The sequence below is a fragment of the Kitasatospora sp. NPDC002551 genome, assembly GCF_040296005.1.
GTDB lineage: Bacteria > Actinomycetota > Actinomycetes > Streptomycetales > Streptomycetaceae > Kitasatospora.
This window is the reverse complement of record NZ_JBEOWI010000045.1, coordinates 1-56,884: the sequence shown is the minus strand read 5'-3', so window position 1 is coordinate 56,884 and position 56,884 is coordinate 1. Positions and strand designations below refer to the sequence as shown.

Genomic DNA, 56,884 nt, shown 5'->3' with positions numbered 1-56,884 from the left:
AGCGAGGAGCCGGCCTCGCGCAGCGCCCGCTCGCGGGCGACGGCCTGCCGGCGGGCGCGCACCACGACCGCGAGCCGGGCGAGCACGAGCAGGTAGAGGACGGCGGAGAAGGCGCCGATGACACCGGCGTTGCTGGTGTTGCCGTTGCTCGCCTCGACCATCAGGATGGTCGGCGCGATCAGCGAGGCGGCGGCCAGCAGGGCGAGCCGGCCGGGGCCGATGTCCGGCTGCTGGCTGGGGATGGGCCTGGTCAGCTCGACCATCGAGGGGTGCAGCGCGGCGGCGCCCCAGGCGGTGTAGAAGGCGGCCCAGCCGAGGTCCACGGGGGTGCCGATGCGCCAGTCGCCGTGCAGCAGGATCAGCCCGTACAGGATGTCGGAGACCAGCAGGCCGACGGTTCCGGCGGCGAGCAGCTGCAGCGAGCGGCTCACCCCTCCGCGTGGCACGATCAGGCGCAGCAGCAGGGCCAGCACGACGACGTCGCCGAGCGGGTAGGCGATCGAGACGGCCTTCTGGAGCCAGTCGAGCTCCGGGTTCCGGGCGTAGGGCAGGATCAGGTAGATCCAGGCGAGCAGCGCCAGGCCCATGGTGAGGATGAGCGCGTCCAGCAGGCTGGCCCGGTCCTGATGCGCCGTCCGCCAGCGGATGAAGCCCAGCACGCCCGCCGCGTAGAGCAGGTACTCGGCGAGGTAGAAGCCGTCGGCGACGGACGGGAAGGGACTGCCCAGGTGCAGGAACTGCATCTGGACGACCTGCACCACCTCGCCCGCGGTGAAGCTGAGGTTGGCGAGCGCCAGCAGGTACCAGTAGACGGCGTGGGAGGGCCGGTTGAGGCGGACGCCGGCCACGATGGCGGCGACGCCGCCCAGGCCGATGCCCGTCCACCAGATGATCCGCTGGGAGGGGTTGGCGTAGTAGATGCCGGTGAGCAGCACCATCCACGCCAGGTAACAGACCATCAGGCGTTGGCGCCGACGTGTCAACGAGCTACCTCCTCCTCGGCATCACCACGTTCGCCCGCCGGGGCGGGCGGTGGGGTCCGGGCAGGGGCTCGCGAGCGTCCGGCCCGGGCCGGGGAGGTCCGGTCGGACGTTCGAAATGGGCCTTGAGTGCGTATAGTCGGAAATGTCGCACCTCCCAGCATTCTGCCGCCACAGCACGAGGTCAAGCCGGTGGACGACGCAGCAGAGAGCGCACGGGGAGCACGTCAGGGAGCGCATTCCGGACGTCACGCCGTGCTGGTCAACGAGGACGGTCAGTACACGATCTGGCCGGGGGACTTCACGGTGCCGGGCGGCTGGCGCACGGTGTTCGGTCCCGCCCCGCACCAGGAGTGCCGCCGGTACGTGGACCGCGCCTGGCATCCCCCCGGGCTCGGGCTCGGGGCCGGGGCCGCAGCGGGGGCCGGCGCGGGCCGGTCACCCGGACGGGTCACCCGGGCGGACCCGAACACCGCGGACGGGCGGCCCGGCACCGTGCACGGACTGGTCCGGGAGCGCGCCGCCCGCGACCCGCGCGCCCTCGCCGTGCTCACCGACGGCGAGGCGCTCGACTACGGCGGGCTGGACGCCCGCAGCGACCGGCTCGCCGCCGTCCTGCGCGGCCTGGGCACCGGGCCCGAGCGGATCGTCCCGGTCTGCCTGGAGCGCGGCACCGACCTGGTGACCGCCTGGCTCGCCGTGCTCAAGGCCGGCGGCGCCTTCCTGCCGCTGGACCCGGCCCACCCGCACCGGCGGCTGGCCGGGCTGGTGGCGGACTGCGGGGCGCGGCTGGTCGTGGCGGGGGAGGGGACGCGCTTCCCGGGCGTCCGGGTGGTGGCACCGGGAGAGGGGCCCCCGGGAGCCGTCGAGGTCCCGGACGTCAGCGCGCCGGACGACCTCGCCTACCTGATCTACACCTCGGGGACCACCGGTACCCCGAAAGGCGTACCGGTCACCCACCGCTCCCTGGTCTTCACCCTCGACCGGGTGATCGACGCCTACGGGCTCACCCCGCGCGACCGGGTGCTCCAGCTCGCCGCGCTGGGCTTCGACACCGCGCTGGAGCAGGTCTTCGCGTCCCTGGTCGCCGGGGCCACGCTCGTCCCCGGCGGCGCCCGCACCTGGGCCCCCACCGAGCTGGCCCACCGGATGCGCGAACTGCGGCTGACCGTCGCCGACCTCACCCCCGCGTACTGGCACCACCTGCTCACCCTCCTGCCGCCCGGAGGGCCCGCCCCCGAGGGGCTGCGGCTGATCGTGGTGGGCGGCGACACCGTGCACGAGGACGACTGCCGCGCCTGCCTGGAGCGGCTGCCGGGCGTGCGGCTGGTCAACGCCTACGGCGTCACCGAGGCGGCCGTCACCTCCACCCTCGGCGAGCTCACCGCGGAGGTGCTCGCCGCCCCCGGACCGCACGGACCCGCGGCGCCGGTGCCGATCGGACGGCCGCTGCCGGGGGTGCGGGTGCACGTGCTCGACCGGCGGCTCAGCCCGGTGCCCCCCGGCGAGAAGGGCGAGATCCACCTCGGCGGACCAGGCCTGGCCCGCGGCTACTGGAAGGCACCCGGACTCACCGCCGAGGCGTTCCTGCCCGACCCCTACGCCCCCGACCCCGGCGAGCGGATGTACCGCACCGGCGACGCCGGGCGCTGGCGGGCGGACGGCACCCTGGAGGTCCTCGGCCGCTCGGACGACCAGCTGAAGGTCCGCGGCCACCGCGTCGACCCCGCCGAGGTCGAGTCGGTGCTCGCCGCCCACCCCGACGTCCGGCAGGCCCGGGTCGCGGTGACCGAGGGCGACGACGGCACCCGGGTGTTCACCGCCTATTACACCCTCACCGACCGGGCCGCCTCCGGCCCCCGCGCCCGGCGCGGCCGGATCCGCGGCTACCTCGCCGAACGGCTGCCGGACTTCATGGTCCCGGCCGCGTTCGTGCTGCTCGACAGCATGCCGCTCACCCCGGCCGGGAAGATCGACCGCCGCCGGCTGCCGGACGCCCCGGCCCGGGTGCGCCGGCGCGGCGGCGGGCGGCCGGAGCGGCCGGAGCCTCCGGGACGGGCGGACCCGGGCGCGTCCCCGAACGGCTCCGGAAGCCTCGCCGGCCCCGCCGCCCCCGGCAACGGCTCCGCCGTCGAGGCGGGCGTGGCCCAGCTCTGGTCCGAACTGCTCGGTGTCGAGGAGGCCGGCCCCGGGGACGACTTCTTCGAACTCGGCGGCAACTCCCTGCTCGCCATGGAGATGCTCGCCCGCGCCCGCATCATGTTCGGCATCGACGTCACCCGGATCCGCTTGCTCACCCGCGCACTGCTGAGCGACGCCACCCTGCGCGCCTTCGCCGCCGCCACCCTCGCCGCCCGCACCGGCACCGGCACCACCGACGGCGAGAGCGCCGTCGACTGGACCGCCGAGGCCCGCCTCGACACCCCCCTGCGGCAGTCCTGGAGCCCCGCGCCCTCCCGCGCCGAACCCACCGAGATCCTGCTCACCGGCGCCACCGGCTTCTGCGGAGCCCACCTCCTGGACGCCCTGCTGCACACCACCGACGCCCGGATCCACTGCCTGGTCCGCGCCCCCGACGAGGAACACGCCCTCGAACGGCTGCGGGCCGCCCAGCAGCGCTACCTGCGCCACGACCTCGCCGACCGCCGCGTCGTCCCCCTCGTCGGCGACCTCGCCGAGCCGCTGCTCGGCCTCGGCCGACAGCGCTTCGACCGGCTGGCCGGCAGCCTCGACGCCATCCACCACCTCGGCGGCCAGGTCAACTTCATCTACCCCTACCACCAGTTGCGCGCCGCCAACGTCGCCGGCACCCGCGAGGTGGTCCGCCTCGCCGGACACTCCCGCGGCATCCCCGTCCACTACCTCTCCACCCTCGCCGTGCTGGCCGGCTTCGGCCCGGCGGGCGTGCGCGAGGTGGCCGAACGGACCCCGCTCGCCCACCCCGACCGGCTCGCCGTCGGCTACGTCGAGAGCAAGTGGGTCGCCGAACAGCTGCTCCACAACGCCGCCGCCGGCGGGCTGCCGGTCACCGTGCTGCGCACCAACGACGTCACCGGGGACCTGCGCACCGGCGTGATGAACACCGGCACCGAGATCTGCGCGCTCATCAAGTACATCGCCGAGAGCGGGAGCTGCCCGGACGTCCGGCTGCCGCTGGACTTCGTCCCGGCCGACCGGTTCGGCCGGGCGGTCTGCCACGTCGTCGCCCACGCCCCCGCCATCGGCGAGGTGTACCACCTGACCTCGCCGCACCCGGCCGACCTCGCCGACCTCGCCGGGCGGCTGCGCGCCCGGGGCCACCCCGTCGACCCCGTCCCCTACGCCCGGTGGGTGCGCGAGCTGGTCCGGTTCGCCGCCGGGCACCCGACCCACCCGATGACCCCGTTCGTCCCGCTCTTCGTCGACCGCGTGCCCGGCACCGACCTGTCCATCAGCGAGCTGTACTTCCGCCCCACCTTCCCGCGCTTCGACCGGGCCGACGCCGACCGGGCGCTGGCCGGAAGCGGCGTGGAACTGCCCGCCGTCGACGACGCCCTGCTCGACTTCTACCTCGACCGGCTGACCGCGGAGGGCTTCCTCGCCGCGCCGCGGCGGACCCCGTCGGGGCATACTTCGTCGCGGGGGACCGCGCCGCTGGAGGCACCACGATGACCGCCACCGCCCCCGAGGAGCTCTTCGCGGCGCTCGACGTCGCCCGGGCGCCCGCCGACGGCCCGGCCGCGTTCGGCGCCGACCTCGCCCCCGGCACGCTGCTCGCCGCCTACCGGCGCGGCCTGTTCCCGCTGCCCGCCGCCGACGCCTACGCGAGCGCCTTCAACGAGGCCCGCGCCGAACGGGCGGTGGCGGCCGGCGAGGTCGCCCTGCTGCCGGGCCCCGACCACGGCGCGGACCCGTACGCGCTCGCCTGGTGGTCGCCCGACCCCCGGCCGCTGCTCGCCCCCGACGGCGTCCAGCTCGGGCGCAAGCTCTCCCGGCTGCTGCGCAACCGCCTGGACTGGTGGACCACCGCCGACCAGGCCTTCGGCGAGGTGCTCGCCGCCTGCGCCGAGGGGCGCGAACCCCCGTGGCTCACCCCGGAGCTGCAGGAGGCGCTGACCGGGCTGCACCGGCTCGGCGCGGCCCACAGCGCGGAGGTGTGGGAGGACGGCGAGCTGGTCGGCGGGGTGTTCGGGATCGCCGTCGGGCCGGTGCTCAGCCTGGACTCGATGTTCCACCGCCGCCCGGACGCCGCCCGGGTCGCCGTCGCCGACCTCGCCGCCCGCTTCGCCGCCGCCGGGGGCCGGCTGATGGACGCCCAGTGGGACTCCCCGCACGTGCGCTCGCTCGGCGCCGCCCCGCAGCCCCGGGCCCGCTACCTCGCGGCGCTCGCCGAGGACGCCGCGCCGGTCGCCCCGCTGGACACCACCCGCCGACCCGCCGCCCGGCTCGCCCCCGAGCGGCCACGCGACCCGCGCCCGCACGGCCGCTCGCGCGCCCACCGCCACCCCTACCGCAACACCCGGCGGACCAGCGAAACCTGACGGTCCGTCACCCGATCGGCGCCGGGCCGACGGTGACCCGGGCGGTGGACGTGCGGACCGGGCCGGTCGGGCCGCCGGCGGTGAGCGTCGCGGTGTAGGTGCCGGCGGCCGGGTAGTCGTGGTCGACGAACCCGTACCCGGGGTCGACCGCGCGCGGCGCGCTGCCGTCCCCGAAGTCCAGCGTCGCGGTGCCCGGCGCCCAGCCGGTCGTGTACCCGGCCGCGAACCGCGCGTTGAGCGGGTGGCCCGTCCGGGGGTGGTGGCGGGCGCTCAGGCGCACGCGCAGCGGGTCCTGGAGTTCGATGGCGCCGCGGTCCCGGTAGCCCCAGGCGGTGGAGCCGGGGAAGCGCGGGTGGTCGGCCGGCTCGGCGCCGAGGAGGTCGGTGGCCAGGGTGCCGAGGGCGGTCGGGTCGGCGGCGTCCGTCACGCCCGTCACGGCGGCCGGGGTGTAGTCCTCGCGGTCGGCGGCGAATCCCGGGTCGACGGCGTTGTCGCTCGCGCCCTGCCCGACGGCCCGGAAGGCCTCGGGGGTGGCGAACGGGGTGTCGCCCCAGGAGTAGGCGTACGGGCCCCACGGCACGACGGTGTTGTAGTCGACCCTGGTGCTCCGGACGGATCCGGCCGACACCACCAGCGGGACCGCGGTGGGCGGCGTGCCGCCGCAGCGCGGGGCGGGCCGCTTGGCCAGGATGTTGTTCTCGGCCACCGACCCGGTGGAGTTCCCGGCGAACTCCAGGTCGCTCCAGCAGTTGCGGCCGAAGGTGTTGCCCACCACGATCGTGCCGGGCGCGTCGGTGACCAGCACGCCCCGGCCGGCGCCCCCGGTGATCAGGTTGGTGGTGACCACCACGCCGGAGGTCCCGGCGTCGACCGCGACGCCGCTCACGGGCGCGGCGGAGATCCGGTTGCGGCTCACCGTGACGTACGAGCCCGCTCCGGTGATCCGGACGCTCGGGGTCGCCGCCGGGAAGGCCCGCACGCCGCCGCGGACCGGGTCGCCGGCCTCGACGTCGTTGTGGTCCACGGCGATCCGGGTGGAGTCCTTGACGAGCACGCCCTCCTGCGGGGCGTCCAGGCGCAGGCCGGTGACGGTGACGTCGTGCACGCCCTCGAACACGAAGGCGTGCGGAGCGGGGGCCGACCCCCGGGCCCAGTGGCGCGTCCCCACGGAGGTGTCCGGCGCGTGGACGGTCGGCTCGGCGCCCTGGAAGACGATCGGCCGGCCGGGCTCGCCGGAGCGCCTGACGGTGACCTGGCCGGTGAACCGGCGGCCCGGCGCGAGCTGGACGGTCTGCCCGGGTCCGGCCACGTCGGCGGCGGCCTGGACGGTGCAGAACGGCCGCTCCCGGGTGCCGCTCCCGGAGTCCGAGCAGTTCGAGCGGGGGCCGTTGTCGACGTGGAGCACGGTGCTCTCGGTGGATGCGACGCTCTCGGTGGACGCGGTGCTCTCGGCGTACGCGGTGAACGGGAGCGCGGTCCCGGCGACCGCGGAGCCCGCGATCGCGAGGGCGAGGCCGGCGCGACGGGGTACTGGCATGGGCGGGATCCTCCTGGAGTGGCGCGGCGCGGCGGGATTCGACTGACGTATCGACAGAAACCTTGCGTGAACGGACGGATGCGGGAGTCGCCATGAGTATCCACGGCCCCGCGCGCCACCTCAACCGGAAGCGGTCGGTGCCCCGCATCGGTTTGGGCCGCGGCGTGCGGGGGGACGGGAGCCGACATGTTGTCAGTTGTGGTGGCCCCCTGGGGCGATGAGCCGGTGTTCGAGCGGAACGGGGACGTGGCGCACGACGCCGCGAGCACGATGAAGGTGGCGGTCCTGGCCGCGCTGCACCGCGCGGGGGCGGACCTCGGCGCGCCGGTGCCGGTGGTGAACACCTTCACCTCCCGGGCGGGCGGGGAGTTCGGCAACGATCCGGACCGGGACAGCGATCCGGTGCCGTGGACGCTGCTGGGCGCCACCGTGCCGCTGGGGCTGCTCGCCGAGCGGATGATCACCCACTCCTCCAACCTCGCCACCAACCTGTGCCTGGCCCGGGCCGGGCACGAGGCGGTGGACGAGGTCTGGCACCGGGCGGGGGCCACCCGCAGCGCCAGCCCGCGCGGCATCGAGGACTACCGGGCGCGCGACGCGGGGGTGCACAACCGGGTGACGGCGCGGGACCTGGTCCGGCTGCTGCAGTCCCTGGACGGCGAGCCGCAGGTGCTCGCACTGCTGGAGCGCAACGCCTTCCGGGTCGACCTCGCGGCCGGGCTTCCGCCGGGGACCAGGGTGGCCTTCAAGAACGGCTGGTTCCCCGGCGTGCGGCACTGCGTCGGCCTGGTCACCCCCGAGGACTGCCCCCCGTACCTGCTGGCCGTCTGCTACACCGGCCCGCTCGCCTCGGGCGCCGACGAGGCCGCCGCCGATCCGGCCGCCCGCCTGCTGGCCAGGGTCTCGGCGGCGGTGTGGGAGCGGCGGCACGCGATCAGCGCCGTCGGTGCCGGTTCATCCGTGCTGCCCTAGTTCCTCCAGGCCCGCCAGCGCCGCCTCGTTGAGCAGGTTGATCCGTACGAAGCCCGGGCGGCCGGGGAGTTCGAAGTGGCGGCCGTCGAGGGCGAGCAGCCGTTCGGCCGGGGCGTGCGGGCGGGCGAACAGGAAGTAGCCGGTGTCGATCCGGTCCTGCTCGGCCAGCGCCCCGGCGGCGGTGAGGCGTTGGTGGTTGGCGCGGACGTGGTCGAGCAGCCGGTGGTTGCCCTCGATCAGCATCAGGTCGGCGGCCCGGTGGGCGAACAGCCGGTCGGCGAGGGCGACGTCGCCGTGCAGGTTGAGGTGCAGCTCGGCGAGCGGTTCTCGCAGCGGCTCCGGGACCAGCAGGTGGGCGCAGCGGTAGCCGTGGATGGACAGGTACTTGGTGGGGCAGACCATCCGCAGCGTGCGGCCGGCGGGCAGCGCGGCGGAGTCCTCGCGGCGTCCGCCGTCCCAGCGCATGTACTGGAAGGTGCCGTCGACGAACACCAGGGAGCCGGTGGCGCGCTGCCACTCGGCGATCTGCTTGAGCACCAGCTCGGGGACCCGCCGGCCGGTGTACCAGACCGGGTCGGTGAGCAGCAGGACCGTGTCCTCGTCCGGGAGCCGGAGGTCGAAGCCGGACTGGTGGGCGTGCGCCTCGGCGACCTTCACCGGGTCGATGCCGAACCGCCGGAAGAAGTAGGCGAACTTGTAGTGGACCGGCGGCAGGTAGTGGATCCGGGTGCGGCCGGTGAGGTGCAGCCAGGTGCAGAAGGTGCCGAGCAGTGCGCTGGAGCCGCCGGCCGGGACGACCCGGTCCGGGGAGCACGGCTCGGCGTCGTACCCCTCGTGCAGGCGGGCGATCTTGGCGCGCAGGGCGGGGTCCTCGTCGAGCGCCGAGTAGCGGGTGACGTCGCCCAGCCGGTAGGGCGGGGTGTGTGCGAGGTCGCCGAGGTAGTCGGCGACGAAGGGGTGGCCGCCGTTGTAGTCGGAGACGAACAGCCGTCCCTCCGGTCGCTGCCGGGCCCGTTCGACGGCCTCGTGCAGGTCGAGCATGCGGAACAAGGACGGCGTCATCCGTCACTCCTCGGGCGGCTGGCCACTTTGTCGGACGGGCGTCAAGTCTGTCCGGGGCCCGGCGCGGACACAAGTCCGCACCGGGCCCGGGTGGTTCGCGTGCGAGGGGACGGGACGGGTCAGTAGGGCTTGACGAGCACGTGTGCGGCGCCCGGGACGCCGACCTTCAGCAGCTCGTCCTCCTCCGGGGTGGTCGGCGTGCCGGTCTCCTGCTTGAGGACGGCCCGGGACAGCGCCTGCACCCACATGGCGCGCGGCCGGCGGCGCTCCTCCCAGGCGGTCAGCGCCTCGGGCACCGAGGCGGCGGCGTCCAGGCTCTGCGCCAGCACCAGGGCGTCCTCGACGGCCATCGCGGCGCCCTGCGCCAGGTGCGGGGTGGAGGCGTGCGCGGCGTCGCCGGCCAGCACCACCCGGCCGACGTGCCACGGCTCCTCGACGGTGACCTGCGAGATCCGCGAGTACACCACCGCCGCCGGGTCGGTGACCTGGTCCAGCGCCTCGGCGATCGGCCCGCCGAAGCCGGCCAGGCGCTCGCGCAGCTGCTCGTGGGCGCGCCGCGGGTCCGGGCGGAAGTCCTCGGCCTCGGCGAACACCGAGCCCAGGTACATGAGGTCCGCGCTGATCGGGGTCAGCAGCGCCTTCGCCTTCAGGTTGCCGGTGGACATCACCACGCCCTGCACCTCGGGCGAACGCGGCAGGGTGACGCGCCAGTTGGCGAAGCCGGTGTACTCGGGCGCGTACTTCTCGCCGTAGAGCCGCTTGCGCAGCGGCGAGCCGATGCCGTCGAAGCCGACCACCAGGTCGTAGCGGGCGCTGCTGCCGTCGGACAGGGTGACCGCCACCTCCTCGCCCTCGTCGGTGAGGTCGGCGATGGTGGTGCCGAAGCGCAGGGTCGCGCCTTCGGCGGTGGCGGCCTCGCCCAGCACCCGGGCCAGCGCCGGGCGGGGGATGCCGTTGTTGGACGGCGCGTCGTCCATCCGGGGCTGCGGGATCTTGGCGAGGACGCCGCCGGCCGGGTCGCAGATGGTGAGCACCTCCCACTCGAAGCCGACCGTCAGGCACTGCTCCAGCACGCCGATCTCGCGCATCACGTGCAGCGCGTTGGAGGGCTGGATGATGCCGACGCCGAGCGCCTCCAGGGCGTCGCGCAGCTCGACGACGTCGACCCGGTGGCCGCGGCCGGCGAGGGCGGTGGCGGCGGTCAGGCCGCCGATGCCGGCGCCGTGGACGAGGACGCGCAGGGGTGGGGTCATGGTGGTGGTACTCCAAGGGGAGGAGGAAAGGGAAAAACGTTTCAGCGGGCCGGGCCGGACCCCGGCGGACCGGGGCGCCGGCCCGCGGCTCCGTCAGGCGGCCGACAGCTCCATCAGGTGGTCGACCAGCGCGAGCAGCAGGTCCCGCCCGAAGGTCCGCACCCGCACGTCGCCGACCAGCATCGGCACCTGCGGGTCGAGGTCCAGGGCGGCCCGGACCTCCGCCACGCTGCGGGTGTTCTCGCCGTGGAAGCAGTTGATCGCCACCACGAACGGGATGCCCCGGCTCTCGAAGAAGTCGATCGAGGCGAAGCTGCTGTCCAGCCGGCGGGTGTCGGCGATCACGATGCCGCCGAGCGCGCCGTTCACCAGGTCGTTCCACATGAACCAGAAGCGCTCCTGGCCGGGCGTGCCGAACAGGTAGATCACCAGCTCCGGGCTGATGGTGATCCGTCCGAAGTCCAGGGCGACCGTGGTGGTCTCCTTGTTGTCCACCCCGGACAGGTCGTCGACGCCCTCGCTGGCGCGGGTCAGGTACTCCTCGGTGCGCAGCGGCGCGACCTCGCTGACCGTGCCGACCAGGGTGGTCTTGCCGACCCCGAAGCCGCCGGCGATCAGGATCTTCAGGGCCGCCGGGGCGACGGGGGCGGTGCCGGAGGAGGGGGACGAGGGGGAGGAGGGGAGAGGTGCGGATCGTGCCATGGTTCAGAGCCTCCGGAGTCCTTCGCGTACGGCCGTCAGCAGCCCGAGGTCCAGGCCGCCGTCCCCCGAGGCCCGGGCCACCGAGATCGGTGCCCGGGCCCGCAGCAACCCCTGGGCGATGAGGTCGCCCAGGAGGATCTTGGTCACCGAGACCGGCAGGTCGAGCCCGGCCGCCACCTCGGCGACGGCGGCCGGCCGGCGGCACCGCTCCAGGATCAGGCGGTGCTCCGGCTGCAGTCCGCGGAGGCCGGACGACCGGGCGGCCAGGACCGGGTCCGCGAGCTCCTCGACCGTGGTCAGCAGCGTGATCAGGGTGAGGTGGTCGTGCTCCGGCGCCGTCCGGCCGCGGGTGATGGTGTACGGGCGCACCATGGTGCCGGCACCGTACTCGTCGTCCTCGTCCTCGTCGGGCAGCTCGCTCCAGTGCGGCCTCACCGTGGCGTCACCCCCGGTTCCTGGCGGCGAAGGCGTCGAACTCGCTGCGGACCGGCGTGCTGAGCTTCTGGCCGACCTGCTGGACGAGCTGGTGCATGGCCACCGACATCACCTCGGCGTCCACCTCCTGGTCGGCGACCACCGCGAGGTGGGTGCCCCGGGCGGCGGCGATGACGAACAGCCAGAGCTCGGCCAGCTCGATGATCACCTGGTGCACCGGGCCGCCGTCGAACAGCTGGCCGATGCCCCGGGCGAGGCTCTGCTGGCCGGTGGCGACGGCCGCCAGGCGCTCGGCGTCGGCGCGGTCGATGGAGCGCGAGTGGCTGACCACCAGGCCGTCGTCGGAGAGCAGTACGGCGCTTCTCGTCCCGGGCACCGTGTCGACGAGTCCGTCCAGCAGCCAGTCGAGGTCCTGGTGGGTGGCGATGGTGCGGTTCATGACTGGTCTTCCGTCCTCGTGGTTCGGGGGTCCGCGGCCGGGAGGGCCCAGGGGGAGGGACCCGGCGCGGGAGTCGGGGGGTCGGCGACGGCCGCGGGGGAGGCCTGGCCGGGCGGCAGGCCGCGGTGCGCGGCGGCCTGGTCCGCGGCGGTGCGCTCGGGGCCGGCGGGGTCGGTGGGGTCGGTGGCGGGCGTGCTGCCGGGCTCGGCGGCGCCGAGGCCGCGGGCGGCCCGGGACTGGCGCTGGAAGGCGCCGACCGTGGCGCCCGAGCGGCGCGGCGGGCGCTGGAACGGGCCCGCGGTGGTTCCGGGGCTGGCGCCGCCGGTGCCGCCGGTGTCGGCGGGGTTCCCGGTGCTCCCGGGGTTCCCGGCGGTCCCGGCATAGGGGGGCCGGGGTGCCGGGGGGACGCGCAGCTCGGCGGCCAGGCTGGCCTGCCGGACCCGCTGCGGCAGCGGCGGCTGGGAGCCCGCCGGCGGTGCGGCCGGGGCCGCCGGGGCGGCGGCCGGCCGGTCCGCGGTGCCGTCCTCGCGCCGCCGCTCGGCCAGCCGGTAGTGGTCGGCGGGCCGGTACTGCTCGTCGGCGTACGGGGCCTCGGCGGGCGTCACCGTCGCGTAGGCGATGTCCGGGTAGGCGGGGTCGTCGTAGCCGGGCTGGGCGGGGCCGCCGTGCGCCGGGGGGACGTAGCCGTGGACCTCGCCGGGCGCGCCGTGCCCCGCGAGCGGGTACAGGTAGCCGTCCGCGTCGCCGTGGGCGAAGCCGTCGCCGAAGCCGCCGCGGAAGCCGTCACCGAAGTCGTCGCCGAACCCGTCGTCGAGGTGGTCGTCCTGACCGTCGCGGGGCGGTACCCCGAAGACCTCGTCGTCCGACGGCGGCACGTACTCGACGTGGGCGAAGGCCTGGGCCGGCGTCTGGTGGGTGCCGGGGGTGAACCAGTCGGCGCCCGCCGGGTCCGGGTCGGCCGCGGTCCCCGCGCGGGCCGCGCGCTCCTCGGCCTCGTCCACCGCGACGACCGGCGAGGACGCCGGGCCGGCCGCGGCCGAGGGCATCTCGGTCACCGAGGCGAGCGGCGCGGGCTCCTTGCGCTGCTCGGGCCGCTGGCGCCGGGCGAGCGGGATCGGGGTGACCGCGCCGCCGTCCGGCAGGCCGTCGCCGCCGCCCAGCACGTACTCGCCGGGGACAAGCACGACCACCCTGGTCCCGCCGAAGGCCGACGGGCGGAACTCGATCTGCAGGCCGATCGCGGCCGCCAGCCGGCCCACCACGTGGAAGCCGAGGCGGATGTCGTCGCCGCGCGCCAGCATGTCGGTGCGCGGCGGGTCGTCGGCGAGCGCGGCGGCCATCAGCGCGTTGGCCGCGTCGTACTGCTCCAGGTCCATGCCCAGGCCGCGGTCCTCGATCTCGATGGCGAGCCCGCGCCCGACGACGGCTGCCCGCACGTCGACCGGCGTGGGCGGCTTCGAGAAGCTCGCCGCGTTCTCCATCAGCTCGGCGACCACGTGGGCGACCGGTCCGACCGCCCGCTCGGAGAGCCACGGGTGGCCCTCGACGTCCAGCACGATCCGGCGGTACTCCTGCACCTCGCCCTGCGCCGAGCGCAGCACGTCCAGCAGCGGCACCGGCTTGCGCCACTTCCGCTGCGGCTGGCCGCCGGCCATGATGACCAGGTTCTCCTCGTAGCGGCGCAGACGGGCGGTCAGGTGGTCGAGGTCGAACAGACCCTCCAGCACCTCCGGGTCCTCGTGCCGGCGCTCCAGGGCGTCCAGCTTGCGCAGCTGCTGGCCGATCAGCAGCTGGGTGCGGCGGGCGATGCGCTGCAGCAGCCGCTCGAAGCCGCGGTGCTGCTCGGCCTGCCGGACGGCGGTCTCCAGCGCGGAGGTGCGGGCGAGGTTCATCGACTGCCCGAGCTGGGCGAGTTCGTCGCCGCCGCGGGCGTGCGCCCCGGCGGTGATCGCCCGGCTCTCCGCCTCGACGTCGACCTGCTCGCCGCGGGCGAGGCGCTCGACGACCTCCGGCAGGGTGCGCTCCAGCTCCTGCGCCTGGTTCTGCAGGTCCCTGATCCGGCGGCGCAGCGAGCGGGTCAGCCGCCAGCTGGTGACGACCACCGCGATCAGCGCGACCAGGCCGATCACGGCGGTCAGCGCGACCCGGGTGAGCAGCGAGAGGAACGAGCCCTTGCCGACCTCGACCACGCCGTCGGTGCGGGTCTCCAGGAGCTTCACCAGCTGCGGGTTGACCTGGTCGACGGCCTGGCGCCACTGGTCCTGCAGCTGCGGGAGCCGGACGGTGCCGGTCGCGTCGGCGGCGGCGGCCGGGCGGGTGAGGGCCTGCTCCACGGAGGCCTTGGCCTGCCACGCGGAGCCGCTCAGCAGCTCCGACCAGGCACCCCGTTCGCCCTCCGGCAGGTAGGGGACGACCTGGACGGTGAAGAGGTGGTCCTGGGCGCCGATCGCCTGCTGGACGAGCTGGTAGTCGGAGGCGCTGAGCTTGCCGGACGGCCAGCCGCGGGCGAGGATCGCGTCCTCGCGGGCCAGCATCTCCTTCGCCCAGAAGGAGTTGACCAGGGTCTTGGAGATCCAGGTGACCTCGCCGTTGTCGACGTGGCTGAGCGCGGTGAATAGCCGCAGGTCCACGGCGATCAGGTCGGTGTAGTACGTGTAGACGCTCTGCTGGTCGGCGGTGCCCTTGTCGACGGCGGCCCGCTGTTCGCCCAGGCGCTCCATCGCGCGCCGGGCCTCGGCGACGGCCGTGAGCACCTCGGCGGGCGCGCTGCCGGCGGTCTCCTTGGAGAGGGCCTGGAACTTCTGCACGGCCTCGTCGGTGAGCTTGCGCTGGCGTTGCAGCTGCTCGGTGACGGTGCCGGGCCGGGCGAGCGTCTCGGCGCTGAGCCGGCGCTCCTCCTGGAGGTTGTAGTAGACGATGTTGGACGGCTGTCCCGCCTTCTGGGCGAGCAGGCCCTGGTCCGCCTGACGCAGGAAGTCGAGGAAGGTCACACCGCTGGTGACCGCCCACAGGACGGCCAGCGCGATGCTGGGGACGAGGGCGAGGACGAGCAGTGCCGTCCGCAGTGACAGGCGCGGACGACGCCTGCGGGGGGCCTTCGGCGTCGGGGGCCGCCGATTCGCACGCGCGCGCAGAGCTGACTCCTTGGGGCTGGCGGCCGGCCCGGTGAGGGCCGCACCGACCGGGGCACGGGCTTTATGACGAGGCGATACTAGTCATACGGTGTGTTAGGAGTGAAAGCCCGTTCGATCTTCGGGCGGTGCACACACAGGTCCTTGACATCGCCGAAGCACGGGGTTCACGGCCCCGCCCCGGCGGCGCGCACGCCCCCGACGTGCGGCAGGATGGGGCGATGACCGACGACAGCACCCTGCCCGCCCGCAGCCGGGCGGTCGCCGACGCGCTCGCCGAGGCCGGCCTGCCCGGGGAGATCCGCGTCCTGCCCGACTCCGCCCGCACCGCCGCCGAGGCGGCCGCCGCCCTCGGCTGCGAGGCCGGCGCCATCGCCAGCAGCCTGGTCTTCGTCTGCGACGGCGCGCCCCTGCTCGTCATGACCAGTGGCGCCCACCGCGTCGACACCGGGCACCTCGCCCGGGAACTGGGCACCGGCCCGATCACCCGGGCGAGCGCCGCCCAGGTCCGCGAGGCCACCGGCCAGGCCATCGGCGGGGTCGCCCCCGTCGGTCACCCGGCCCCGCTGCGCACCGTCGTCGACACCGCCCTCGCCGGCCACGAGGTGCTGTGGGCCGCCGCCGGGCACCCGCACACCGTGGTGCCGATGACGTACGAGGAACTGCTCAAGCTGACCGGCGGCGCCCCCACGACGGTGGCCCCGCCGCAGGAGTAGCGGCGGGGCCGGTCCTCCCGGCGGCCGTGCGCCGCCGGGAGGACCCGCGGATGCTCGTGCGAGCGGCTACCAGAGCTTCTGGAACTCGAACAGGTCGGCCTTGAAGGAGGTCTGGACGACGTGGGATCCGGAGGTGGCGCCGTCCACCGAGAGCCAGCGGTTGCTGTGCCTGACCCAGACCGAACTCAGGTTGGTGCCCGGCATCTTCCGGATGAAGAACATCTCGCTCTGCGAGTAGTTGCACGGCTCGTCGAGCAGCCAGTTGCCGTCCTCGGCCATGCCGCGGTCGATGCCGAGGCACCAGTGGCGCGCGGCGGCGGGTCGGCCTGGGCGGGGGCGGCGGTGAGGCCCAGCCCGGCGACGGCGACGAGGGCGGCCGTCCCCGCGGTGAGGGCGGTGCGCCGGCGCGAGGGGGAAGGCGTCATGAGGAGGTCCCTCCGGTAGGGGGCGTGGTCCTGGCGTGACCACCGGAATCCTCGGGTGCGCCCCGGTGCCCTTTCCACCCCACGAATCTGGGGGGAGACCGGCGCCGGCGCTTGTTCTCGGCCGGGGCACCACCGGGGCGGCCCCCTCGGGGGTGCTCAGGGGCGCTGACGGGCGGCGCGGGCGACCAGCAGCAGGAACAGGCCGCAGGCCGTGACCACCAGCCAGCCCGGGCGGGAGGCCGCGGTGAGCCCGGCCGGGCCCGTGCCCGCGACCAGGCCGCCGGCGACCGCGATGCCGACGGCCGACCCGAGCTGGCGGGCCGTCGAGGTGATCGCCCCGGCCACCCCCGCGCGCTCGGCCGGCAGGCCGCCCACGGCGGTGTTGGTGATCGGCGCGTTGGCGAAGCCGAAACCGGTGCCGAGCAGGAGGTTGGCGGCCAGCAGCAGCGGCACGTCGGCCGCGCCGCCGGACAGGAAGGTGCGCAGCAGCAGGAGCGCGCCGCCGGCCGCGGTGGACCAGGCCGCGAGCAGCAGCGGCCGGCGCGGCCCGCCCCGGCTCACCAGCACCCCGGACAGCGGCGCGCACACCGTCGCCCCCAGTGCCATCGGCAGCGCGGCCAGCCCGGCGGCGAGCGGCGTCCACCCCCGGCCGTGCTGCAGCTGGAAGGTGGTGAGCAGCAGACTCACCGTCAGCGCGACGAACACCGCCACCGCGCCCAGCACGGCCGTGCCGAACACCGGCCGCCGGAAGAGCCCGAGGTCCATCAGCGGTTCGGCCCGGCGGCGCTCGGCCAGGACGAAGCCGGCGCCGGCCGCCGCCGCCAGCGCGCACCCGGCGAGCACCCACGGCGAGGCCCAGCCGAGCCGCGGTCCCTCGATCAGCACGGCCACCGCCGCCGCCACCGCCGCGATGAGCAGGACCTGGCCCGGCAGGTCGAGCCGGCGGGCGCGCGGCGCGCGGGACTCCGGCACGACCAGCGCGCTCAGCACCACGGCGAGAACCACCACCGGCACGTTCACCCAGAACACCGACCGCCAGCCGAACGCCGCGACCAGCGCCCCGCCGGTCACCGGCCCGGCCGCCATGCTCAGCCCGAACACCGACGCCCACACGCCGATCGCGCGGGCCCGCTCCCGGGGGTCGGGCATCGCGTTCACCACGATCGCCAGCGCCACCGGGCTGAGCATCGACGCGCCCACCCCCTGCAGGGCGCGCGCCGCGACCAGCACGCCCGTCGACGGCGCGAGCGCGCAGCCGAGGGAGGCGAGGCCGAACACCAGCAGGCCGCACTGGAAGACCCGGCGGCGCCCGAAGCGGTCGGCGAGCGCGCCGGCCGTGATCAGCAGGCCGGCGAGGACGACGGTGTAGGCGTCCACGATCCACTCCAGACCGCGGGTGCCCACGTGCAGGCCGCGTCCGATCGCGGGCAGGCCGACGTTGACGATCGTGGTGTCCAGGCCGACCAGGAACAGGCTCAGCGCGCAGACGGCGAGCACGGTCCAGCGCCGGCGGGCGTCGAGGAGGGGCGCGGGGGGCGGCGCGGTCGTCGCCGTCGCGGTGGTGCTGCTCATGGGGCGGCCTTCCGGTCGGTTCGTGGTCACGGCGCGCCCATGCTGGGGCCGGGCGGGGGCGGCGGCCCAGCGTCCTTGCGGAAATCGCAAACCGGTCGGCGGGAGGCAGAATCGGCCCCATGGACGCCGACCCCACCGCGACCGGGCCCGTCGCGAGCGACCCCACCGCGACCGAGCCCGTGACGACCGAGCCCGTGACGGCCGAGCCCGTGACGGCCGAGCCCGTCGGGCCCGACGACGTCGGGATCGACGACGTCGCGCGGACCATCGCCGCGATCGGGCCCCGGCTGCGCGCGCTGCGCCTGGGCCGCGGCCTCACCCTGGACGCCCTCGGCGCGGCGACCGGCATCTCGGTGAGCACCCTCTCCCGCCTGGAGTCCGGCCACCGCCGCCCCACCCTCGACCTGCTCATCCCGCTCGCCCGCGCCCACCGCGTCGCCCTGGACCACCTGATCGCCGCCCCCGCCACCGGCGACCCCCGCCTCCATCTGCGCCCCCGCCACCGCGACTCCGGCAGCGTGCTCGTCCCGCTCACCCAGTACCCGGGGCGGGTGCAGGTCTTCAAGCAGGTCCTCGCCCCGCGCGAACCCAGGCTCGTCAGCCACGCCGGCTACGAGTGGCTGTACGTCCTCGCGGGGGAGCTGCGCCTGCTCGTCGGGGACCGCGACCTCACCCTCCGCCCGGGCGAGGCCGCCGAGTTCGACACCGCCGAACCCCACTGGTTCGGCCCCGCCGGTGCCGAGGCCGTCGAGATCCTCCACCTCTACGGCCCCCACGGCGACCACGCCGTCCTGCGGACCGGCTCCGCCGGCGCGTAGCGGGGCGGGCCGTCGGCGCGTGGAGGCGTCGCGGGGCCGTTCAGCGGGCGGAGCCGGTGCGGGAGCGGGGGAGGCGGTGGGGGGAGTGGCGGGCGAGGGCGAGGGAGACGGCTTCGAGGGCGCTGGCGAAGGAGACCTCGCTCAGCACGCCCGGCGCGGCGACCTGGTCGCCGACGAGGTAGACGTCGTCGCCGCGGTCGACGGCCGGCCGGTCGCGCCAGGTGGTGCCGGGCCGGTCCACGGCGCCGGTGCGGCCGGCGGCCACGGCGCTGCGGCGCCACAGCACACGCTCGGCCCAGCCCGGGAAGCCCAGGTCCAGCAGGTGCTCCGCCCTGGCCAGCCCGGACTCCCTCGACTCCGCCGGAGCCAGCGGCAGTTGGGCCTGGACGAGCTGCTCGCCGGCCGGGGCCAGACTGTCGTCCTGGGTGGTGAAGCGCTCCACCCAGCCGGTGCGGTCGAGGTCCGAGACGAAGAAGGCGTCACCGCGCCGCGACCGCAGGGCCACGTCCAGCAGCAGCGTCCGGCCGCTCTCCCCGCACAGGGTCGGATCGCCGAGCAGCTGGCGCGCCGACTCCAGGGAGGTCGCGACGACGATCGGGTTGTTGCTCGGCGGCAGCGCCTCCAGCCGGGAGCCGGTCTCGATCCGCACGCCCAGCTCCCGGGCCCGGGCGGTCATCCGGTCGATCACCGACTGCCAGCCGCCCACCGGGTACACCGCCTCCGGCGGCAGGCTCGCGGCCCGGCGCAACCGCTCCTGGGTGAACGCCGCCGACAGCAGCCCCGGATCGTGGTGGAAGGTCGCGACGGCCGCGAAGCTGGCCGCCGCGCGGGCCGTGCGCTCGCCCGCCACCTCGCTCGCCCAGCCCAGGAAGGTCCGGCCGACCGGCGCGTCCCGGCGGGCCGCCAGCCGGGACAGCGCCAGCGGCGGCAGGGCGCGCGGGCGGTCGTCGAGGAGGTAGCGGGTGCGCAGCAGCGCGCCCAGCGGGATCCGGGCGAGCGGGCCGACCAGCCCGCGCTGCCGCAGCCACGCCCAGTGCGGGCCGCGCCGGTAGAAGGCGTGCGGCCCCTCGTTGGCCCGGTACGGCGCCCGCGTGGTGCGGGCCCGGCCGCCGAGCCGCCGGTGCGCCTCGTGGAGCGTCACCTCGGCGCCGGCCTCGGCCGCCGAGATCGCCGCCGTCAGACCGCCGAAGCCCCCGCCGATGATGGTGAGCCGTCGCGCCATGTCCGGGTCCTCCCTGTTCGTCCGTCCACGGCCGGGCCGGCCGCGAACGCTGTCGACAGGGAGACGACGCGGCCCGCCCGGATGTGACAGCCCTCCACCGCGCCCCCGCTGACCAGGACGTTCCACGAGGTGTTGCCGTCGCGCCGTGCGGCGGCCACGGAGTACGGCCCCGGGCTGCCCACCGTGCCGGGCCAGAGCGGGAGGCCGCGTTGCCGCAACCGGGACGGCCTGGTTCGATCGGGCGCATGGACCAGGACGCCAACCCCGAGATCGCCGCCACCCTGCGCCAGATCGGCCCCCGGCTGCGCCGCCTGCGCGAGCGCAAGGACATGTCCCTGGCCGACCTCGGCCAGGCCACCGGCATCTCCAAGAGCACGCTGTCGCGGCTGGAGTCCGAGCAGCGCAAGCCCAGCCTGGAACTCCTGCTGCCGATCGCCGCCGCCCTCGGCGTCCCGCTGGACGAGATCGTCGCCGCCCCGCGCGTGCAGGACCCGCGGGTCCACCAGCACCCGGGGCGGGCCGACGGGCGGGTCTTCGTCCCGCTCTCCCGCCACCGCACCGAGCCCCGGGCGTTCAAGATCACCATCCCGGCGGCCCAGCAGACCCCCTCGCTCGCCACCCACACCGGCCACGAGTGGCTCTACGTGCTCTCCGGTCGTCTGCGGCTGCTGCTCGGCGAGCACGACGTCGTCCTCGCCCCGGGCGAGGCGGCCGAGTTCGACTGCCAGAACCCGCACTGGTTCGGCTCCACCGGCGCGGGGGACGTCGAGGTCCTCAGCCTCTTCGGCAAGCAGGGCGAGCGCCTCCACCTGCGTGCCCGCAGCCGCCCGAAGAGCGCGAAGGGGGAGGGGGAGGCGTGAGGGCGGGTCCGCCGGTGAAGCGGTGGCGGCGCGTGGCGGCGGCCCTCCGGGCGGCGCCGGAGGCGGCCGGGGCGCCGTGACGCTCCTGCCCGGCGGCGGGCGGGACGACCCGCCGACCGGTCCTCGCCCGGCCCGGTGATCCCGGCCGCGCGGTTCTCGCCCCACCTGCCCGAGCCGTGCGCCCGCCCGGGCCCCCTCTGCGCCGTCGCCACCGCCGCCCGCCCCTGAGGGCACGGGGTGCCGCACGCGGGGCGGTCGCGGGTCAGGAGGCGGCGTGCAGGGCGGCGGCCGGGTGCGCGGTGGAGGGCAGGCCGGCGCGGTGGGCGAGGGCCGCGGCCTCGCCCCGGGAGGCGACGCCGAGCTTGGCCAGGATGTTGGCGACGTGGAACTTCACCGTGGACTCGCTGATGTGCAGGGCGTGGGCGATCTCGCGGTTGCGCCGGCCCCGGGCGAGCTGGTCCAGGACCTCCAGCTCCCGCGGGTGCAGGCCCTCCAGCGGGTCGGCCGGGCCCGCGCCGTCCGTCTCGGGGGCGGCCAGCGGCAGGTCGACCGTCACCGTGGTGCCCCAGCCCGGGACGGCGTCGACCGTCAGGGCGCCGGCCAGGGCGGCGATCCGGTCGGCGGTGCGGTGGACGGCCAGCGCGTCGGCGCCCAGCAGGCCGGGGCCGTCGTCCCGGACGACCGCGCGCAGGCCGTTGCCGATGAACTGCCAGCGCACGTGCAGCCGGCCCAGGCCGTCCTGCTCCAGCATGGCGAGCACGGCGGAGCGCACGGCGGCGCGGGCGGCGTGCGCGGTGTCGGCGGGCACCGAGCGGTCCCCCTCGGCCGGGGCCAGCAGGTCCAGCCGGACCGGGCTGTGCCGCAGCAGCGGCCGGAGCGCGTCGGCGAGCCGGGCGAAGGCGGTGGCGGCCGGTTCCTCGCTCAGCTCGCGGTCGAGGTCGGCGGCGCCGCGCAGGTCGAGCAGCGCGGTCACGGCCAGCTCGGTGGCGGTGCGCCGGGCGGTGGCGTCGTCCAGGGCGGCGGAGCGCAGCGGCGCGAGGATCGCGGAGAGGGCGGAGGCGTGGGCGCCGCCGAGTTCGGCGATCGCCCGCGCCCGGGCGCTCGCCGAGGCGCGCGAGGCGGCGGCCTGCGCCGGTGCGGCGTCCACGGCCCGGTGGTGGGAGTGCGTGGCCAGCAGCTCCCACAGCTGTTGCAGCACGCGCAGCGGCCGCTCGGGCAGCGGCGCCGGGGGACGGCCCGGTCCGGCCACGGTCCGCGCCCGGACCAGCACCAGCAGCGCGCCGTCGGTGCCGGGCGGCGCCGCCGCCACGGCGACCGCCGGGCGCGGGCGCCCGCCGAGCACCGCCTCGCCCTGCCAGGGGCGGCCGGGCGTCACCTCCCTCGCGAGCCGGGCCAGTTCGGCGCCGGTGATCCGCGCGGACAGCTCCTCGGCGCCGGAGGCGCTCGCGGGGGTGTGCGTGCAGATCCCGCTCAGCTGGGCCAGCGCGATGTGCGGGACGAGTCCGGCGAGCACCTCGGAGATCCTCGGCATCAGCCTCGCCCGGGGTGTGCGCAGCACCTCGGCGGTGAGGGCCAGGGCACCCTCCGGGTCGTCCCAGGACCACCCGCCGGGCCCCGCCGGCCCGTCGCCGGCGCCGTCCCTGTCGTTGGCGTCGTTCCCGTCGTCGCCGCGCGGCCGCTCCGTCATGGCGACCAGCGTAGTGTGCGCCGCTCCCCGCCGGCCTGGCCGAACGGCCGGGTGGAACCGTCCGAACGGCTGGGCGCCCGACCCCGCCGCCGGTACCAGGCTGGAGCCGTCACCGGGAGCGCGGCGGTCGCCGAACTCCCCCGGAACGAAGGAACGGTGGGCATTCCCATGAGCAACCCCTCGGACACCCGCACCCTCCCGGCCAAGGCGATCGGCTTCTCCGAGTTCGGCGGGGTGGACGTCCTGCGGCCGATCGGGATCGAACTGCCCGCGCCCGGCCCCGGGCAGGTGCGGATCACCGTGCGCGCCGTCGGCGTCAACCCGCTCGACCACAAGGTGCGGTCCGGCTCGCTGACCGCGCTGTTCCCGGTCGCCTTCCCCGCCGTCCCCGGCTACGAGGTCGCGGGCGTGGTGGAGTCGGTCGGCCCGGACGTCACCGAGTGGCGGGCCGGCGACGAGGTGCTCGGCGCGGTGCACGGCGGCGGGTACGCGGAGTACGTCCTGGCGCGGGCGGACCGGCTGGTCCGCAAGCCGGCCGCGCTCGGCTGGGCGCAGGCCGCGGCGGTCCCGGCGGCCGCCGAGACCGCCTGGCGCTCGCTGGACCTGCTGGGCGCCGAGCCCGGCCACACGCTGCTGGTGCACGGGGCGGCGGGCGGCGTCGGCACGCTGCTGCTGCAGTTCGCGCGGGCCCGGGGGATCCGGGTGATCGGCACCGCGAGCGAGGCCAACCACGCGTACCTGCGCGAGCTGGGTGCCGTGCCGGTGACGTACGGCGCGGGGCTGGCCGAGCGGGTCCGCGCCCTCGCGCCCGGGGGCGTGGACCGGGTGCTGGACGCGGCCGGGACCGGCGTCCTCCCGCTGTCGGTCGAGCTGGCGGGCGGCGCCGAGCGGGTGCTGACCATCGCCGACTGGCAGGGCGCCGAGCAGCACGGGGTCCGTTTCACCGGCGGCGAGGCGACCGCCACCTACGACCGTCCGGCGCTGCACGGCGCGCTCGGCCTGTTCGCGGCGGGCGCTCTGACGCTGCCGCTGCACCGGGTTCTGCCGCTGGCTCAGGCCGCCGAGGCGCAGGCCGAGAGCGCGCGCGGCCACCTGAGGGGCAAGATCGTCCTGATCGTGAACTAAGAGCCGATTGGTCCGATTTTCACTCCTTTGGAATACTTCAACGCTCGGAACCCCCGTGATCACGGGGATCACCCGGTCGGCCGACCCTGCGCCCGCTCCCGCGGACGCTGGGCCGACCGGGTGTGCGGGCGGCGCCAGGCCGTCCGTACGGACGAGGTCTGGAGGACCCGGATGGACAGGCTGGACAGGCGCGCGGTGGTCGGCGAATTCCTCGGAACGCTGTTGCTGGTGCTGCTGGCGGTGGGCGCGGCGGTACTGGCGGGGGACGCCATCGGCTCGGTGGGCATCGCGCTCGCGTTCGGCTTCGTGCTCCTCGCGCTCGCCTACGCGCTCGGGCCGATCTCCGGCTGCCACGTGAACCCGGCGGTGACGCTCGGCTTCCTGCTCGCCCGCCGGATCGACGGCCGCACCGCGGTGTCGTACTGGGTCGCCCAGGTGCTCGGCGGCATAGCGGGCGCGGCCCTGGTGCTGCTGCTCGCCAAGCAGGTCCCGGGCCTGGAGACGCACGGCAAGCTCGGCACCAACGGCTGGGGTGACCGCTCCGCGGTCCACATCAACGCCGGCGGCGCCTTCCTCACCGAGGTCGTGCTGACCTTCCTGCTGGTCTACGTCGTCCTCGCCGTCACCCACCGGCTCGCCGTCACCGGCTTCGACGGCCTGCCGATCGGCATGGCGCTGGTCGTCGTCCACCTGGTCGGCATCCCGCTCACCGGCACCTCGGTGAACCCGGCCCGCAGCCTGGGCCCGGCCCTGTTCGCGGGCGGCCCGGCGCTCTCCCAGCTGTGGCTGTTCCTGCTCGCCCCGCTGATCGGCGGCGCCCTGGCGGCCGGCATGCACCTGCTGACCCACCCCCAGCCCAACCTCCCCGTCGCCGAGGCGCTCGCCACGGACGCGCGGGCGCTGTAGGGGCCGGTCCCCGGGGGGTGAGGGTCCGCGGCAGGCGCCACGAAGCCTGCCGCGGACCCTTCTGTCGTCGAGCGGCCCGCCCCGCGCCGGGGAGGCGATCACCGCGGCGCGTCCGGGGGTGTTCCCGTCTCGGCGGGCTCCCCGGAGAAGGTGAGCTCGCCGCGGTGCAGGACGTGCACGGCGGCCGCGGGGGCGAGAGCGGGCGGGAGGGTCTGCGCGGTCAGCACCACGGTCCGGCCGGTGGCGGCGGACGAGGACAGCAGGTGCGCGTGCAGCCGGGCGGCGACGGCCGGGGCCAGCCCCCGGTCCGGCTCGTCGAGCAGCAGCAGGGTCGGTGCGGTGGTCAACGCCCTGGCCACGGCGACGAGTTGCTGCTGGCCGCCGGAGAGCGTGCCGGCCGGGCGGGGCAGCAGCGCGGCGAGTTCGGGGAACAGCGCCAGCGCCTCGCGCGCCGGGCCGCCCCGCGCCGGGCCGCCCCGGGTGGGGGCGGCGAGGGCGAGGTGCTCGGCGACGGTGAGCGAGGGGAACACGGCGCGCTCGGCCGGCACCAGCGCGAGGCCGAGCCGCACCCGCTGGTGCACGCCGAGCGCGGTGACGTCCCGCCCCCGCCACACCACCCGCCCGGCGGCCGGGCGCACCAGCCCCGCCAGCGCGTGCAGCACGCTGGTGCGGCCGGAGCCGTTGCGGCCGAGCAGCACCGTCACCCCGCCGGACGGCACGGCCAGGTCCACCCCGTGCAGGGCCTCCAGCGGGCCGTAGCGCACCCGCACGGCCAGCAGGGCGACTTCGGCGGACATGGGCGTCCTCACCGGCCCCAGGCCCGGACCACCCGCGGGTCGGCCAGCACCGCCGCCGTCGGGCCGGCGGCGACCACCCGGCCGTCGGCCATCGCGTAGACGGTGTCGGCGAGTTCGGAGACCAGGTCGGGATCGTGCTCGACCAGCACCAGGGCCATGCCGTCGTCGGCCAAGCCGCGCAGAACGGTGAGCAGCCGGGCGGTCTGCGCGGTGTCCAGGCCCGCCGCCGGCTCGTCCAGCAGCAGGACGCGCGGCCCGCCGGCCAGCGCCCGCGCCAGCTCGACCAGCCGCAGCACGCCCGTCGGCTGCCCGCCGGCCGGCTCCGCCGCCACCGCCTCCAGCCCGAACACGGCGAGCGCGCGGGCCGTACGGTCCCCGGCCCTGCCGGGCCGCTGCTCGGCGCCGACCCGCACGTTGTCCGCCACCGACAGCGTCGGGAACACGGCGATCTGCTGGAACGTGCGGGCCAGCCCGAGCCGCACCCGCGCGTGCACCGGCAGGCGGGTGACGTCCCGGCCGCCGAGCAGCACCCGGCCCGCGTCCGGGCGGGCGGTCCCGGCGAGGCAGTCGAACAGCGTGCTCTTCCCCGCGCCGTTCGGCCCGATCAGCCCCGTCACCCGCCCCGGCGCCGCGACCAGGTCGACCCCGGCCACCGCCGCGATCCCGCCGTAGCGGCGCACCACCCCGCGCGCGGTCAGCCGGGCGGCCGGCGGTGCGGAGCGCGGACGGGGCCCGGTCACGGCCCGGCCTGCCCGCCGGACGCCCGGCGGGCGGCGATCAGCGCCCGCACCCGCCGCCCCGCCGGGGTCAGCCGGCCGGTGGGACCGGCCGACGAGGGCGGCGGCGGTGGCGTGGGCGGCGGGGCGCCGGCCCGGGCCGCCCCGGCCGTGGCGAGGCCGGCCAGACCACCCGGCAGCCGCCCGATCGCGGCCGCCAGCGCACCGACCGCGACCGCCGACACCCCCGCCACCGTGCCCGCGTCCAGTCCGGTGATCAGCGCCGCCGCCAGCACGGCGGCGAGCGCGCTGTCGGCACCCGCGACGACCACGGCCGCGAACCAGAGCAGCCCGCGCACCGGGTCGAACGCCGCCGGGTCGAAGGCGCGCCCGGCCATGCCCATCAGACCGCCGCCGAGCGCCGCCAGCGCCGCGCCCGCCACGAAGGCGAACAGCTTGAGCCCCGGCACGTTCACCCCCGCCGCCGCGGCCCCCGGCTCGTGGTCGCGCAGCGCGCTCAGCGCCCGGCCGGTGCGCCCGCCGTGCAGCGCCCGCACCACGGCCGCGCCCAGACCGAGCAGCAGCAGTTCGGCGAGGTAGAAGGCGCGGTCGCCGGCCAGGAACGCCGGCCGGTCCAGGACCAGCCCGGTGGTGGCGTACGGCTGCTGGAAGACGAAGCGGCTCAGCGTCGTCCCGACCGCGAAGGTCACCAGCGCCAGCGCCAGGCCGCGCCGCCGGATGGCCGGCCAGCCGGTGAGCAGCCCGAGCGGCGCGGTGACCAGCACGGCGAACAGCAGCGCCGGCGCGGCCGGCAGGGCGGGCAGACCGGGGACCCGCCCCGACATCAGCAGCGCCGTCCCGAGCGCCCCCAGCCCCGCGTACCCGGCCTGGCCGAGCGAGATCTGCCCGCCGTACCCCGTCACCACCACGATCGACAGCAGCACCAGCGCCAGCGCCGGCACCAGCAGCGCGCCGCGCAGGTCGTTGCCGCGAAAGCCCAGCGGCAGCAGGAGCAGCACCAGGCAGACCGCCCGCGCCGCCCGGCCGCCCCGCCCGCCGCGGGCCCGCGCCGGCGGGACGTCCACGCCGCCGCGCCCGCCGGTGAGCCCGGGGCCGGCCAGCAGCGCGGCGACGAGCAGCGCCACCACGAACAGGTTCGCCTGCACCGCCTGCACCAGCGGCAGCAGCTGCCCGGCCGGCCGGAACCGGGTCAGCTCCGCCTGCAGCACGCCCAGCCCCAGCCCGGTCACCACCGCGACCGGGATGCTGCGCAGCCGGGCCGCCACCGCGACGGCCATCGTCTCCATCACCAGCAGCGGCAGCCCGTACGGGTCGAGCAGCAGGTACGGCGCGAGCGCGATGCCGACCAGCCCGGCGGTGAACGAGCCGAACGCCCACCCGGCCGCCGACACCCGGTCGGCGTCCACCCCGGCCAGCTCGGCGAGCCGCCGGTCGTCCACCACCGCCCGCAGCCGCAGGCCGAACGGCGTGAACCGGGTGGTCGCCCCGACCGTCAGGGCGAGCACCAGGATCGCGGCCAGCTGCGCCACCGTGTCCGGGCGCAGCGTGTGCCCGCCGGGCAGCACGAGCGGCCCCCCGCCGAACGGCGAGGGCGCCCCGCCCACCGGCGCGGCGCCCCACACCAGCACCACCACCCCGATGAGCAGCACGAACACGCCGAGTCCGGCCACCATCGTCTCGGCCGCTCCGGCGCCGCGCCGCTGCAGCGGCCGGTACACCAGCACGTCCAGCAGCACCCCGAGCGCGGGCGCCACCAGCAGCAGGCAGCACGCGACGGCCGGCCAGACGGGCCACTGCCGCTCGACGACCAGGTCCCGCAGCAGGTAGGCGACCAGCATGGCCTGCGCGCCCTGGGCGAGGTTGAGCACGCCGGTGGCGCGGTGGCAGACGACCAGGCCGATGCCGCTGAGCGCGGCGGCGCTGCCGACGGTCAGCCCGGCGAGGGCGAGGTCGACGGTGAGGCCGGCCGAGTCGAGGCCGACGGAGTGGAGGGCGGCGGGGTGGAGGGCGGCGGCGTGGAGGGCGGCGGCGTGGAGGGTGCTCATGGGCCGGCCGCCTCAGCCGGTCGGCGGGCGGGGATCGCCCGGACGGGTGGTGGGGCCGGCGGGGTTGCCGCCGGGCGGATCCGGGTCGCAGAGCCGGCAGGGGGTGAGCCCGCGGTCCCGGACGGCGGCCGCGTCGACCGGGGCGGCGGCGGGCTTGCCCGCCACCAGCGGGCAGTCCGGGCGGTGGTAGAGCGTGCCCCCGGGGACGGCCAGCGGGGGGCCGGCGGGCTCTTCGCCGTCCGCCGTGACCGCGCTGCCCTCGGCGTCGGCGGTGCCGGCGGTGCCCTCGGTGTCGGCGGGCTCGACGAGCAGGGCGTACAGGTGCGCGATCCGGCGGTCCGTGGGCGTGGGCGTGGGTGTGGGCGTGCGCGTTCGCCCGGGCGGGCGCAGGGCGGCCAGGACGGCGCCCGCCACGATCAGCGCCGCACCCGGGACGGTCGCCGAGGCCAGGTACGGGACCTGCTGCTCGACGAAGCGCTCGCCGGACACGCCGTACCAGCCCAGCACGCAGAGCACCGCGCCCACCGCGACCAGCGCCCAGCCGGCCCACCCGCCGCCCTCCCGCGCCGAGCGCAGCGCGCGGGCCACCGCGCCCTTCGCACGGTTCGCGGTGCTCCGTCGCCCGGATTGCGATTCGTCCATGGATCCGCCTTGATGGTGTCACCTGCGACGTTTCCAGGAACGGCCTGGAACAGCATCCGGAGCGAGGGACACCATGCACGTGAGCCAGAGCGGTACCCGTCGGCTCGGCGGCCCCGTCCCGCGGTCGGCGGGCGCCCTGCTCGCGCTGCTGCTGGTGGTGGGCACGGTGGCGGCCTGCGGCAGCAGCGGGTCGGAGTCCTCGACGGCGAGCCCCTCGCCGCCCGCCGCGACCACGACGGCCACGGCGACCGGCACCGCGACCACGACCAACACCACGACCGCGACCGCGACGGCCACGGAGACCGGGACCCCGAGCCCCGGGGCGACCGCGCCCGCCGACCCGGCGGCGGCCACCACCGCGGTCACCGACAACTGGCAGAAGTTCTTCGACCCGACCACCCCGATCCCCGAGAAGGCCTCGCTGCTCCAGAACGGTGACGTGCTGCTCCCCGTCCTGGAGGGCTTCGCCCAGGACCCGCGGGTCGGCCAGGTGAACGCCAGGGTCACGAACGTGGCGTTCACCTCCCCGACCGAGGCCACCGTCACCTACGAGCTGTCCCTCCAGGGCAGCGTGGTCGAGCCCGCCGCGACCGGCCGGGCGGTGCTGGAGAACGGCACCTGGAAGGTCTCCCGCTCGACCCTCTGCGGCCTGCTGGTCCAGGCCGGCGGTGCCATCGGCACCCCGGTCCCCGGATGCGGCTGACCCCCGCCACCGCCGTCCGGGCGCTCGCCCTCGCCCTCGCCCTCGCGCTGCTCGCCGCGGCGGCCGGTTGCGGGAGCCGGCTGCCGCCGAGCGCCTTCGGCGCCCGCCCCACCACGGCGGGCGCCACCGGGGCGGGGAACGGCAACCCGGCCTCCGACACCGGAGTCACCCCGACCGAGATCCGGATCGGCATCGTCACCTCGCTGACCAGCCCGGTCGGCAGCGAGGTGTTCAGCGGACCGCGCTACGGAGCCCAGGCCTTCTTCCAGTCCCTCAACGACCACGGCGGCCTGCACGGCCGCACCGTCAAGCTCGTCACCTGCGACGACGGCGGCAGCGGCATCGGCAACCAGGACTGCGTGCACCGGCTGATCGACCAGTCGCACGTCTTCGCCCTCGTCTCCGGCAGCGTCCTCGACTACGCGGGCGCCCCCTACGTCAGCGGCAGGGCGGTGCCCGACGTCGGCGGCCAGCCGATCGGCACCGCGTACGACCGCTGGCCGCACCTGTACGGCATCTACGGCAGCGCCGCGCCGCGCGACGGGCACGCCGTCGGCTGGAACGGCACGCTCTACCAGTCCACCGAGGTGTTCCGCTTCTTCAAGGAGCGGCTGGGCGCGACCAGCGCCGCCGTGGTCGCCTACAACCAGGCCGACTCCGCCCGCTACGCCGCCCAGCTGCGCACCGGCCTGGAGGCCGAGGGCTACCGGGTGCTCACCCAGACGGTGGACTTCGCGCTGCCGAACTTCCAGGCGGTGGCCGCGGCCGTCCGGGCGGACGGCTCACAGCTGCTGTTCGACGCCATGGACACCCGGGGCAACGCGGCGCTCTGCCGCTCCCTGGACGAGGCCGGCGTGCGCGTCACGGCCAAGGTGACCAATGTGCAGAACTGGTCGGAGTCCGTGCGCACCGACTACCAGGCCTCGCCCACCTGCCGCAACGCGCTCTGGGCCACCTCGTCCTCGCTCAACTACGAGGACGTCGGCCACCCGGCGGTGGCCGACTTCCGCGCGGCGATGGCCCGCTCCTACCCGGACCGCGAGCCGCTGCTGTCGGCCTGGGAACTGGAGGGCTGGGCGGGCGCGCAGTGGCTCGCCGACGCGATGGACTCCTGCGGCGCGGAGCTCACCCGGGCCTGCGTGGAACGGTTCATGAACCGCCCCGAGCCCTACGACGCGCACGGGCTGCTGCTGCCCGCCGACTTCGTCCCGAGACCGCCGCCGACCGGGCCCACCCGGGCCTGCCTGAACGCGGCCCGCTGGCAGGACTCGGCCGAGGGCGGGCGCGGCGGCTGGGTCACCCAGGTGGAGTCCATGACCACCACCTGCTTCGACGTGCCGCAGCTGCCCTACAAGCCGTGAGCCCGCCCTGAGGGCCTCTGCCGGCCGCCGTCGGCCCCCGTCGGCCTCCGCCGGGCTCAGCCGAGGCGTTCCACCACGACCATGGCCGCGTCGTCGTCCAGCCGTCCGCCGACGTACGCGACCAGGTCGCGGCGCAGGTGCTGCAGCAGGGCGGCCGGGCGCTCGGCGGGGTGGGCGGCGGCCCGTTCGGCGACCCGCTCGGCCAGGGGGTAGAACCGCCGTCCGGCGTCACGGGCCTCGATCACGCCGTCGGTGTAGACCAGCAGCCGGTCGCCGGGCAGGAGCGGGAACTCCTCCACCGTGTACGGCCCCGGGGCCAGTTCGCCGAGGCCGAGCGGGGGCGCGGTGCGGCCGGGCTCCAGGGTGGAGACCACGTCCCCGTGCAGCAGCAGCGGCGGCGGGTGGCCGCAGTCGACCAGCCGGACCACCGCCTCGTCGTCCGGGATGTCCAGGACGAGGGCGGTGATGAACGACTCGCCGCTGTCGTCCGGGTCCGTGTCGCCCGCTTCGGCGGGGGCGGCGGCGCCGATGGCCGGCGTCCCGTCGAGCGGCGGCGGGCGCGGGCCCGGCCGCAGCCGGGACGGCAGTGGGAGGGGGAGCGGGAGCGGGAGGGGGAGCGGGAGGGGGAGCCGGGGCTGCTCCCGGGCCCGCTGCTCGGCCTGCTGTTGGGCGAGCTGGGCGAGGTCCCAGGCGATGCTGCCGTCGAGGTAGCCGACCAGGCCGGGCAGGTCGGCGTGCAGGTGCGCGGCGGCCCGGAACGCGCCCAGCAGCAGCGCGGCGTCCCCGAGCGAGGCCAGGCCCTTGCCGCGCACGTCGCCGATCAGCAGCCGGGTGCCGGCGGTGGTGCGGGCCGCCGCGTAGAGGTCGCCGCCGACCTGCGCCTCGGCCTCGGCGGCCAGGTAGACGGAGGCGAGGTGCAGCGGGCCGATCCGGTCGGGCAGCGGGCGCAGCAGCACGCGCTGCGCCGCCTCGGAGACCGAGCGGACCTGCGCGAGTTCGCGTTCGTGGCGGTCGCGCAGCGCGCGCAGGCCGACGATGAGGGCCGAGACGGCGAGCAGGGCGCCGAGCTGGGTCTCGTGGTTGGCCGTGGTGACGCCGTCGCGCAGGACGCCGATGACGGTCAGCGCGGCGATCGACAGCAGGGCGACGGCGGCGGTGGCGCGGGCGCCGGCGAGGGAGGCGGTGAGGGCGGGGGCGACGATCAGCAGCGGGCCCAGGTGGATGTCCGGCGGGGCGAGCACGTCGACCACCGTGATCAGCACGATCAGCGCGAGCGGTACCGCCGTCAGCGCCCGGCGGTCGGGCCGCCGGGAACGACGGCGGTCGGGGGAACGCCGGTCGTCGGGGTGCCCCGCGCGGGGGTGCCGCGGGCGGGGAGGCTGCCGAAGTGGCACCTCTCCTCTGTACACCGTCCGGGTGGCCCGCCGCACCCCGGGGCGGGCGGGCTTCGGCGGGGTGGGGCTTCGAGGCAGGTGGGGCTTCGGCGCGGCCGGGCGGTGCGGCGGTCAGCCCTCCGCGCCGTAGCGGGCCAGGTAGTCGGCGAACCGGGAGACGTCCTCGTCCGACCAGTCGGTGAACCGGGCGGTGAAGGAGAGCCGCCGCTGCTGGTTGGCCTCGCGCAGCAGGGTCAGCCCGGCGTCGGTGGCGAGCAGGATCTGCCCGCGCTGGTCCTCCGGGTCGGTCTCGCGGCGCAGCAGCCCGAGCTTCTCCAGGGCGGTGACCTGGCGGCTGACCGTGGACTTGTCGAGCATGAAGTACGCGGCGACATCGGCGGCCCGGCAGCCGCCGCGCTCGGTGATGAGGTCCAGGATGCTGTAGGTGACCAGCGAGAGGTCCGGGTGCAGCTGGGACGCCTTGTGGCGGGCGCGGCGGGCGAAGGCGGTCAGCTCGCGCTGGATGGTGTCGATCGACGTCTCGCGGTCGGACACGGCGACCCACCTCCTCGGGGCCTCGGGGTTTCGTGGACTATCGTTGCACTATACAACGACTTCGGGTGCAGCGGGACGGCGGGCCCGCCAGGCGCGGGCGGCGGCGATCCGGCGGGTGGCGCTCGGGTGGGTGGCGAACAGCAGCTCCAGCAGCCGCGGCGGGTCGACGTCGGACACGTTGGTCACCGCCAGCCTGCGCTGCATCGCGATGAACTGCTCGGTGTCCCCGGTCAGTTCGAGGGCGTGCCGGTCCGCGCGGGTCTCCACCCGGCGGCTCACCGCGCACTGCAGCGGGCCGGACAGCGCGCCCAGCAGCGCGGCGCCGGCCGCCAGCAGCGGCATCGACCGAGGATCGGCCGCGTCCGTCGCGCCCGCCGCCGACAGCAGGGCGTCCCAGCCCGAGAGCAGGCCCAGCAGCGCCACCACGACGGCCGCGCCCACCGCGCCCAGCACCGTGCCGGTCAGTACGTCCCGGTGCTTGACGTGCCCCAGCTCGTGCGCCACCACCAGCTCCACCTCGCGCGGAGCGGCCGTGGACAGCAGCGTGTCGTAGGCGACGATCCGCCGCGTCGCGCCCAGGCCCGACACGTACGCGTTGAGCGCCGTCGTGCGGCGCGAGGCGTCCGCGACCAGGACGTCCCGCACCCGGACGCCGTCCCGGTCGGCCAGCTCCAGCAGGGCCTCGCGCAGCGGGCCCGGCTCCATCGGCGTGAAGCGGTTGAAGACCGGCTCGACCAGCAGCGGGTAGAGGAAGGAGAGCGCGGCGGTCAGCAGCGCGGCCGCGCCCGCCGCCGGCAGCCACCAGTACTCCGGCGAGCGGTCGGTGAGCGCGTACAGGCCGAAGGCCACCGGCAGGGCGAGGACCAGCGTCAGCGCCAGCCCGCGCAGGGCGTCCAGCGCCCAGCCGGCCCAGCCCTGGGTGACCAGGCCGAACCGGGCCCGCACGGACCGGGCACCCGCCCCGAAGGGCAGTTGCGCCAGCTGCCCGAGCAGCACCAGCGCGGCGGCCCCGGCGAGCACCTCCGCCGTCCGCGAGCCGCCGAACCGGCCGCCGGCCGCCGACACCAGCCCGGCGCCGGCCGGCGTCAGGCCGAGGACCAGGGTCAGCGCCAGGCCGGTGAGCCGTCCGCCGAGCGCCCACGGGAGCTGGGCGCGGCGCAGCGCGCGGCCGCGGGCGCGCTGGGCGGGGGTGAAGTCGGGTGCGGGGGCCGGGTGGGGGCCCGGAGTTGGGCTGACAGAATCTGTCATCTGTTATCCGTCATCTGTTATCCGAAATCTGTCAGCTGTCAGCTGTCAGGCGTCGGCCGGGGAAGTCGATCGTGGAAGGTCGATCGTCATCCTGTCCTCCGGTCGTCAGGATGTCACTCCTCCGCCGGCCCCGTGGCCCCGTGGATGCCCGCGCGGAGCAGTTGGTGGCCGAGGTCGATCAGGGCCCGGCCGACCGCGAACTCGTCGCCCACCACCGGCGCCGGGGGGTCGTTCGGGTTGCGGCGGGCGAGGGCGTCGCTGTGCAGCACGGCGCCGTCGGCGTCGAGCACCGCGTGCACCCGGGTGGTGTCGCCGTCCTCGACCACGTGCAGGCTCAGCTGCCAGTCCTTGGTGCGGACGACCGGCTCCCCGCGGCCGGCCGCCGTGCCGCCGGTCGTCGTCGTTCCGGTCGCCCGGGCCGCCGTGCCCGCCGTACTCGCCGCGCGTGCTTCGGGTGTGAGCGTGCTGCCGTCCGCCCGGACGATCACCACCGGGCACGACCCGTGCACGGCGCAGCGCGCGCTCACCGACCCCAGCAGTGTCCGGGCGAAGGTCCCGCGCCCCCGGTGGCCGACCACCAGCAGGTCGGCGTCCCCGGACGCCTCCAGCAGCACCTCGGCCGCGTGCCCCAGTACCAGGCTCTCCTCGACCGGCACCGGCCGCTGCGCGCCGATCACCTCGTTCACCTCGGCCGTCAGCGTCCGGCGCGCCGACTGCTCGAAGCCGTCGTCCACCATCGGCGCGAACCACCCGTACAGCGACGGGTACTCCCACGCGGCCACCGCGTGCACCGTCGCCCCGGTCAGCACCGCCTGCCCGACCGCCCAGCGCAGCGCCGCCTTCGAGGGCGCCGAGCCGTCGATCCCGACCACGATCCGCCGTTCGGCGCCCTTGGTCCCGTTGCCCGTCATGGCCCACACCGCCCGCCTGCGTCGCCGCCCCCGCGCGCTCGCGGAGACCTCCACCCTTCCCACGCTGCGCGCCGTCCGGGCGCCGCGCCAGGGACGGGACGGCCAGGAGGGGCCGCCGGGTAGGGACGGGCGGGCCGAAACGGGGCCGGCCGGAGCCGCCCCCGGCCGGCCCGCGGGCGGTCGAACGCCCGGCGACGGACCGGTGTTGTTCGCGGCCACGAGGCGAAGAGGCGGCGGGGGAGTGGCGTAGGCTGACCGCTTCCGGATCGACCTTGGGGGAACACACATGCGCCGTGCCCCGGCCGCCGTCGCACTGCTGCTCGGGCTGATACCCGTGGCCGCCTGCGGGCCGGACGACCCCGATCCGGCCGCCGTGAAGGCCTCCAGGTCCGCCGACGCCGCCGCCGACGCGGCCGCCGCGAAGGCCTCGCCCGGCGACGGCTCCGCCACCCCCGGGGGCGAGGCGTCCGGCGACGGCGCGGCGCCGCGCCCCGACGGCAGCATCACCGTGGCGTTCGCCGGGGACGTCCACTTCGAGGGCCGCACCGAGGCCCGGCTCGCCGTGCAGCCGCCCGAGGCCGCGCTCGGCCCGATCGCCAGGACCCTCTCCGCCGCCGACCTGGCCGTGCTCAACCTGGAGACCGCGATCACCGGACGCGGCGCCCCCGAGCCGAAGACGTACACCTTCCGCACCTCGCCCAAGGCGCTCACCGCGCTCAAGGACTCCGGCGTCGACGTCGTCTCGCTCGCCAACAACCACGCCGTCGACTTCGGCGCCGACGGCCTGGCCGACACCCTGGCCGCGAAGGCCTCCTCGCCCGTCCCCGTCGTCGGCTTCGGCCGCAACTCCGAGGAGGCGTACGCCCCGTACGTCACCACCGTGCGCGGCGTGAAGGTCGCGCTGGTCGCGGCCAGCCAGGTCGAGGACCTCACCAACCAGAAGTGGCGGGCCGGCGCGAACAAGCCCGGCATCGCCTCGGCGCTGGACACCGCCGCCCTGCTCAAGGCGGTCGGGGAGGCGAAGCGGCAGGCGCCGGTGGTGCTCGTCTACCTGCACTGGGGCGACGAGGGCAAGGCCTGCCCGACCGGCGCCCAGACCGCCGTCGCCAAGAAGCTCGCCGCCGCGGGCGCGACCGCCGTGGTCGGCACCCACGCGCACACCATGCTCGGCGCGGGCATGCTCGGGGACACCTACATCGGGTACGGCTTCGGCAACTTCCTCTGGTACGGCACCTCCAACTACGCCAACTCCAACGAGACCGGGGTCACCACGCTGACCGTCAGCCCGGCCGGCAAGGTGCTCGGCGAGACGTTCGCCCCGGCGACCATCGACGACAAGGGCGTGCCGGTGCCGCAGTCCGGGGCCGCCGCCACGGCCGCCCTCAAGCGCCGCGACGGCCTGCGCGGCTGCACCGGCCTCGCCCCCGTCCCGGGCGCCGCCGCCGCTTCGGGCACTGCCTCCGCTCCGGGCACCGCGTCGGGGGCGGGCGCCGCGCGGACCCCGGCCGGCGCGTCCAAGGCCCCCGGTGCCCCCAAAGCCTCGGCCTCGGCCGCCGCTTCGCGCTGAGCGTGGCCCGTGGCACAGTGGGCGGTGCGCGGGCGGCGAGGAAGGGGCGCGCGGTGATCGAGGCGGAACTGAAGGCGCTCGTGCGCGAACCGGACGCCCTGTTGCGCCGTTTGGAGCGTGCGTACGGCCCGGGCCGCGCCGAGCTGTACCGGGACACCTACTACGACACGCCCGACCATCAACTTGCCCTCGACGACTGCGAGTTGCGGATCCGCGAGGTGACCGGTGCGGACGGCGGCCGTATCGTGCTGCTGACGTACAAGGACGCCCGGGTGGACGAGGCGTCCGGCTCCAAGCCGGAGTACGAGACGCGGGTGGCCGACGCCGAGGCCGCGCACGCGATCGTGCGCGGCCTCGGCCACCGGCCCGTCCTCGCCTTCGAGAAGCGCTGCCGGAACTACGGCTTCGTGCGCGAGGGCCGCCGGATGCTCGCCACCCTGGTGCGGGTGGCGGAGCTCGACGGGGCGTTCCTGGAGGTCGAGACGGCCGCGGCCGACGAGCGCGAGCTGCCCGCCGCACTCGCCGCCGTCCGCGCGGTGCTGGCCGGTCTCGGAGTGCCGGAAGGCGATCTGACCACCGAGCTGTACACCACCGCCGTCGCGGCAGCTCGCCTTCGCGACGGCCGGAGTTGACGGCCAGTCACTCCTTGTGGTCGGCCTCGCCCTGCTTCCAGTACCCCTTGCTGTGGACGCGCTCGCGCGGCAGCGCCCAGTCGGTGAGCAGATGGCGGCGGACGGTGGCCACGGCGTTCGCCTCGCCCGCCAGCCAGGCCGTGGTGCCGGCCGGCAGGTCGGTGGCGAGCAGGGTGTCGGCGAGCGTGCGGCCCTTCGGCAGCTCCGGGCGGCGGGGCAGCCAGTGCCTGGTCAGGCCGGCCCGCTCGGGCAGCGGCAGGGCGGCCCCGGTGGCGTCGCCGACCTCGACGAACAGGGAGACCGGGACGGCCGGCGGCAGGTCGTCGAGGATGGTGAGCGCGGCGGGCAGGGCGCTCTCGTCGGCGGCGAGCAGCACGTGGCCGGCGCCCTCGAAGGAGGGGCGGCGGCCGCGCGGTCCGGCCAGCCGGGCGGGATCGCCCACCCGGGCGACCTCGGCCCAGCGGGAGAGCGGGCCGTTGCCGTGCAGCACGACGTCGATGTCCACCTCGCGCTCGGCGGGCCGGTGGAAGCGGATGGTGTAGGCCCGGGAGTGGCCCTCGGGAAGGTCCAACTTCACCCACTGGGTGGGGTGTTCGATCGCGAGGGCGTCCAGGGTGGGGCCGGCGAAGGTGAGCCGGACGAGGGCGGGGGTGAGCGGGGTGACGGCGATGACCCGAACGTCGTGGGTCGGCCGGGGGCGACGGAACACGGTGACTCCTGGCGGGATGCGGTGGCGCCGGCGGAGGGCCCGGAGGACGGCACGGGCCGCGGGCGGCGCGGCGGGGCGGGAAAGGGGGTGTCAGCGCGGCAGGTGCTGGTCGAGCAGCGCGTCGACGAACGCGGCGTCCAGCGGGCGGCGCAGCACCAGGGCGCGGTGGTAGAGCGGGGCGAGCAGGGCGTCCAGCAGCACGGCGGCCCGGTCGGTGCCGTCCTCGTCGGCGGGCAGCCCGAGGCAGGCACGGGTGTGCGCGACGTCCCGGGCGCGCAGCTCGTCGAGGAATCCGCCGTGCAGCAACTCGGCGGTCCGGGCGTCCAGTTGGGCGTGACCGAGGAGGGCCTGGAGGACCTTTCCGGCCGGTTCGGCGCCGAGGAAGGCCGCGAACCGGTGGACGTAGGCGCGCAGGTCGGCCGGGTCGGCGGGGTTCTCCGCGGGCCAGGCCAGGGCGGTGGCGCCGTCCAGGACGAGGTTGTCGAAGAGGATGTCGACCTTGGACTTCCACCACCGGTAGATGGTCTGCTTGGCGACCCCGGCGGCGGCCGCGATGCCCTCGATGGTGAGGCCCTCGAAGCCCACCTCCACCAGGAGGTCGTCGGCGGCGTTCAGCACCGCCAGGCGCGCGGTCTCGCTGCGCCGGCCGCTGCCGCCGCCCGCCGCGGCAGCGGCGTTCGCCCGGCCGCCGACGGCACGGCTTCCGGTGGCGGGGCGGGGCTGGGCGGCGATGGTGTCCTGGTCCTTGTCCGGGGGCGGCTGATGGCCGGTGGCGACGGTCACGGCCATCCTCTCACGCCTCCTCGGGGCGGGAGGAGGCCGCCCGCCGCACCGCCGGTCGGCGGACCAGGCCGGCCGCGATCGCCAGCGCCAGGACGGCGACGGCGGCGCTGAAGGCGACCCCGCCGGTGCGCAGGTCGGTCGCCCGGATGAGCACGCCGACGCCGATCACCGGCAGCGAGAGCATGGTGAACAGCACCGCGAAGAACGCCGAGACCGTCTCGCCGCGCTGCTGCGGCGCCACCCCGCCGTTGATGGTGCCGAGCCCGGTGCCGATCGCCGTGCCGGTGGCGAGGCCGTTGACGCAGGCGCCGAGCAGCAGCGGCGGCAGCGTCCCGCCGAGCAGCGCGGCGATCACCAGGGCGGCGGCCAGCACCAGCCCGGCGCAGGCCAGCGGCAGCGCGCGGGCCTGCGGCAGGACGCGCACGAGGAGCTGGCCGACGGCGATGGAGAGGAACGCCAGTGCGACGACCAGCCCGGTGAGGGCGTGGTGGCGCAGGCCGAGCACGGTGGCCAGGAAGAGGCCGCTGACCGCCGTCAGCACGCCGGTGACGGCGAATCCGGCGCCGCCGGCGAGCGCGGCGCGCAGGAAGGCGGGGCGGATCGCGGGCGGGACGTGCGGCGGCTGGAGGCGCAGCCGGAACCGGGAGGCGGCGCGGACCTCGGCGGGCACCGTCTCGGGGACGGCGAGCAGGCCGAGCAGGGCGGCGCCGGTGAGCACGAGCGTCACCGTCCAGGGCAGCCGCAGCGGCGAGCCGGCCCACTCGGCGAGGATGCCGGCGAACAGGGTGCCGCCGGCCAGACCGCCCATGTTGGCGCCGAGGGCCACGGTCTGGGCGCGCAGCCGGTGCTCCGGCGCGGCGAGGTCGAGCAGTGCGGCGGTGGCGGCGCCGGTGACCAGGGCGGCGCCGAAGCCGGACAGCACGCGGGCGGCGAGCAGCCAGGGCAGCGAGTCGGCGGCCTCGAACAGCCCGGCGGCGGCCGCGGCGAGCAGCAGGGCGGTGAGCAGGACGGGCCGGCGGCCGACCTGGTCGGAGAGCCGGCCGAGGGCGAGCAGTCCGGCGACGACGCCGAGCGCGTAGACGGCGAAGATCACCGTGACGGTGAACGTCGAGAAGCCGAAGGCGTGCTGGTAGAGCGGGTAGAGCGGGGTCGGGACGGTCGTGCCGGCCATGGTGACCCAGAAGGCGAGGGCGACGGCGGCCGGGGCGAGCCGGCCGGAGGGGCGCCGGGGCGGGGCTGTGGACATGGGTGTTCCTCGGGTGGAGGCGGGTGGGAGGCGGGCGCCGCGGCAGGGTGCGTGGCCGCGCGGCGGTCGGCGCGGCGCGAGGTGCGCGGTAGGTGTGCCGCAGGTGCGAAACTGGACGCAACGTTGCGTCTCGACTTGACCGTAACATTGGACGCAACGTTGCGTCCACCTTCGGAGGGCGCGGGGGTCGGTGCCTCCGATCCGTCGCTCGGCGCACCCCCGGCTGTTGCCGCGCCCGCAGTTGACGACCCCGCAGGGAGCTCGTCCGCCCCCCGCGACCCCTCGGCGGGTCCGAACAATTGTGTTAGGTTAGCCTTGCCTAATGTCGCTGGTCGGAGGGGATTTTCCTGTGCAGCAGTCCGAACTCGCCGGCGCCGTCGCGATCGTCACCGGTGCCGGACAGGGCATCGGCGCGGCCGTGACGCGCGCGCTCGTCGCCGCCGGCGCGGTCGTCGCGGCGGTCGACCGCAACCCCGGTCCGCTCACCGTGCTCGCGGACGAGGTGGCGGGCGAAGCGGGAGGCCCGGCCGCTAGCGGCCCCGTCCACCCCTACCTGCTGGACGTCTCCGACGCGGCCGCCGTGGAGTCCACCGTCGCCCTGATCGAGGATCAACTCGGCCCGGTCGGGATCCTGGTGAACGTCGCCGGCATCCTGCGCGCCGCCCCCGTGGTCGAACTGACCGACCAGGACTGGGCCGACACCTTCGCCGTCAACACCACCGGGGTCTTCCACGCCTCCCGCGCGGTCGGGCGGCGGATGGCCGAGCGCGGCGGCGGCGCCATCGTCACCGTCGGCTCCAACGCCGCGGGCGTGCCGCGCACCGGCATGGCCGCCTACGCGGCCTCCAAGGCGGCGGCCACCATGTTCACCCGCTGTCTCGGCCTGGAACTCGGCCGCTCCGGGGTGCGCTGCAACATCGTCTCGCCCGGCTCCACCGACACCGAGATGCAACGCGCGCTCTGGCACGACGACGCGGCCGCCGCCGAGCAGCGCGTCATCGACGGCGACCCCGCCAGCTACCGGGTCGGCATCCCGCTCGGCCGGATCGCCCAACCCGCCGACATCGCCGAGGCGGTGGCCTTCCTGGTCTCCGACCGGGCCCGCCACATCACCATGCACGACCTCTACGTCGACGGCGGCGCCACCCTGCGCGCCTGACACCGCGGCAGTCCGGGCGGCCGGACGCCCGCGCGGGCCGCGACCCGGGACGAGCAGCGCCCGGACCACGCCGCCCCACCGGGACCGCCGCCCGCCACCGGGACCGCGCCCCCACCGGGGCGCCCACCCCCGAACCACACCACCCGCCGGCCGCCGCGACGCGCGACGCCGGCGACCACTCGCAGACTGGGAGAATCCAGGTGACCACGGTGCACCACGCCCCCGCCGGGACGGACCCCACCGTCATCGGCGCGGCCAGCGGGCTGCTGGGCCAGTATCGGGCCGCGCCCGACGAGGCGTTCTTCGCCTCCCCGACCCGCACGCTGCTCGCCGAGGGCGTGCACACCCGGGTCCCCCAGGACGGGCGCCCGCTGGCCGAACGGGTCGCCGACACCCTCGCCCTGGCCCGCCGCGACGGCGTCGAACACCCGCTGGTGGTGGGCGCGGTGGCGTTCGACCACGACAGCCGGGCCGAACTCGCCGTCCCCGCCCGGCTGCGCGTCTGCGGCGCGCTGCGCGACGACCCGCTGATCGCGCTGCCCGCCCCCGCCGCCGACCGGATCGACTGGGACGTCCGCCCGGTGCCCGCCCCCGAGGCGTACGGCGCCGGCGTCGCCGAGGCCGTCCAGCGGCTCCGGGGCGGCGAGTTGAGCAAGGTCGTGCTCGCCCGCACCCTGGAGCTGCGCGCCGACCGCCCGCTCGACCTGCCCGCCATCCTCCAGCGCCTCGCCCGCCGCGACCCCGGCGGCTACACCTTCGGCGTCCCGGCCGGTGGCGGCCGCACCCTCGTCGGCGCCAGCCCCGAACTCCTGCTCTCCCGCCGCGGCACCGCCGTCGTCGCCAACCCGCTGGCCGGCTCGGTACCGCGCAGTGCCGACCTCGGCGAGGACGTCCGGCGCGCCGCCGCACTGCTGGAGTCCCCCAAGGACCTGCACGAGCACGCCTTCGTGGTGGACGCCATCCGCACCGCGCTCGCCCCGTACTGCCGCACCCTGGATGTGCCGGAGCGGCCCACCCTGGTGCGCACCGCCGCCATGTGGCACCTGGCCACCACCATCACCGCCGAACTGGCCGACCCGGCGGTCTCCGCCCTGGAGCTGGCCGTCGCGCTGCACCCGACCCCGGCGGTCTGCGGCAGCCCGACCCCGCTCGCCCGCGAGGCGATCCGCGAGATCGAGCCCTTCGACCGGGGCCTGTACGCGGGCATGGTCGGCTGGGGCGACGCGGACGGCGACGGCGAGTGGGTGGTCACCCTGCGCTGCGCCGAGGCCGACGAGCGGACCCTGCGGGTGTTCGCCGGCGCGGGCGTGGTCGCCGAGTCCCGGCCGGAGGCCGAACTCGCCGAGACCAGCGCCAAGTTCCGAACCTTCCTGGACGCCGCGGGAGTGCCGCGGTGAGCAAGCCGACCACCCCGGGGGACTCCATGACCGAACCGCACGATCTCCGACCGCTCGACGCCGATCCGATGGAGCGGGTGCTCGCCGGATTCACGCCGTACCCGGCGGAGTTCGCCGAGCGCTACCGGGCCGCCGGCCACTGGCGCGGCGAGACCTTCGGCTCGATGCTGCGTGAGCGCGCCGCCGCCCACCCCGACCGGATCGCGATCGTCGACCCGGCCGGCGGCACCGGTGAGGACCCGGCCCGCCGCTGGACGTACGCCGAACTCGACCGGCGGGCCGACCGGATGGCCGCCGGGCTGCGCGCCCTGGGCATCGTCCGGGGCGACCGGGTGGTGGTCCAGCTCCCCAACACCGCCGAGTTCTTCGAGGTCGTCTTCGGGCTGTTCCGGATCGGCGCGCTGCCGGTCTTCGCGCTGCCCGCGCACCGCTACACCGAGATCTCCTACTTCTGCGCCTTCACCGGTGCCGTCGGCTATGTGATCCCCGCCGTCGAGGGCGGCTTCGACTACCGCGAACTCGCCGACCGGGTACGGGCGGAGACGCCGTCGCTGCGGCACGTCCTGGTCGTCGGCGCGGACGCCGGCGGGCACACCGCGCTGGCCGACGTCCCGGTGGAGCCGGCCGTCGCCGGGGGAGCGTCCGGCGCCGAGGTCCCGGAGCCGCAGCCCGGGGACGTCGCCTTCCTCCAGTTGTCCGGCGGCAGCACCGGGGTGCCCAAGCTCATCCCGCGCACCCACGACGACTACATCTATTCGCTGCGCGGCTCGGTCGAGCTCTGCGGCCAGGACGAGCGCAGCGTCTACCTCGTGGTGCTGCCCGCCGCGCACAACTTCCCGCTCAGCTCGCCGGGTTCGCTCGGCACCCTGTACGCGGGCGGCCGGGTGGTGCTCTGTCCGCAGCCCAGCCCCGAGACGGCGTTCCCGCTGATCGAGCGCGAGGGGGTGACCATCACCGGCCTGGTGCCGCCGCTGGCGCTGCTCTGGCTGGAGGCCGCCGAGCGCCGCCGGGAGGCGGGCGGGCCGACCGGGCTGGAGAGCCTGGAGGTGCTGCTGGTCGGCGGCGCCAAGTTCAGCGAGGAGGCGGCCCGCCGGGTGCGCCCGGTGCTGGGCTGCACCCTCCAGCAGGTGTTCGGGATGGCCGAGGGCCTGGTGAACTACACCCGGCTGGACGACCCGGAGGAGGTCGTCGTCACCACCCAGGGCCGGCCGATCTCCCCGGACGACGAGGTGCGGGTGGTCGACGACCAGGACGACGACCTGCCCGACGGTGCCACCGGCCACCTGCTCACCCGCGGCCCGTACACCATCCGCGGCTACTGGAACGCGCCCGGGCACAACGCCGCCTCCTTCACCGCGGACGGCTTCTACCGCACCGGCGACCTGGTCCGGCGCACCGCCACCGGCCACCTGGTGGTCGAGGGTCGGGCCAAGGACCAGATCAACCGGGGCGGCGAGAAGGTCGCCGCCGAGGAGATCGAGAACCACCTGCTGGCCCACCCGGCGGTGCACGACGCGGCCGTGGTCTCGATGCCCGACCCCTACCTCGGCGAGCGCACCTGCGCCTACGTCGTGCTGCGCGAGGAGCACCGCGCGCGGCCGCCGAAGTCCGTCGAGCTGAAGCGCTTCGTGCGCGGGCGCGGGCTGGCCGACTTCAAGGTGCCGGACCGCGTCGAGTTCGTCGACGCCTTCCCCTCCACCGGCATCGGCAAGGTCAGCAAGAAGGACCTGCGCGCCGCCATCGCCGCCACCCTCACCACCCCCTGAGCCTCCCCTTCCGAACTCCCGCACTCCCCGAACTCCCCGAACCCGCCGACCGTTTCGGCGTCTCCGACACAGCTAAGGACGCACCGCCGTGGGCCTGCCCCGCATCCCCTCCTATCCGATGCCCGCCGCCGCCGAGCTGCCGGCCAACCGGGTCGACTGGACGGTCGACCCGTCCCGGGCCGTGCTGCTGGTGCACGACCTGCAGAACCACTTCCTGAACGCCTTCGACACGGCGGCCGAGCCGGTCACCGAGCTGTTCGCCAACATCAACCGGCTGCGTGCCTGGGCCGCCGAGCACGGCGTGCCGGTCGTCTACTCGGCGCAGCCGGGCGGCCAGACCCCCGAACAGCGCGGCCTGCAGCAGGACTTCTGGGGCCCGGGCATCCCGGACGACCCGCGTGCGGCGGCCATCGCCGACGCGGTCGCCCCGGCCGAGGGCGACCGCCTGCTCACCAAGTGGAAGTACAGCGCCTTCGTCCGCACCGACCTGGACGAGCTGCTGCGCGAGCAGGGCCGCGACGAACTGGTGATCACCGGCGTGTACGCGCACATCGGCGTGCAGGCGACCGCCTGCGACGCCTGGATGCGCGACGTGCGGGCCTTCGTGGTGGCCGACGCGGTCGCCGACTTCGGCGCGGAGGAGCACCGCGCCGCGCTCACCTGGGTGGCCGGACGCTGCGGCGTGGTCACCGCCACCGACGCCGTTCTGGCCGTACTGGAAGGGAAGTGACGGGCATGGCCTTCACCGTGGAGCGGATCCGGGCCGAGGTCGCCGACCTGCTCGGCGAGGACCCGGCGGACATCCCGCTGGACGAGAACCTGGCCGACTGGGGCCTGGACTCGGTGCGGCTGATGGCGCTGGCCGAGCGCTGGCGCGCGGAGGGTGCCGACGTGGCCTTTCTGCAGCTGGCCGAGCGCCCGGCCGTCGAGGCCTGGGCCGAGCTGCTCGGCGCGTCCTGATGGAGCCCGGCACGGGGGCGGACCGTACCGCGCGGACGCGGCGGTGGCCGGCCACCACGGCGATCGGCCCGTTCGAGGCGCAGGCCGCCCGGACGCCGGACGCCCCGGCGCTGCTGCCGGTCGGCGCGGCACCGGTGCGCTACGGCGAGCTGAACGCCGCGGCCAACCGGATGGCGCGCTGCCTGGCGGACCGCGGCGCCCGCCCCGGGACGGTCGTCGGCCTCGCACTCACCCGCCCGGCCGACCTCGTGCCGGCGCTGCTGGCGGTCGCCAAGTCGGGGGCGGCGTACCTGCCACTGGACCCGGACGACGCGCCGGGGCGGCTGGCGTGGCTGCTGGCGGACGCGGCGCCGGTGTGCGTGCTGGGGGAGGGGGTGCCGGCCGCGGAACGGCCGGCCGCCGCCGAACTGGTCGGCCGGGCGGCCACCGACCCGCCGCGGGCGCTCACCCCGCAGCACCCGCTCTGCCGGGCCTACGGGCCGGGCGGGCGGCCGGCGGGGGTGTGGACGACGCACGCCGAGGTGGACCGCCGGGTGCGCGAGCTGCAGGCCGCGTACGGGCTGGGACCGGGCGACCGGGTGCTCCAACTGGGGCTCCCGCTGTGGGAGTTCCTCTGGCCGCTGCGGACCGGGGCGGCGCTGGTGCTGGCCGATCCGGACCGCCCGGGCGAAGTGGGGGAGCTGGTCCGCGAGGCCGGGGTGACGGCCCTGCGGGCCGCGCCGTCGGTCCTCGGCGAACGGCTGTCCGAGCCGGGGCCGGTGCACCTGGTGCCGGAGCGCGGCTGACGGCCGACGGCTGACAACTGACAGATTTCAGATGACAGATAACAGATGACAGATTCTGAAATCTGTCATCTGTTATCTGTCAGTTGTCAGCCCGCAGGTCCGCAGGTCCGCACGTTCGCGGGCCCCGCCCCCGCTACCCGCGGGCCGCCGCGAAGTCCGCCGCCGTCCACGCCATGGCGAGGGCGCCCTCCACGACGGCCCGGTCCGCCTCCGGCGAGACGGCGGCCTCGGCGAACGCCGCCTCGTGCGGTCCGCAGGCGCCGCCGGTGATGTCCAGCACCGGGTGGATGGCCGGAACCGCGTGCGAGACGTTGCCCATGTCGGTGCAGGCGAACGGCCCGCTCTCGACCGGCTCCGGGCGCCCCACCGCCGCCGCGTTGGCCCGCCACAGCGCGAGCAGCCCGGCGTCGCTGCGGAAGTCCAGGTAGTCCGGCTCGGGCCGGGTCAGCTCGACCTCGCACCCGGTGGCCAGCGCACCCGCCCGGAAGCAGTCCTCGACCCGGGCGCGCAGCTCCGCGAGGTCCTCGGCCGCCGAGGCACGGATCTCGTACTCGGCGGTCGCGCTGTCGGGGATCAGGTTGGGCGCCGTCCCGGCCGCCGTGGTGATGCCGTGCACCCGCCAGTGCGGCGGCAGTTGCTGGCGCAGCAGTCCGAGCGCGACCTGGGCGACGGTGAGCGCGTCGGCGGCGTTGCGTCCCTCGTGCGGGTTGAGGCTCGGGTGGGCGGCGCGGCCGGTGTAGCGCACCGAGAGGGTGCCGAGCGCGAAGGAGTGGAAGTCGGCCACCTCCACCGGGCACGGATGGACCATCATCGCCGCGTCCACACCGTCGAAGGCGCCCGCGTCCAGCAGCAGCGCCTTGCCGGCCCCGCGCTCCTCGGCGGGTGCGCCGATCACCCGCACGGTGAGCCCGAGCCGCTCGGCGTGGGGGGCGAGGCCGAGCGCGGCGCCGAGGCCGGCGGCGGCGATGAGGTTGTGGCCGCAGGCGTGGCCGAGCCCGGGCAGCGCGTCGTACTCGCAGACCACGGCGACGGTGACCGGTCCGGAGCCGAGGCGCGCGTCGAAGGCGGTCGGCAGGCCGTACGCGCCCGGCGTGACGGCGTAGCCGTGGGCGCGCAGCAGTTCGGCGCACCACTCGGCGGCCCGGTGTTCCTCGAACGCGGTCTCCGGGTGGGCGTGGATGCGGCGGCTGAGCGCGAGCAGTTCGTCCCGGTGGGCGAGCACGCGCTCGCGCACCGCCTCCCTCACGCGGGGGTCGGCCGAGGCCGGTCCGCTCGCCGCCGGCGTGCTCACGGTCGGCTCGCTCGCGTTCAGGGGGGACATCGGTGCCTCCGGGGGCGTCAGGGCCCGCCTCTCGGCGGGCTGTTGACCAGACAATATGCAGATAGCTTAGGCTAACCTAAGTAGGCAGCAGGCGTTCCGTTGCGCCGGACCCGAGGAGCTCTCAGAACCATGCGTCGCCACCAGGCCGCGTCCGACCCCGTCGCCGTCCCCGCCGCAGCCGACGTGCCGCTGCTCGCCACCCAGGCGGCGATCTGGTACGCCCAGGCGCTCGACCCCGACAGCCCGGTCTACAACACCGGTGACGCCGTCGAGATCACCGGCCCGCTCGACGCCGCGCTCTTCGAGACCGCCCTGCGCCGGGCCGTCGACGAGGCCGACGCGCTCGGCGCCGTCGTCGTCACCGACGGCGGCCGCGACGACGCCCCGCACCAGCGCCTCACCCCCGGCCGCCCCTGGCCCCTGCACCACCTCGACCTGCGCGCCGACGCCGACCCCGAGGCCACCGCCGAGGCCTGGATGCGCGCCGACCTCGCCCGCCCCGTCGACCTCACCGAGGGCCCGCTGTTCACCCAGGCCCTCATCCGCCTCGCCGACGGGCGCCACTGGTGGTACCAGCGCGTCCACCACCTCGCCGTCGACGCCTACGCGCTCACCCTCCTCGCCGGCCGGGTCGCCGAGCTCTACACCGCGCTCACCGCCGGCACCCGCCCCACCGACCGCGGCTTCGCCACCCCCGCCGAGGTCGCCGCCGAGGAGGCCGCCTACCGGGCGAGCCGGGACCACGCCGCCGACCGCGAGTTCTGGCGCACCCGGCTGGCCGGCACCGACGCCCCCGCCACCCTCCCCGGCGGCACCCCCGCCGGCCCCGCCGGACTGCCGCGCCTCGCCGCCGAACTGCCCGCCGGCACCCTGCCCCGCCTGGAGGCCGCCGCCAAGGCCGCCCGCGCCACCTGGGCCGAACTCGTCATCGCCGCCACCGCCGGCTATCTGCACCGCCTCGCCGGCACCGAGGACGTCGTGCTCGGCCTGCCGCTCGCCAACCGCCGCGGCCCCGCCGCCCTGCGCACCCCGATCGCCACCGCCAACGTCCTGCCGCTGCGCCTCGCCGTGCACCCCCGCGACACCGCCGCCGAACTGCTGCGCCGCGTCGTCCTGGAGGTCCGCGAGGTCCGCCGCCACCAGCGCTACCCGCTGGAGGACCTGCGCCGCGACCTCGCCCAGACCGGCACCCGCCGCGCCCTGTTCGGACCGATGGTCAACATCAAGGCCTTCGAGGGCGACCTCGACCTCGCCGGCCTGCCCGCCACTGTCCGCAACCTCGCCGCCGGTCCCGTCGACGACCTCGCCCTCGCCGTCTCGCCCGGCCCCGACGGCGCCCTGCGGATCGGCCTGGAGGCCCACCCCGACCACTACGGCGCCGACGCGCTCGCCGCCCACCGCGACGGCCTGCTGCGCTACCTCGACGGCCTCGCCGCCCTGCTGCTCGACGACCCGCGGACCCCGATCGCCCGGATCGACCTGCTGGACGAGGACGCCCTGCGCCGCGCCACCTCCGGCCGTACCGAGCCCCCCGCCACCCGTACCGTGCCCGAACTGCTCGCCGAGCAGGCCGCCCGCACCCCGGACGCGGTCGCCCTGCGCAGCGGCGCCACCGCCCTCACCTTCGCCGAACTCGACGCCGCCGCCACCCGCCTGGCGCACCGCCTCGCCGCCCTCGGCGTCCGCGCCGGCACCCCGGTCGCCCTCGCCATGCCGCGCGGCGCCGACACGCTGGTCGCCATGTTCGCCGTGCTCAGGGCCGGCGGCGCCTGCCTCTCCCTCGACCTCGCCCACCCGCGGCAGCGGATCGCCGACATCCTCGACGACACCCGCCCGGTCTGCGCCGTCGGCACCACCGAGGCTCTCGCCGGCCTCCCGGGCGCCGCCGACCGCCCCGCCGTCGCCCTCGACGACCCCGCCGTCCGCGCCGGACTCGCCGCGGAATCCGAGCGGTCGACGCTGCCCGCGCCCGACCCGGCGCACACCGCCTACCTGCTGCACACCTCCGGCTCCACCGGCCGCCCCAAGGGCGTCGTGGTCACCCACGCCTCGCTGGCCAACCTGCACGCCGGCCACGGCGAGGACCACATCGCCCCCGCCGTCGCCCGCACCGGCCGCGAGCGGCTGCGCGTCGCCCACAGCGCCTCCTTCGCCTTCGACGCCTCCTGGGACCCGGTGCTGTGGATGCTCCACGGCCACGAACTCCACCTGCTCGACGACGACACCTACCGCGACCCGGCCGCCCTCGCCGCCCACGTCCACCGCGAGCGCATCGACTACCTCGACGTCACCCCCTCCTACCTCGACGTCCTGCTCGCCGAGGACCTGCTGGCCGAGGACCGCCACCGCCCCGCCGTGATCGCGGTCGGCGGCGAGGCCACCCCCGACCCGCTCTGGCGCCGCCTCACCGCCGTCGACGGCCTCGCCCCCGTCAACCTCTACGGCCCCACCGAGACCACCGTCGACGCCTACTCCTGGACCCCCGGCCCGGACGGCGCCCCCGTCGGGCGCGTCGTGCGCGGCTCGCGCGCCTACGTCCTCGACGGCTCGCTGCGCCCCGCCCCCGACGGCGCCACCGGCGAACTGTACGTGGCCGGCGCCTGCCTGGCCCGCGGCTACCTCGGCCGCCCCGACCTCACCGCCGAACGCTTCCTCGCCGACCCCTACGGCCCGCCCGGCAGCCGGATGTACCGCACCGGCGACCTCGCCCGCCGCCGTGCCGACGGCACCCTGGAGTTCCTCGGCCGCGCCGACGACCAGGTGAAGATCCGCGGCTTCCGGATCGAGCCCGGCGAGATCGCCGCCGTCCTCGGCGAACTGCCCGGCGTCGACCGGGCCGCGGTCATCGCCCGCCCCGGCCCGAACGGCAAGCGCCTGCTCGGCTACGCCGTTCCCGCCGCCGGCGCCGTCCTCGACCCGGCCGCGCTGCGCTCCGCGCTCGCCGCCCGGCTGCCCGAGCACATGGTGCCCGCCGCCGTCCTCGTCCTCGACGACCTGCCGCGCACCGGCAACGACAAGCTCGACCACCGCGCCCTGCCCGAGCCCGAGGCCGCCGGGCAGGAGAGCGGCGCCGCGCCCGCCACCCCACAGGAGGAGATCATCGGCGGACTGTTCGCCGACCTCCTGGAGCGGAGCGAACTCCCCTCCCGCGACGCCGACTTCTTCGATCTCGGCGGCCACTCCCTGCTGGCCGGCCGGCTCGCCGCCCGGCTGCGCGAGAGCCTCGGCGCCGCCGTCGGCTTCGCCGACGTCTTCCGCAACCCCACCCCGGCCGCCCTCGCCGCCCTGCTGCGCGAGCGCACCGCCCCCGAACCGCGCCCCGCCCTGGTCCCGGTCGCGCGCACCGAACGCCTCCCGCTCTCCCCGGCCCAGCGCGGCCTCTGGTTCCACTACCGGCTCGAAGGCCCCAGCCCGACCTACAACATCCCGCTCGCCCTCACCCTCACCGGCCCGCTCGACCGCGCCGCCCTCGCGCTCGCCGTCACCGACCTCGCGGCCCGGCACGAGACCCTGCGCACCGTCTACGGCGAATCCGCCGACGGCGAGCCGTACCAGCGGATCCTGCCGCCCGCCCCGGTCGAACTGCACACCGGCACCGGCCCGCTCGCCGAGGCCGTCCGGTACGCCTTCGACCTCGGCGCCGAACCCCCGCTGCGGGTCACCCTGTTCGACAACCCGGACGGCACCCGCACCCTGCTCCTGCTGCTCCACCACATCGCCGGCGACGGCGCCTCCACCACCCCGCTGGCCCGCGACCTCGCCACCGCCTACACCGCCCGCCTGGCCGGACGCGCCCCCGAACTCGCGCCGCTCGACGTGCAGTTCGCCGACCACGTGGCCTGGCAGGCGCGGCTGCTCGGCACCGCCGACGCCCCCAGCCCGCTGGCCGTCCGCCAACTCGACCACTGGCGCAAGACCCTGGCCGGCCTGCCCGACCAGCTCGACCTGCCCACCGACCGCCCCCGGCCCGCCGTCGCCGCCCACCACGGCGCCACCGTGCCGTTCCGCCTGGACGCCGACGCCCACGCCGCCCTGGCCGCGCTCGCCCGCACCACCGGCGCCAGCGTGTTCACCGCCGTCCAGGCCGGCCTCGCCGCCCTGCTCACCCGGCACGGCTGCGGCACCGACATCCCGATCGGCACACCCGTCGCCGGCCGCGACTCCGACGAGACCGCCGCCCTGGTCGGCTACTTCGTCAACTCCGTGGTCCTGCGCACCGACACGTCCGGCGAGCCGACCTTCCGCGAACTGCTCGGCCGCGCCCGCACCGCCGTGCTCGGCGCCCACGACCACGCCGACCTGCCCTTCGACCGCCTGGTCGAGGAGCTCAACCCGCCCCGCTCGCTCGCCCGGCACCCGCTGTTCCAGGTCATGCTCGCCTGGCAGTCCGTCCCCGACCGCGCGTTCGCGCTCGGCGGCGGCCTCACCGCCGCCGTCGCCGCCATGCCCTCCGGCACCGCCAAGTTCGACCTCACCCTCAACGCGGGCGAACTGCGCGAGGGCGGCATCGCGGGTTTCCTGGAGTACCGCACCGACCTCTTCGACGAGGCCACCGTCCAGGCCCTCGCCGAGCGGCTGACCCGGCTGCTCACCGCCGCCGCCACCGCGCCCGACACCGCCATCGGCCGCCTCCCGCTGATCAGCGCGGAGGAGCGGCACCGCGCCCTCGTCGAGTGGAACGGCGCCCCCGTCGCCTCGGCGCCCGGGGCGACCCTGCCCGAACTCTTCGAGGCCGCCGCCCTCGCCCACCCGGAAGCCGTCGCCGCCGGCTACGACGGCCACACCCTCACCTACCGCGAACTCGGCGCCCGCGCCGACCGGGTGGCCCGCCTGCTGGCCGCCCGCGGCATCGGCCCCGGCACCATCGTCGCGCTCGCCCTGCCGCGCTCCCTCGACCTGGTCGTCGGCCTGCTCGCGGTCGCCAAGTCCGGCGCCGCCTACCTGCCGCTCGACCCCGAGTACCCGGCCGACCGGCTCGCCTACATGCTCGCCGACGCCGCACCCGCCGCGCTGATCACCGACCGCGCCACCGCGCCCCGGATGCCCGAGCACCAGGTGCCGCAACTCCTCGTCGACGGCGGCGAGTCGGACGGCTACCCGGCCGTCCCGCTGGCCCAGCACGAGCGCACCCGGCCGCTGCGCGCCGAGGACACCGCCTACGTCATCTACACCTCCGGCTCCACCGGACGGCCCAAGGGCGTGCCGGTCACCCACCACAACGTGGTCCGGCTGTTCTCCGCCACCGACCACTGGTTCGGCTTCGGCGCCGACGACGTCTGGACCCTCTTCCACTCCTACGCCTTCGACTTCTCGGTCTGGGAGCTGTGGGGCGCCCTGCTGCACGGCGGGCGGCTGGTCGTCGTCCCGCACCTGGTCAGCCGCGACCCGGCGGCCTTCCTCGACCTGCTCGCCCGCGAGCGGGTGACCGTCCTCAACCAGACGCCGTCCGCCTTCTACCAGCTCAGCGCCGCCGACCGGGAACGCCCCGGCAGCGAACTCGCCCTGCGCTACGTGGTGTTCGGCGGCGAGGCACTCGAACTCGGCCGCCTCGACGACTGGTACGAGCGGCACGCCGACGACGCGCCCACCCTGGTCAACATGTACGGCATCACCGAGACCACCGTGCACGTCTCCTACATCGCCCTCGACCGGGCGAGCGCCGCCGCCGGCACCGGCAGCACCATCGGCGTCAACATCCCGGACCTGCGGGTCTACGTCCTCGACCGGTACCTGCAGCCCGTCCCGCCCGGCGTCACCGGCGAGATGTACGTGGCCGGCGCCGGCCTCGCCCGCGGTTACCTCGGCCGCCCCGCGCTCAGCTCCGAGCGCTTCGTCGCCGACCCGCACGCCGTACTGTTCGGCGAGCGCGGCACCCGGATGTACCGCTCCGGCGACCTCGCCCGCCGCCGGGCCGACGGCGTTCTGGAGTACTTCGGCCGCGCCGACCAGCAGGTGAAGATCCGCGGCTTCCGGATCGAACTCGGCGAGATCGAGGCCGTGCTGGCCGCCCACCCCGCCGTCGCCGACGCCGCCGTGATCGTCCGCGAGGACGTGCCCGGCGACAAGCGCCTGGTCGGCTACGCCGTCCTCGCCCCCGGCGCCGAGCGGGTGACCGCCGAGGAACTGCGCACCCGCACCGCCGCCGACCTGCCCGTCCACATGGTCCCGTCCGCCGTCGTCCTGCTGGAGCGCCTCCCGCTCACCGCCAACGGCAAGCTCGACCGGCGCGTCCTGCCCGCCCCCGACGCGCCCGCGGCCGGCGCCGGGCGGCCCCCGCGCAACCCCCGCGAGCAGCAGCTCTGCGAGCTGTTCGCCGAGGTCCTGGGCGTGCCGGCGGTCGGCGTCGACGACGACTTCTTCGCCCTCGGCGGCCACTCCCTGCTGGTCGTCCGGCTCGCCGGACGGATCCGCGCCGTGCTCGGCCTGGAGGTCGGCATCGGCACGCTGTTCCAGGCGCCCACCGTCGCCGCACTGGACACCGCGCTCGCCGCCGACACCCCCGGCGCCGACGCGCTGGATGTCCTGCTGCCGCTGCGGCCCACCGCCCCCGGGCGGCGCGCCCCGCTGTTCGCCGTCCACCCGGCCGGCGGGCTCAGCTGGTGCTACACCGGCCTGATCCGCAACCTGCCCGCCGATGTGCCGATCTACGGCCTCCAGGCGCAGGGCGTCGGCGCCGCCACCTCCGGTGAGCCGCTGCCCGCGACCATGGAGGAGCTGGCCGCCCACTACGTCGACCGGCTGCGCGAGGTCCAGCCCGAGGGGCCGTACCGGCTGCTCGGCTGGTCCACCGGCGGCATCATCGCCCACGCCATGGCCGCCCGGCTGCAGGAACTCGGCTGCGCCGTTGAGCTGTTGGCCGTGCTCGACGCCTACCCGGCCGAGGGATTCCGCGACCTGCCCGTGCCGGACCAGGCCGAGGCGCTGGAGGCGCTGCTCACCATGGGCGGCTACGGCCCGGCGGACCTCGACGGCCGGCCGCTCGAACTCGCCCACGTCACCGAGCTGCTGCGCCGCGAGGGCAGCCCGCTGGCCGGACTGGACGACGCCACCGTCGAGGCGCTGAACCGGATCTACCTGCACATCAACCACCTGGTGCGCGGCTACGACCACCGCCGCTTCGAGGGCGACGTGCTGTTCTTCCGCGCCGTCGTCGACACCATCGACGACACCCTGGTGCCCGAGCTGTGGACGCCGTACGTGGCCGGGCGGATCGACAACACCGAGGTCGCCTGCTCGCACAAGGACATGACCCTGCCCGAGCCGATCGCGCATATCGCGTCCGTCGTCGCGGAGCGGCTCGCCGCACTCGACTCCCGTGCCGACAGCGGACAGCCGAGCGCTGACCGCTGACCGCTGACAAATGACAACTGACAGATATCAGATAACAGATAACAGATTCTGAAATCTGTCAGCCGTCACCCGCCGCCCGCCACCCCACACGACCAGACTGTCTGGAGAACCCACCCCATGAGTGACGCCCCCGCCAGCCCCTTCGACGGCGACGGCGAGTTCCTCGCGCTCGTCAACGACGAGGGCCAGCACTCGCTCTGGCCGGCCTTCGCCGCCGTCCCGGACGGCTGGACCGTCGCCCACGGGCCGTGCGAGCGCTCCGCCGCCCTCGACTGGATCACCGCCCACTGGACCGACCTCGACCCGGCCCGATGAGCCAGGCGGACACCCGGCCCGGCCCCGGCCCCACCTCCGGCCCCGGCCCCACCCCCACCCCCGGCAGCGCCACCTCCGCCCCCGGCGAGGCCGCCGCCCCGGCGCGCCCGCTGTTCGCCGGGCGCCTCGCCGTCGTGCTCGTCTATACGGCCGCGATGTGCATGAACGGCCTGGACTCGACGATCGTCAACCCGGCGCTGTTCACCATCGCCGGGGACTTCGGCCGCCCGGTCTCCGCCGCCAACGCCGTGGAGACCGCCTTCCTGGTCGGCCTCGCCGTCGGCCTCCCGGCGGCCGGCTGGCTCGGCGACCGGTTCGGCGTGCGCCGGGTCTTCCTCGGCTCGCTCGCCGTGTTCACCCTGGCCAGCGCGCTCTGCGCGGCCGCGCCCGGCCTCGGCGCGCTCACCGCCGCCCGCGCGGTCCAGGGCGTGGCGGGCGGCCTGCTCACCCCGGTCGGCATGACCCTGCTGTTCCGGGCCTTCGAACCGCACGAGCGGGCAGGCCTCGGCAAGGTGCTGATCGTGCCGACCGCGCTGATGCCCGCGCTCGGCCCGCCGCTCGGCGGCTTCCTCACCGAGCACCTCTCCTGGCACTGGCTGTTCCTGGTCAACGTGCCGATCGGGGTAGCGGCCGTGCTCACCGGCCTGTTCGCGCTGCGCGACCAGGAGGAGCCGCCGGCCGGCCGCTTCGACACCACCGGCTTCCTGCTCGCCACCCCCGGCCTCGGCCTGCTCACCTACGTGCTCGGCTTCGGCCCCGCGCACGGCTGGACCTCCCCGGCGGTGGCGGCCTCCGGAGTGCTCGGCGTGCTGCTGCTCGCGCTCGCCGTCCGCCACCAACTGCGCGCCGAGGAGCCGCTGGTGGACCTCCGGCTGCTCGCCGACCGGTCCTTCGGCGCGGCCAGCTGGCTGGCCCTGCTGACCGCCGCCGGACTGATGGGCGCGCTGTTCGCCTTCCCGCTGCTCCACCAGGCGGCGTTCGGCGGCTCGGCGCTGGACGCGGGCCTGAGCGTCTTCCCGGAGGCGATCGGCCTGATGGCCGCCTCCCAGGTGGTCGACCGGCTGCTGCCGAAGCTCGGCCCGCGCCTGCTGGCGCTGCCGGCCCTGCTGCTGGCGGCCCTGGTACTGGCCGCGCTGGCCGTGCCCGGCGTGGGCGAGAACGCCTGGGCCGTGCGGGCGCTGATGTTCGGCGTGGGCCTGATCCTGGGCACCGCCGTGCTGACCGTGCAGATCGCCGGGTTCGCGGACGTGCCGCCCCCCGCGATGGGCCGCGCGATGGGCCTGTTCACCATCGTGCGCACGCTCGGCGGTGCGTTCGGCATCGCCGGCGCGGCGGCCCTCATCGGCGTCCTCTCGGAGGACGGCGCGCACGGCACCGAGCCGGGGCCCTACCGGGCCGCCCTGCTGGCCACGGCCGTCGCCGTCGCCCTCGGCGCCCTGGTCGCGGCCCGCCTCCCCAAGGAGCCCCCGGGCCCGCCGCCGATGGACTGACTCAGCCGGACAGCCGGACTGCCGGACTGCCGGGCTGCCGGGCTGCCGGACAGCCGACGGCCCGCCACCCTGCCGGGGGCGGGCCGTCGCGCTGCGCTCCTTCGAAGCCGACCTCATGTGCCTCGCGGCAGTTCGATCTTCTCCCGCTTGTTCGCGCCGATCACCTCGATGCCCCTGGTGCCCGTGATCCCGTCCAGCGGCAGCGCCTCGGTGTACGGGGCGGTGACGGGCAGCAGGAAGCCGGAGGGCAGCGTGCCGGTCACCTCGATGCCCCAGTACTCGGGCTGTCTGACGTAGACCAGCGGGATGAGGCGGACCGTCATGCTCTCGTAGGGCTTCTCCCCGCTGACGACGAGGATGAAGGTGCCCGGAACGATTCCCGGGACGACCTTCGCTTCCTCGAAGTCGATCAGGCGCACGGACTCCGGTGCCGGCCGCTGAGTGAAGTCGTCCGTCATGGTGACTCCTTTCGTCGCAGAGTGTCATGATGTGATCACCCGTCGACGCAGAGTAGTCGAGGGTCGCCCGCGAACCAGGTCTCCAACACGCCGCCGCTCGGGGTCCGAGCCGCTCTCAGAGGGCGTTCGATACTGATTTAGGCCGCCGCAGGCGGTTTCGGGCGGAGGTATTGCCCGACTTTGTCGGGGCTGGCGGTCAGGCGGGTGGTCAT

Annotated in this window: 46 protein-coding genes (1 of these 46 cut by a window edge); 21 read left to right on the top strand and 25 right to left on the bottom strand. The window is 76.1% G+C overall.

Annotated elements, in window-relative coordinates; translation table 11 throughout:
- Nucleotides 1–983: the 5' portion of a putative bifunctional diguanylate cyclase/phosphodiesterase gene (locus ABT093_RS30230; RefSeq protein WP_350569863.1), read on the bottom strand. 2,194 nt of this gene lie to the left of the window's left edge; the window shows 983 of its 3,177 coding nt (coding positions 1–983); it begins with the start codon at nt 981–983; its stop codon lies beyond the left edge, outside the window.
- 126 nt (nt 984–1,109) lie between these two features.
- Between ABT093_RS30230 and ABT093_RS30225 the strand changes: the two genes are divergently transcribed.
- Nucleotides 1,110–4,631, top strand: a complete 3,522-nt coding sequence (locus ABT093_RS30225; RefSeq protein ID WP_350569862.1) for an amino acid adenylation domain-containing protein — start codon at nt 1,110–1,112, stop codon at nt 4,629–4,631.
- Nucleotides 4,628–5,500, top strand: a complete 873-nt coding sequence (locus ABT093_RS30220; RefSeq protein ID WP_350569860.1) for a leucyl/phenylalanyl-tRNA--protein transferase — start codon at nt 4,628–4,630, stop codon at nt 5,498–5,500. Before ABT093_RS30225 ends, ABT093_RS30220 begins: the two co-directional genes overlap by 4 nt.
- A gap of 7 nt (nt 5,501–5,507) precedes the next feature.
- Here ABT093_RS30220 and ABT093_RS30215 read toward each other — a convergent pair whose 3' ends face one another.
- A complete protein-coding gene (locus ABT093_RS30215) occupies nt 5,508–7,037 on the bottom strand; it encodes a right-handed parallel beta-helix repeat-containing protein (RefSeq protein ID WP_350569858.1) in 1,530 nt (509 codons plus the stop codon).
- 186 nt (nt 7,038–7,223) lie between these two features.
- On the opposite strand from ABT093_RS30215, the gene ABT093_RS30210 reads away from it, so the two are divergent.
- Nucleotides 7,224–8,009, top strand: coding sequence for a serine hydrolase (locus ABT093_RS30210; protein WP_350569857.1), 786 nt, complete (start codon nt 7,224–7,226; stop codon nt 8,007–8,009).
- Here the strand turns inward: ABT093_RS30210 and ABT093_RS30205 are convergent.
- From ABT093_RS30205 to ABT093_RS30180, 6 genes are all read right to left on the bottom strand, one after another.
- Nucleotides 7,992–9,071 carry an aminotransferase class I/II-fold pyridoxal phosphate-dependent enzyme gene (locus tag ABT093_RS30205; RefSeq protein WP_350569856.1) on the bottom strand — a complete coding sequence of 360 codons (1,080 nt, stop codon included), beginning with the start codon at nt 9,069–9,071 and terminating at the stop codon, nt 7,992–7,994. The genes ABT093_RS30210 and ABT093_RS30205 overlap by 18 nt on opposite strands.
- Nucleotides 9,072–9,190: 119 nt before the next feature.
- Nucleotides 9,191–10,324, bottom strand: coding sequence for an FAD-dependent monooxygenase (locus ABT093_RS30200; protein ID WP_350569855.1), 1,134 nt, complete (start codon nt 10,322–10,324; stop codon nt 9,191–9,193).
- A gap of 93 nt (nt 10,325–10,417) precedes the next feature.
- Nucleotides 10,418–11,026 carry a GTP-binding protein gene (locus ABT093_RS30195; RefSeq protein WP_350569853.1) on the bottom strand — a complete coding sequence of 203 codons (609 nt, stop codon included), beginning with the start codon at nt 11,024–11,026 and terminating at the stop codon, nt 10,418–10,420.
- Nucleotides 11,027–11,029: 3 nt separating this feature from the next.
- The gene (locus ABT093_RS30190) at nt 11,030–11,461 is read right to left on the bottom strand and encodes a DUF742 domain-containing protein (protein ID WP_502884347.1); all 432 of its coding nucleotides are present in this window, start codon (nt 11,459–11,461) and stop codon (nt 11,030–11,032) included.
- A 7-nt stretch (nt 11,462–11,468) separates the two neighbouring features.
- The gene (locus ABT093_RS30185; RefSeq protein WP_350569851.1) at nt 11,469–11,900 is read right to left on the bottom strand and encodes a roadblock/LC7 domain-containing protein; all 432 of its coding nucleotides are present in this window, start codon (nt 11,898–11,900) and stop codon (nt 11,469–11,471) included.
- Entirely contained in the window at nt 11,897–14,890 is a 2,994-nt protein-coding gene (locus ABT093_RS30180) for a sensor histidine kinase (RefSeq protein WP_350569849.1), read from the bottom strand. Before ABT093_RS30180 ends, ABT093_RS30185 begins: the two co-directional genes overlap by 4 nt.
- Nucleotides 14,891–15,252: 362 nt before the next feature.
- Here ABT093_RS30180 and ABT093_RS30175 point away from each other — a divergent pair, with 362 nt between their 5' ends.
- Entirely contained in the window at nt 15,253–15,747 is a 495-nt protein-coding gene (locus tag ABT093_RS30175) for a YbaK/EbsC family protein (protein WP_350569847.1), read from the top strand.
- A 66-nt stretch (nt 15,748–15,813) separates the two neighbouring features.
- Here ABT093_RS30175 and ABT093_RS30170 read toward each other — a convergent pair whose 3' ends face one another.
- Both ABT093_RS30170 and ABT093_RS30165 read right to left on the bottom strand, forming a co-directional pair.
- Nucleotides 15,814–16,026 carry a hypothetical protein gene (locus tag ABT093_RS30170; protein WP_350569845.1) on the bottom strand — a complete coding sequence of 71 codons (213 nt, stop codon included), beginning with the start codon at nt 16,024–16,026 and terminating at the stop codon, nt 15,814–15,816.
- Between the two features lie 302 nt (nt 16,027–16,328).
- Complete coding sequence (locus tag ABT093_RS30165; protein ID WP_350569843.1) at nt 16,329–17,744, bottom strand: MFS transporter; 1,416 nt, start codon at nt 17,742–17,744, stop codon at nt 16,329–16,331.
- A gap of 119 nt (nt 17,745–17,863) precedes the next feature.
- Between ABT093_RS30165 and ABT093_RS30160 the strand changes: the two genes are divergently transcribed.
- On the top strand, nt 17,864–18,562 hold the full coding sequence (locus tag ABT093_RS30160) for a helix-turn-helix domain-containing protein (protein WP_350569841.1): 699 nt from the start codon (nt 17,864–17,866) through the stop codon (nt 18,560–18,562).
- A gap of 40 nt (nt 18,563–18,602) precedes the next feature.
- On the opposite strand, the gene ABT093_RS30155 is transcribed toward ABT093_RS30160, so the two are convergent.
- Nucleotides 18,603–19,784, bottom strand: coding sequence for an NAD(P)-binding protein (locus ABT093_RS30155; RefSeq protein ID WP_350569840.1), 1,182 nt, complete (start codon nt 19,782–19,784; stop codon nt 18,603–18,605).
- 245 nt (nt 19,785–20,029) lie between these two features.
- On the opposite strand from ABT093_RS30155, the gene ABT093_RS30150 reads away from it, so the two are divergent.
- Entirely contained in the window at nt 20,030–20,644 is a 615-nt protein-coding gene (locus ABT093_RS30150; RefSeq protein ID WP_350569838.1) for a helix-turn-helix domain-containing protein, read from the top strand.
- Between the two features lie 262 nt (nt 20,645–20,906).
- Here the strand turns inward: ABT093_RS30150 and ABT093_RS30145 are convergent, their stop codons facing one another.
- Nucleotides 20,907–22,331 carry a LuxR C-terminal-related transcriptional regulator gene (locus ABT093_RS30145; RefSeq protein ID WP_350569837.1) on the bottom strand — a complete coding sequence of 475 codons (1,425 nt, stop codon included), beginning with the start codon at nt 22,329–22,331 and terminating at the stop codon, nt 20,907–20,909.
- Nucleotides 22,332–22,499: 168 nt separating this feature from the next.
- On the opposite strand from ABT093_RS30145, the gene ABT093_RS30140 reads away from it, so the two are divergent.
- Both ABT093_RS30140 and ABT093_RS30135 read left to right on the top strand, forming a co-directional pair.
- Nucleotides 22,500–23,456: an NADP-dependent oxidoreductase gene (locus tag ABT093_RS30140; protein ID WP_350569835.1), complete on the top strand. Its 957-nt coding sequence runs from the start codon at nt 22,500–22,502 to the stop codon at nt 23,454–23,456.
- A 171-nt stretch (nt 23,457–23,627) separates the two neighbouring features.
- Nucleotides 23,628–24,362, top strand: coding sequence for an MIP family channel protein (locus ABT093_RS30135; protein WP_350569833.1), 735 nt, complete (start codon nt 23,628–23,630; stop codon nt 24,360–24,362).
- 98 nt (nt 24,363–24,460) lie between these two features.
- Here ABT093_RS30135 and ABT093_RS30130 read toward each other — a convergent pair whose 3' ends face one another.
- The 4 genes from ABT093_RS30130 to ABT093_RS30115 are packed head-to-tail and all read right to left on the bottom strand — an operon-like array spanning nt 24,461 to nt 28,583.
- The gene (locus ABT093_RS30130; RefSeq protein WP_350569831.1) at nt 24,461–25,159 is read right to left on the bottom strand and encodes an ATP-binding cassette domain-containing protein; all 699 of its coding nucleotides are present in this window, start codon (nt 25,157–25,159) and stop codon (nt 24,461–24,463) included.
- 8 nt (nt 25,160–25,167) lie between these two features.
- The gene (locus tag ABT093_RS30125) at nt 25,168–25,899 is read right to left on the bottom strand and encodes an ABC transporter ATP-binding protein (RefSeq protein WP_350569830.1); all 732 of its coding nucleotides are present in this window, start codon (nt 25,897–25,899) and stop codon (nt 25,168–25,170) included.
- Entirely contained in the window at nt 25,896–27,941 is a 2,046-nt protein-coding gene (locus ABT093_RS30120) for an ABC transporter permease (RefSeq protein ID WP_350569828.1), read from the bottom strand. Before ABT093_RS30120 ends, ABT093_RS30125 begins: the two co-directional genes overlap by 4 nt.
- Nucleotides 27,942–27,953: 12 nt before the next feature.
- Entirely contained in the window at nt 27,954–28,583 is a 630-nt protein-coding gene (locus ABT093_RS30115) for a hypothetical protein (protein ID WP_350569826.1), read from the bottom strand.
- Between the two features lie 79 nt (nt 28,584–28,662).
- Between ABT093_RS30115 and ABT093_RS30110 the strand changes: the two genes are divergently transcribed.
- Complete coding sequence (locus ABT093_RS30110; protein WP_350569825.1) at nt 28,663–29,286, top strand: MTB12 C-terminal domain-containing protein; 624 nt, start codon at nt 28,663–28,665, stop codon at nt 29,284–29,286.
- On the top strand, nt 29,277–30,647 hold the full coding sequence (locus ABT093_RS30105; RefSeq protein WP_350569824.1) for an ABC transporter substrate-binding protein: 1,371 nt from the start codon (nt 29,277–29,279) through the stop codon (nt 30,645–30,647). The genes ABT093_RS30110 and ABT093_RS30105 overlap by 10 nt, the downstream gene beginning before the upstream one ends.
- A gap of 56 nt (nt 30,648–30,703) precedes the next feature.
- On the opposite strand, the gene ABT093_RS30100 is transcribed toward ABT093_RS30105, so the two are convergent.
- From ABT093_RS30100 to ABT093_RS30085, 4 genes are all read right to left on the bottom strand, one after another.
- On the bottom strand, nt 30,704–32,041 hold the full coding sequence (locus ABT093_RS30100) for a PP2C family protein-serine/threonine phosphatase (protein ID WP_350569823.1): 1,338 nt from the start codon (nt 32,039–32,041) through the stop codon (nt 30,704–30,706).
- 111 nt (nt 32,042–32,152) lie between these two features.
- Complete coding sequence (locus tag ABT093_RS30095; protein ID WP_350569822.1) at nt 32,153–32,575, bottom strand: MarR family winged helix-turn-helix transcriptional regulator; 423 nt, start codon at nt 32,573–32,575, stop codon at nt 32,153–32,155.
- Between the two features lie 48 nt (nt 32,576–32,623).
- The gene (locus ABT093_RS30090; RefSeq protein WP_350569821.1) at nt 32,624–33,823 is read right to left on the bottom strand and encodes a M48 family metalloprotease; all 1,200 of its coding nucleotides are present in this window, start codon (nt 33,821–33,823) and stop codon (nt 32,624–32,626) included.
- A gap of 113 nt (nt 33,824–33,936) precedes the next feature.
- Entirely contained in the window at nt 33,937–34,734 is a 798-nt protein-coding gene (locus tag ABT093_RS30085) for a universal stress protein (RefSeq protein WP_350569819.1), read from the bottom strand.
- 286 nt (nt 34,735–35,020) lie between these two features.
- Between ABT093_RS30085 and ABT093_RS30080 the strand changes: the two genes are divergently transcribed.
- Together ABT093_RS30080 and cyaB are read left to right on the top strand one after the other, a co-directional pair.
- Nucleotides 35,021–36,301 (top strand): CapA family protein, encoded by a 1,281-nt coding sequence (locus ABT093_RS30080; protein WP_350569818.1) that lies wholly within the window; start codon nt 35,021–35,023, stop codon nt 36,299–36,301.
- Nucleotides 36,302–36,354: 53 nt separating this feature from the next.
- Nucleotides 36,355–36,933, top strand: a complete 579-nt coding sequence (gene cyaB / locus ABT093_RS30075) for a class IV adenylate cyclase (RefSeq protein ID WP_350569816.1) — start codon at nt 36,355–36,357, stop codon at nt 36,931–36,933.
- Nucleotides 36,934–36,940: 7 nt separating this feature from the next.
- On the opposite strand, the gene ABT093_RS30070 is transcribed toward cyaB, so the two are convergent.
- From ABT093_RS30070 to ABT093_RS30060, 3 genes are all read right to left on the bottom strand, one after another.
- Nucleotides 36,941–37,642 carry a siderophore-interacting protein gene (locus ABT093_RS30070; RefSeq protein WP_350569814.1) on the bottom strand — a complete coding sequence of 234 codons (702 nt, stop codon included), beginning with the start codon at nt 37,640–37,642 and terminating at the stop codon, nt 36,941–36,943.
- Nucleotides 37,643–37,732: 90 nt separating this feature from the next.
- Nucleotides 37,733–38,431: a TetR/AcrR family transcriptional regulator gene (locus ABT093_RS30065; RefSeq protein ID WP_350569813.1), complete on the bottom strand. Its 699-nt coding sequence runs from the start codon at nt 38,429–38,431 to the stop codon at nt 37,733–37,735.
- A gap of 4 nt (nt 38,432–38,435) precedes the next feature.
- Nucleotides 38,436–39,671, bottom strand: a complete 1,236-nt coding sequence (locus tag ABT093_RS30060; RefSeq protein ID WP_350569812.1) for an MFS transporter — start codon at nt 39,669–39,671, stop codon at nt 38,436–38,438.
- Nucleotides 39,672–40,020: 349 nt separating this feature from the next.
- Here ABT093_RS30060 and ABT093_RS30055 point away from each other — a divergent pair, with 349 nt between their 5' ends.
- From ABT093_RS30055 to ABT093_RS30030, 6 genes are all read left to right on the top strand, one after another.
- Nucleotides 40,021–40,830: a 2,3-dihydro-2,3-dihydroxybenzoate dehydrogenase gene (locus tag ABT093_RS30055; protein ID WP_350569811.1), complete on the top strand. Its 810-nt coding sequence runs from the start codon at nt 40,021–40,023 to the stop codon at nt 40,828–40,830.
- A 194-nt stretch (nt 40,831–41,024) separates the two neighbouring features.
- Nucleotides 41,025–42,227, top strand: a complete 1,203-nt coding sequence (gene dhbC / locus ABT093_RS30050) for an isochorismate synthase DhbC (RefSeq protein WP_502884348.1) — start codon at nt 41,025–41,027, stop codon at nt 42,225–42,227.
- Nucleotides 42,228–42,295: 68 nt separating this feature from the next.
- Entirely contained in the window at nt 42,296–43,993 is a 1,698-nt protein-coding gene (locus ABT093_RS30045; protein WP_350569890.1) for a (2,3-dihydroxybenzoyl)adenylate synthase, read from the top strand.
- A gap of 88 nt (nt 43,994–44,081) precedes the next feature.
- A complete protein-coding gene (locus ABT093_RS30040; protein WP_350569808.1) occupies nt 44,082–44,723 on the top strand; it encodes an isochorismatase family protein in 642 nt (213 codons plus the stop codon).
- Between the two features lie 5 nt (nt 44,724–44,728).
- Nucleotides 44,729–44,953, top strand: coding sequence for a phosphopantetheine-binding protein (locus ABT093_RS30035; RefSeq protein WP_350569807.1), 225 nt, complete (start codon nt 44,729–44,731; stop codon nt 44,951–44,953).
- Nucleotides 44,953–45,738: an AMP-binding protein gene (locus ABT093_RS30030; RefSeq protein WP_350569805.1), complete on the top strand. Its 786-nt coding sequence runs from the start codon at nt 44,953–44,955 to the stop codon at nt 45,736–45,738. Before ABT093_RS30035 ends, ABT093_RS30030 begins: the two co-directional genes overlap by 1 nt.
- A 133-nt stretch (nt 45,739–45,871) precedes the next feature.
- Here the strand turns inward: ABT093_RS30030 and ABT093_RS30025 are convergent, their stop codons facing one another.
- A complete protein-coding gene (locus tag ABT093_RS30025; RefSeq protein WP_350569804.1) occupies nt 45,872–47,059 on the bottom strand; it encodes a M20 family metallopeptidase in 1,188 nt (395 codons plus the stop codon).
- 129 nt (nt 47,060–47,188) lie between these two features.
- On the opposite strand from ABT093_RS30025, the gene ABT093_RS30020 reads away from it, so the two are divergent.
- The 3 genes from ABT093_RS30020 (at nt 47,189) to ABT093_RS30010 (ending at nt 56,214) form a co-directional block, all read left to right on the top strand.
- Entirely contained in the window at nt 47,189–54,409 is a 7,221-nt protein-coding gene (locus ABT093_RS30020; RefSeq protein ID WP_350569803.1) for a non-ribosomal peptide synthetase, read from the top strand.
- Between the two features lie 117 nt (nt 54,410–54,526).
- A complete protein-coding gene (locus ABT093_RS30015) occupies nt 54,527–54,724 on the top strand; it encodes an MbtH family protein (protein WP_350569801.1) in 198 nt (65 codons plus the stop codon).
- Nucleotides 54,721–56,214 carry a DHA2 family efflux MFS transporter permease subunit gene (locus ABT093_RS30010; RefSeq protein WP_350569800.1) on the top strand — a complete coding sequence of 498 codons (1,494 nt, stop codon included), beginning with the start codon at nt 54,721–54,723 and terminating at the stop codon, nt 56,212–56,214. The genes ABT093_RS30015 and ABT093_RS30010 overlap by 4 nt, the downstream gene beginning before the upstream one ends.
- Before the next feature lie 113 nt (nt 56,215–56,327).
- On the opposite strand, the gene ABT093_RS30005 is transcribed toward ABT093_RS30010, so the two are convergent.
- On the bottom strand, nt 56,328–56,672 hold the full coding sequence (locus ABT093_RS30005; protein WP_350569798.1) for a hypothetical protein: 345 nt from the start codon (nt 56,670–56,672) through the stop codon (nt 56,328–56,330).
- Nucleotides 56,673–56,884: the final 212 nt, after the last annotated feature.

What these genes read in the sequence shown, in the direction of transcription:
- ABT093_RS30220 (WP_350569860.1), top strand. Translation starts at nt 4,628, where the DNA reads ATGACCGCCACCGCCCCCGAGGAGCTCTTCGCGGCGCTCGACGTCGCC.
- ABT093_RS30215 (WP_350569858.1), bottom strand. Translation starts at nt 7,037, where the DNA reads ATGCCAGTACCCCGTCGCGCCGGCCTCGCCCTCGCGATCGCGGGCTCC.
- ABT093_RS30210 (WP_350569857.1), top strand. Translation starts at nt 7,224, where the DNA reads ATGTTGTCAGTTGTGGTGGCCCCCTGGGGCGATGAGCCGGTGTTCGAG.
- ABT093_RS30205 (WP_350569856.1), bottom strand. Translation starts at nt 9,071, where the DNA reads ATGACGCCGTCCTTGTTCCGCATGCTCGACCTGCACGAGGCCGTCGAA.
- ABT093_RS30200 (WP_350569855.1), bottom strand. Translation starts at nt 10,324, where the DNA reads ATGACCCCACCCCTGCGCGTCCTCGTCCACGGCGCCGGCATCGGCGGC.
- ABT093_RS30195 (WP_350569853.1), bottom strand. Translation starts at nt 11,026, where the DNA reads ATGGCACGATCCGCACCTCTCCCCTCCTCCCCCTCGTCCCCCTCCTCC.
- ABT093_RS30185 (WP_350569851.1), bottom strand. Translation starts at nt 11,900, where the DNA reads ATGAACCGCACCATCGCCACCCACCAGGACCTCGACTGGCTGCTGGAC.
- ABT093_RS30175 (WP_350569847.1), top strand. Translation starts at nt 15,253, where the DNA reads ATGACCGACGACAGCACCCTGCCCGCCCGCAGCCGGGCGGTCGCCGAC.
- ABT093_RS30170 (WP_350569845.1), bottom strand. Translation starts at nt 16,026, where the DNA reads ATGGCCGAGGACGGCAACTGGCTGCTCGACGAGCCGTGCAACTACTCG.
- ABT093_RS30165 (WP_350569843.1), bottom strand. Translation starts at nt 17,744, where the DNA reads ATGAGCAGCACCACCGCGACGGCGACGACCGCGCCGCCCCCCGCGCCC.
- ABT093_RS30160 (WP_350569841.1), top strand. Translation starts at nt 17,864, where the DNA reads ATGGACGCCGACCCCACCGCGACCGGGCCCGTCGCGAGCGACCCCACC.
- ABT093_RS30155 (WP_350569840.1), bottom strand. Translation starts at nt 19,784, where the DNA reads ATGGCGCGACGGCTCACCATCATCGGCGGGGGCTTCGGCGGTCTGACG.
- ABT093_RS30150 (WP_350569838.1), top strand. Translation starts at nt 20,030, where the DNA reads ATGGACCAGGACGCCAACCCCGAGATCGCCGCCACCCTGCGCCAGATC.
- ABT093_RS30145 (WP_350569837.1), bottom strand. Translation starts at nt 22,331, where the DNA reads ATGACGGAGCGGCCGCGCGGCGACGACGGGAACGACGCCAACGACAGG.
- ABT093_RS30140 (WP_350569835.1), top strand. Translation starts at nt 22,500, where the DNA reads ATGAGCAACCCCTCGGACACCCGCACCCTCCCGGCCAAGGCGATCGGC.
- ABT093_RS30135 (WP_350569833.1), top strand. Translation starts at nt 23,628, where the DNA reads ATGGACAGGCTGGACAGGCGCGCGGTGGTCGGCGAATTCCTCGGAACG.
- ABT093_RS30130 (WP_350569831.1), bottom strand. Translation starts at nt 25,159, where the DNA reads ATGTCCGCCGAAGTCGCCCTGCTGGCCGTGCGGGTGCGCTACGGCCCG.
- ABT093_RS30120 (WP_350569828.1), bottom strand. Translation starts at nt 27,941, where the DNA reads ATGAGCACCCTCCACGCCGCCGCCCTCCACGCCGCCGCCCTCCACCCC.
- ABT093_RS30115 (WP_350569826.1), bottom strand. Translation starts at nt 28,583, where the DNA reads ATGGACGAATCGCAATCCGGGCGACGGAGCACCGCGAACCGTGCGAAG.
- ABT093_RS30105 (WP_350569824.1), top strand. Translation starts at nt 29,277, where the DNA reads ATGCGGCTGACCCCCGCCACCGCCGTCCGGGCGCTCGCCCTCGCCCTC.
- ABT093_RS30090 (WP_350569821.1), bottom strand. Translation starts at nt 33,823, where the DNA reads ATGACAGATTCTGTCAGCCCAACTCCGGGCCCCCACCCGGCCCCCGCA.
- ABT093_RS30085 (WP_350569819.1), bottom strand. Translation starts at nt 34,734, where the DNA reads ATGACGGGCAACGGGACCAAGGGCGCCGAACGGCGGATCGTGGTCGGG.
- ABT093_RS30080 (WP_350569818.1), top strand. Translation starts at nt 35,021, where the DNA reads ATGCGCCGTGCCCCGGCCGCCGTCGCACTGCTGCTCGGGCTGATACCC.
- ABT093_RS30065 (WP_350569813.1), bottom strand. Translation starts at nt 38,431, where the DNA reads ATGGCCGTGACCGTCGCCACCGGCCATCAGCCGCCCCCGGACAAGGAC.
- ABT093_RS30060 (WP_350569812.1), bottom strand. Translation starts at nt 39,671, where the DNA reads ATGTCCACAGCCCCGCCCCGGCGCCCCTCCGGCCGGCTCGCCCCGGCC.
- ABT093_RS30045 (WP_350569890.1), top strand. Translation starts at nt 42,296, where the DNA reads ATGGAGCGGGTGCTCGCCGGATTCACGCCGTACCCGGCGGAGTTCGCC.
- ABT093_RS30035 (WP_350569807.1), top strand. Translation starts at nt 44,729, where the DNA reads ATGGCCTTCACCGTGGAGCGGATCCGGGCCGAGGTCGCCGACCTGCTC.
- ABT093_RS30030 (WP_350569805.1), top strand. Translation starts at nt 44,953, where the DNA reads ATGGAGCCCGGCACGGGGGCGGACCGTACCGCGCGGACGCGGCGGTGG.
- ABT093_RS30025 (WP_350569804.1), bottom strand. Translation starts at nt 47,059, where the DNA reads ATGTCCCCCCTGAACGCGAGCGAGCCGACCGTGAGCACGCCGGCGGCG.
- ABT093_RS30020 (WP_350569803.1), top strand. Translation starts at nt 47,189, where the DNA reads ATGCGTCGCCACCAGGCCGCGTCCGACCCCGTCGCCGTCCCCGCCGCA.
- ABT093_RS30015 (WP_350569801.1), top strand. Translation starts at nt 54,527, where the DNA reads ATGAGTGACGCCCCCGCCAGCCCCTTCGACGGCGACGGCGAGTTCCTC.
- ABT093_RS30010 (WP_350569800.1), top strand. Translation starts at nt 54,721, where the DNA reads ATGAGCCAGGCGGACACCCGGCCCGGCCCCGGCCCCACCTCCGGCCCC.
- ABT093_RS30005 (WP_350569798.1), bottom strand. Translation starts at nt 56,672, where the DNA reads ATGACGGACGACTTCACTCAGCGGCCGGCACCGGAGTCCGTGCGCCTG.